Source organism: Streptomyces sp. DSM 41931, assembly GCF_050271085.1.
GTDB lineage: Bacteria > Actinomycetota > Actinomycetes > Streptomycetales > Streptomycetaceae > Streptomyces > Streptomyces albogriseolus.
Genome location: NZ_CP189902.1, coordinates 2,793,999 through 2,851,454 on the forward strand (window position 1 = coordinate 2,793,999; position 57,456 = coordinate 2,851,454).

The following is a 57,456-nucleotide window of genomic DNA, read 5'->3' on the forward strand; positions in this document are numbered from 1 at the left end:
GCACGTCGGGGACCAGCGTGTGCGCCCCGTCGCGCACCACGTGCCGGCCTGCCACGACCGTGTGCCGCACATCGGCGGCCGTCGCGGCGAATACGGCCGTCTCGGCGCCCAGCCGGGGCAGTGGCCCCGCTGTCCTGACCGAGTCCAGCGCGACGGTGGTGAGGTCGGCGCGCGCCCCCGCCTCGATGACGCCGGTGTCGTCCCAGCCGAGCGCCGCGTGTCCGTCGACGGTGGCCGCGCGCAGCAGGGCCGCGGCCGTCCAGTGACCGCGGGTGCGGGTGCGCAGCCGCTCGTTCAGCTCCATCGCGCGCGCCTCCTCGAACAGGTCGACGACGGCGTGGCTGTCGGAGCCGAGGCTGAGCGGGGAGCCCTCGTTCTGCAGGGCCGCGGCGGGTCCGATGCCGTCCGCGAGGTCGCGTTCGGTGGTGGGGCACATGCAGGTGCCGGTGCCGCTGCCGCCGATCAGGGAGACGTCCTCGGCGGTGAGGTGGGTGTTGTGGACCCCGGTGGTGCGCGGCCCCAGCACGCCGTGCAGGGCGAGCAGTTGGGCCGGCGTGCAGCCGTGCGCCTCCCGGCAGGCGTCGTTCTCGGCGGTCTGCTCGGACAGGTGCACGTGCAGGGGGGCCCGCCGCTCCCCGGCCCAGCGCGCCACCGTCGACAGCTGCTCCGCGGGCACGGCCCGTACGGAGTGCACGGCCGCGCCGATCCGCGCGTGGTCCTGGTCCTTGAGAAGTGAAGAGCGTGCGGCCCAGGCGTCCGCGTCGCCGTCGGAGAAGCGCAGCTGGTGGGCGGTGGGGGGCCGGCCGAAGCCGGAGGAGAGGTAGGCGGCGTCGAGGAGGGTGATCCGGATGCCGGCCTCGGCGGCGGCCGCGAGCAGCGCCTCCCCCATGGCGTTGGGGTCGGCGTAGGGCGTGCCGCCGGGCGCGTGGTGCACGTAGTGGAACTCGCCGACGGTGGTGATCCCGGCCAGCGCCATCTCGGCGTACACGGCGCGGGCGAGCGCGTGGTAGCTGTCCGGGGTGAGCCGCTCGGCGGTGGCGTACATGACCTCGCGCCAGGTCCAGAAGGTGCCGGAGCCGACCTGGACGGTGGAGCGCAGGGCGCGGTGGAAGGCGTGGCTGTGGGCGTTCGCCAGTCCGGGGAGGGTCAGTCCGCGCAGGATCTCGGCGCCGGGCGGGGGCGCGGGGGTGCCGGTGCGGACGCCGGCGATGCGCCCGTCCGCCACGTCGAGGGCGACGCCCGGCTCGACGTGGGCGCCGAGCCACGCGTGCTCCAGCCAGTACGTCCGCGGGGTGGCGGTCACGGGGCGGCCAGTCCTTCCAGTACGTCGGCGAGGGCGAGGACCCCGGCCACGCAGTCGTCCTCGGCGGCGAACTCGGCCGGGGAGTGCGAGACGCCGGTGGGGTTCCGTACGAACAGCATGGCGGTCGGGACGCGTCCGGCGAGGATCCCCGCGTCGTGTCCCGCGCCGGTGCCGAGGACGGGCGCCTTCAGGCCGGCGTCCTTGCCCAGGATGCGGGCGAGCCGGTCGCGCAGGGCGTGGTCGAACTCGACGACGGGGGTGAAGGACTCGCGTTCCACGTCCAGCTGGACGCCGTGGGCGGCGGCGTACGCGCGGGCGGCCCGCTCCACCCCGCCGACCACGGTGTCCAGGCGCTCCTGGTCGGCGGCGCGGGAGTCGAGCCAGCCGCGCACCAGGGACGGCACGGCGTTGACGCCGTTCGGCTCGACGGCCAGCTTGCCGAACGTGGCCACCCCGCCCGCCTGTTCGGCCTCCCGGCGGGCGGCGAGGACGGTCTCGGCGTACGGCAGCATCGGGTCGTGCCGGTCGGCGAGCCGGGTGGTGCCGGCGTGGTTGGCCTCGCCCCGGAAGTCGAACCGCCAGCGGCCGTGCGGCCAGATCGCGGACGCGACGCCGACCCGGTCGCCGGTGAGGTCCAGCGCCCGTCCCTGCTCGACGTGCAGCTCGACGAAGGCGCCGATGCGGCCGAGGCGTACGGGGTCGGGGCCGATGGCGTCCGGGTCGTAGCCGGCGGTCTCCATGGCCTGCGGGAGTGTGATGCCGTCGGCGTCGGTGAGCCGGTGCGCCTGGTCGACGGTGAGCGCGCCCGCGGTGAGCCGGGAGCCGACGCAGGCGAGCCCGAAGCGGGCGCCCTCCTCGTCGCCGAAGTTGACGATGCCGAGCGGCTTCGCCGGGCGGACGCCCCGGCGGCGCAGTTCGTCGAGGGCGGCGAAGGCGGAGACGACGCCGAGGGGGCCGTCGAAGGCGCCGCCGTCGGGCACGGAGTCCAGGTGCGACCCGGTGACCACGGCGTCCCCCTCGGCGGGGTCGCCGAGCCAGGCCCACTGGTTGCCGTTGCGGTCCACCTCGTAGGCCAGACCGCGGCGGCGGGCCTGCTCGCGGAACCAGTCCCGGCAGTCGGCGTCGGCGCCGGTCCAGGCGAACCGGCGGTAGCCGCCGGTCGTGGAGTTCCGTCCTACGGGCAGCAGGTGCCGCCACATCTCGTGGAAGGAGTCCGGTGCGGGCGCGGGCCGGACGGGGGGCTCCGGGGCGGCGGGGGTCGGGTGGGTCATGCCCGCTCGCCCTCACGCATGGGGATGCGCACACCGCGCTCCTCCGCCACCGACTCGGCGATGTCGTACCCGGCGTCGACGTGCCGGACGACGCCCATGCCGGGGTCGTTGGTGAGCACGCGGCGGATCTTCTCGCCGGCCAGGGCGGTGCCGTCGGCCACGGTGACCTGCCCGGCGTGGAGGGAGCGGCCCATGCCGACGCCGCCGCCGTGGTGGATCGACACCCAGGAGGCGCCGGAGGCCACGTTGACCATGGCGTTGAGCAGCGGCCAGTCGGCGATGGCGTCGGACCCGTCGAGCATCGCCTCGGTCTCCCGGTAGGGGGAGGCCACGGAGCCGCAGTCGAGGTGGTCGCGTCCGATGACGACCGGCGCGGACAGCTCGCCGCTCGCGACCATGTCGTTGAAGCGCTCGCCGGCCTTGTCGCGCTCGCCGTAGCCGAGCCAGCAGATGCGGGCGGGCAGGCCCTGGAAGTGGACCCGCTCACCGGCCAGCGTGATCCAGCGGGCCAGGGACTCGTTCTCCGGGAAGAGGTCGAGGATCGCGCGGTCGGTCTTCGCGATGTCGGCGGGGTCGCCGGAGAGGGCGGCCCAGCGGAAGGGGCCCTTGCCCTCGCAGAACAGCGGGCGGATGTAGGCGGGGACGAAGCCGGGGAAGGCGAACGCCCGCTCGTACCCGGCGAGCTGGGCCTCTCCGCGGATGGAGTTGCCGTAGTCGAACACCTCGGCGCCGGCGTCCTGGAAGCCGACCATCGCCTCGACGTGCCGGGCCATGGACTCGCGGGCGCGCGTGGTGAAGCCGGCCGGGTCCTTGGCGGCCGCGTCGGCCATGTCCTCGAAGGCCGTGCCGAGGGGGAGGTAGGCCAGGGGGTCGTGGGCGGAGGTCTGGTCGGTGACGATGTCGATGGGCGCGCCCATGGCGAGGAGCCGCGGGACGGTGTCGGCCGCGTTGCCGAGGACGCCGATGGACAGCGGCCTGCGCCGGTCGCGTGCCTCGACGGCGAGCCGCAGCGCGTGGTCGAGGGAGTCGGCCCTCACGTCGAGGTACCGGTGCTCGATGCGGCGGTCGATGGCGCGCGGGTCGCAGTCGACGCAGATCGCCACGCCGTCGTTCATGGTCACGGCGAGCGGCTGGGCGCCGCCCATGCCGCCGAGTCCGGCGGTGAGGGTGATGGTGCCGGCGAGGGAGCCGCCGAAGCGCTTGGCGGCGACGGCGGCGAAGGTCTCGTAGGTGCCCTGGAGGATGCCCTGGGTGCCGATGTAGATCCAGGAGCCGGCGGTCATCTGCCCGTACATGGTCAGGCCGAGCTGCTCCAGGCGCCGAAACTCCTCCCAGTTCGCCCAGTCGCCGACCAGGTTGGAGTTGGCGATGAGAACGCGCGGCGCCCACTCGTGGGTCTGCATCACGCCGACGGGGCGGCCTGACTGGACGAGCATCGTCTCGTCCTGCTTGAGCCCCTTCAGGGTGCGGACCATGGCGTCGAAGGAGCGCCAGTCGCGGGCCGCCTTGCCGGTGCCGCCGTAGACGACGAGCTTGTCGGGGTGCTCGGCGACCTCCGGGTCGAGGTTGTTCTGCAGCATGCGCAGGGCGGCCTCCTGCTGCCACCCCAGGGCGTTCAGCTCGCTGCCGCGCGGTGCTCGAACGGGACGAGGTCCTGACATGGGGCGCCTCCAGGTGGCCACACGACGTCTGCAGATATTCACATCCTGGCTATCTGAATAGACCTAGTCAATACAGGGGGTGCGTCGGTGCCGCCGTCCGGGGGATGTTTGGCTGGATGCATGCGCGCGAACGAGCAGACCAGTGACAGGACGGGCGACGTGACGGCCGGGACCGACCCGCGGGCCGCCGGGCGGGCGGCCCGCCGGGACGCCGCGGTGCGGGCGGCCGTGGAGCAGGGGCTTCTCGACACCGACGCGCCCCTCGTGGCGCTGCTGGACGCCACCGGCATCCGCGAGTCGGCGGCGGACCTGCGGGCCGCCTTCGAGGCCGTGACCGCGCCCGGCACGCCGGTGCTGCACGCCTTCGCGGTGAAGGCGAGCCCGCTGGTGCCGGTGCTGCGGCTGCTGCGCGAGGAGGGCATCGGCGCGGAGGTGGCCAGCCCGGGCGAGCTGGCGCTGGCGCGCGCCGCGGGCGTGGAGCCGGGGCGCACGGTGCTGGACTCCCCCGCCAAGACGCTCGCCGAGCTGCGGGAGGCGCTGGAGCTGGGCATCGCCGTCAACGCGGACAACCCGCAGGAGCTGGAGCGGATCGACGCGCTGGTGGCCGGCACGGACGTCCGCTCACCGCTCGGTATCCGGGTGAACCCGCAGGTCGGGGGCGGTTCCATCGAGGCGCTGTCGACCGCCACGGCCACCTCGAAGTTCGGTGTGGCGCTGCGGGACGAGGGCGCGCGGGAGTGGGTGATCCAGGCGTACCTGGACCGGCCGTGGCTGACCCGGCTGCACGCCCACACCGGCTCCCAGGGCATCGCCCTGACGATGATGGCGCGCGGGGTCGCGGAGACGTACGAGCTGGCGGAGGAGATCAACCGGCGGGCCGGACGGCGCCAGGTCGACACCCTCGACATCGGCGGCGGACTGCCGGTGAACTTCGCCTCCGAGGAGAGCCGCCCCACCTACGCGGAGTACGCGCGGCTGCTGAAGGAGACGGTGCCGGGGCTGTTCGACGGGCGGTACGGGCTGGTCACCGAGTTCGGCCGGTCCCTGCTGGCCAAGCACGGCACGGTGATCACACGCGTGGAGTACGCCAAGAGCGCGGGCGGCCGGCCGGTCGCGGTGACCCACGCGGGCGTGCAGGTCGCGACGCGCACGGTGTACGCGCCGGAGTCGTGGCCGCTGCGGATCGCCGCGTACGACGCGAAGGGGCTGCCCAAGGAGGGCCCGGCGGTCGTCCAGGACGTGGCGGGCCCGGCCTGCTTCGCGGGCGACCTGCTGGCGCAGGGTCAGGAACTGCCGCTGCTGGAGCAGGGCGACTACGCCGCGGCGCTGGACACGGGCGCGTACTACTTCGCGCACCACTACGCGTACAACTCGCTCCCGCGCCCTGCCGTCCTCGGCTACGCGCAGGACGCCTCCGGCGGCATCACCTTCGCGACGGTCCGCCCGGCCCAGCCGATCGAGGAGATCGTCGCGGAGTCGGGCGCGGCCCACGCGGACGCCCTGACCCACCTGGGCTGACCCCGCCTCCGGCACGACCGAAGGGGGCACGGGCAGGCACCCGCACCCCGCGCCCCGGACCGGCGCGTCCGCCCCGGGCGCGCCGCGGGGTCCGGGGCCCGGCCGCCACACGCCGACGGACCCCGAGTACCGACGCGGCACGCACCGGTGCGCCCATGGCCCGCGCGGGCGAGCCCGGGCCGGCCCGGCCCACACGGACGCCCTGACCCACCTGGGCTGACCCCGCCTCCGGCGTGACCGGATGCGGCGTGCCTGCTCCCCGGGTGCGCGTGCCGGGCCGGCGCGGCCGTGTGAGGGGCAGGCACGCCTGTACATCCCGGGCGCGTGACCGCCACGCGCCCGGGATGGTCCCGCCTACGCCGCCTTGACCAGCCTGCGCCGTGCTCCGCCCGGGGCCGCGTCGCCCGCGGCGATGCCCGTCGTGCGGAAGGCCTTGACGGCGCGTCCGGCGGGCCGGCCCGCGCCCTTGCGGAGCCAGTCCACGCGGACCCACAGCAGCACCTCGTCGGCGCGCTCCAGGCGGCCGATCCACGCCGCCTTCAGCCACAGCCCCGCACCGCACCCGGCGAGCAGCAGTCCGGCCGCGGCGGGCGCCGCGAGCGCCGAGCCGAGCGCGGCGAGGAAGGCGAGCAGCAGCCACCAGCGGTGCGCCCGGCGCCAGTTGCGCGTGGTGACCGCGCGGTCCTGCAGCACGTCGTGCCGGCCCGCGCGGGCCGCCGCACGGGCCAGTGCGCTGTACCGTCCCCGCCGCGTGAGCGCCACGAGGGCCGCGGCCACGAGGAACAGCGCGGCTCCGCCGAGCACGCCGATCCGCAGCCCCGTCAGACCCGGCACGAACGCCCCGGCGCCCGCGGCCACGACTCCCAGCCACCACAGTGGCGCGGCCCCGGCCCGTACGACGACGGCCACCCGGGCCAGCCCCTGTCCTCCGCGCGTCACGTCCAGCCTCCCGTCTTCCGATTCCTGAGGAAGTCCATCTGTGGGAAGTCCCTTACCTGGGAAACGCCTTCGAGGGAAGTCCCCTGTGACGGACGCTAGCGCGGGAAGCTGAGACGAGTCTGAGAAGACGCGGCGTCACTCCACGAACAGCCCGCGCGCCGCCGCCCGGGTGTCGAACTCCTCCAGCCGTGCCTGCGCGTCGGGCAGGTCGTCGCACATCGCCTCCAGCAGCACCCGCCCCAGCAGCATCGGCGCGCACGCGGTGTCGAACACCAGCGCCGTGCCGACGGCGGCCGGCAGCAGCAGGTCGGACACCTTGGCGACCGGCGCGAACGGCGAGTCGGCGACGGTGACGACGGTCAGCCCCGTCTCCTTGGCGTGGGCGAGCGCGTCCAGGACCTCGCGCGGATGCCGCGGCAGCGCGAAGCACAGCAGCGCCGAGGCCCCGGCCCGCACGGCCGCGTCGATCCGGTCGAGCAGCATCGTGCCGCCCTCGTTGAGCAGCCGTACGTCCGGGTGGACCTTGGCGGCGAAGTAGGCGAAGCCGTGCGCCTGGGCGGCGGCGGCCCGCAGGCCGAGCACGGGCAGCGGCCGGCTCTCCGCGAGCACCCGCCCCGCCCTCCGCACGGGCGCGGGGTCGGCCAGCACCTCCGCGAGATGCCGCAGGTTCTCGATCTCGGCCTCGACGGCCTGCTGGTACTCGTTGGACGAGCCGGTCTCCGGGGCGGGTTCGGCCGGCGCGACCTCGCGCAGGTGGCGGCGCAGCGCGGGGTAGCCGTCGAAGCCGAGGGCGACCGCGAACCGGGTCACGGAGGGCTGGCTCACCCCGGCCAGTTCGGCCAGCTCCACGCTCGACAGGAACGGCACATCGGCGGCGCGCCGCACCATGCTGTGGGCGATGCGCCGCTGGGTGGGCGTCAGCCGGTGCCCCTCGAAGAGCGCCTGGAGACGCGCCGCGGGGCTCTCGGTGCCGCTCATGACCTGACTCCCCCTCGGCCGTCCCCGGCCCATTCATCCGTCGTGACTTCTGCATGCCGTTATACAGGCGAACGCCGCCCCGCGCCGGGCGGACGCCGTACCCGCACCGATCACGCCATGTCGTGCCTCCGGCGCCCTCTTCCCGGACACGTCCGGATCTCGACGATTTCGCCACGAGGTCCGCGCGCCCGGGAACGGCCGGATAGCGTACGGCGTCGAACAAGTAAGCAATTTCGGACTCAGGTGCCCCACGGGGCACAGGGCGCAGGACGGGGTGGGGGCGTGGACGCGCAGAGTCGTGGGCGGGCGGAAGGGGCCGATCCCGCCGACCAGTGGGTGCTCAATCCGCAGACCGGTGACTACGAGCTGAGGCTGGACGGCGCCGCGCCGCCCCCGCCGCCCTCGGTCCCCCGGCAGCGCACCCCGCAGGCGCCCGGCCCGCGTCCCGGCGGCCCGCGCGAGCGTGAACCGGGCCCGCGCGACCGGGACGGCGACCCCGCCCCCGACGGCCCCCGCGACACCCACCGCCGCGGCCGCAGGCAGCCGAAGAGGACCGGCAGGCGCAAGGCGCTGATGTGGACGGGGGGCGTCATGGGCCTGGTGCTCGTCGGCGGCTCGGCGTTCGCGTACTACTGGTACGACCGCCTGTACGGGAACATCGACACCGTCGACATCGGTGACGTCGGCAGCGCCGCGGTCCTCGGGGACGGCCCGGCCAACATCCTCGTCATCGGCAACGACGTCCGCACCGGCAAGGGCAACGAGGCGTACGGCAACCGGGACAACGTGACCGGGCACGCCGACACCACGCTCCTGTTCCACGTCGCCGGGGACCGGTCCAACGCCACGGTGGTGAGCATCCCCCGGGACCTGATGACCGAGATACCGGACTGCGAGACCCGGCAGTCCGACGGCTCGACGAAGACGATCCCCGGCTCGGAGGGCACCACCCGGTTCAACGAGTCCTACGGCGTCGGGGGCCGCGACCCCGGCTGCACCATGCGCACGGTCGAGGAGCTGACCGGCCTGGACGTGGACCACTTCATGATGTTCGACTTCAACGCCGTCAAGACGCTGTCCACGGCGGTCGGCGGCGTCGAGGTGTGCCTGGAGAAGCCGCTGAAGGACACGGACGGCGGCACGAACCTCGACCTCCCGGAAGGAAAGAGCACCATCCAGGGCGAGGAGGCCCTGTCGTTCCTGCGCAACCGGCACGGGCTGAAGAACGAGAGCGACCTGGACCGGATCGGGATGCAGCAGAAGTTCGTCGCGTCGATGCTGCGCCGGCTCAAGGAGGACACGCTCAGCAGCCCGTCGAAGATGCTGGACGTCGCCGACGCGGCCACCAAGTCCCTCACCGTGGACCAGGGCATCGGCAGCCCCACCAAGCTGCTCACCCTCGCCAAGGAGCTCGGCAAGATCGACCTGAAGAACATCACCCTGATGACGCTCCCGGTGATCGACAACCCGGCCGAGCCCACTCCCGTCACCGTGGTCCCGGACCCGGTGAAGGCGCCGCAGGTGTTCTCCATGCTCCAGGACGACGTGTCGTTCACCGAGGTGAAGAAGCAGCAGAAGAAGGCCAGGGACAAGCAGGCCGCGCTGCTGAACGGACCGCGGGCCGAGGCGTCCGCCGTGCGCGTCGACGTCCTCAACGGCGGCGGCCCGCAGGGCGCGGCAGGGGAGACGGTCGCCTGGCTGCAGAACAGCGAGGGGGTGTCCCGCTCGGCGAACCAGGGCAACGCCCCCGCGAAGGCCGCCCGCACCCAGCTGGTCTACGCCCCGGACCAGGCCGACCAGGCGCGCAAGCTCGCCGACCTGATGGGCCTGCCCGCCGCCGCGATGAAGCCCTCCGCGGAGGCCGGCGGCGACGGGCCGATGACGCTGACCCTCGGCCCCGACTTCAAGAAGGCCGGGGTGCCGGTCGCGACACCGAAGAAGGTCGACGTCCCGCAGTCCCGGGCCGACGAGAAGATGTGCAAGGGCTGACACGGACGGTGTGCGAGCGCTGAGCGACGGCGGCCGGCCCCAGGACGGGAACGGGGGCTACCCCCAGTGCGGGCGGGCCCCCGCGTGCCTACCTTGTGAGGCATGACCGGAATGGACGCGCGGGACGCCGAGCTGAAGAAGGAACTCCACGCCTCCCTGCAGGCCCGCAGGGAACTGGGCGAGGACTACGAGTCCGCCCTCGTCGACTCGTTCCTGGAGAAGGTCGACCAGCGCATCGACGGCGCCGTGGAGCGCCGGGTGCGCCGGCAGCTGGCCGAGCGGCAGCTGACGTCCGCCCGGGACGCGCGGGCGCCGAAGGCCACGGACTCCTGGGGCGAGCGGTTCGGCTTCGGGATCGTGTCGCTGGTGCTCGCGGTGCCGCTGTCCGCGATCGGCGGGGGCGTGGCCGGTCTGCCCGGCCTGCTGGTCGCCTGGGCGGGGATCGTCGGCGTGAACGTCGTCCAGGTCGTGCGCGGCAACCCGGGGCTGTTCAGGGGCCGTCGCTCCGCACGGGGCGACGACGCCTGGGAGGACTGAGCCGCACGGGGAAAGTTGTGCGCGGGGACCGCCGCACCCCCGTTGCCGGGGGGCGGGACGACGGCGGTCCCCGCGAACACGCGCTCCGCCAGGGGCGTAGTGCGTTGCACAGGCGTCCACAGAGGTCCGGGAGCCGCTCCGGAGGTCCTTCGACGCCGTGTGGCCGTCGGCCGGAACGGGGAGCCGCTCCCGTCCCGCCGACATCCACCACTGTGCCGGAGCCGTGTTAACCGAGTGCTGCGCGGGCGTGACGTGCTCGTACCACTTCCGCGAAGCGCACGGCCGCCACCCCCGCGCGGGACCGACCGCGCCCCTTCGGGACGCGGTCACCTCAGCACCCTCAGGGGCGCGGGGAACTGCGCGCCAAGCCCCCACCCCGCCGCGGACGGCATCGAACCGCACCCTCAGGGGCGCGGGGAACTGCGCGACCAGCCACCCGCCCTGCCGCGGGGACGGCTTCCTCAGGCGCCGGTCCTGGCGAGGAAGGACAGCAGGTCCTGACGGCTGACCACACCGGTCGGCTTGCCCTCGACCAGCACGATCGCCGCGTCCGCCTTGCCCAGCACGGCCATCAGGTCCGCCACCGGCTCACCGGAGCCGACCTGCGGCAGCGGCGCGGACATGTGCTTCTCCAGCGGGTCGTCGAGCGAGGCGCTCTTGCTGAACAGCGCGTCCAGCAGCTCGCGTTCCACCACCGAGCCGACGACCTCGGCGGCCATCACGTCCGGGTGGCCCGCGCCCGGCTTGACGACCGGCATCTGCGAGACGCCGTACTCGCGCAGCACCTCGATGGCCTGGCCGACGGTCTCGTCGGGGTGCATGTGGACGAGGGACGGGATGTGGCCGCCCTCCTTGTCGTCCAGGACGTCGGCGACGCGCGCGCTCGGGCCGCTGTCCTCGAGGAAGCCGTAGTCGGCCATCCACTCGTCGTTGAAGATCTTGCTGAGGTAGCCGCGGCCGCTGTCCGGCAGCAGCACGACGACGACGTCGTCCTCGCCGAGCCGGGAGGCCACCTCCAGCGCCGCCACGACCGCCATGCCGCAGGAGCCGCCGACCAGCAGGCCCTCCTCCTTGGCGAGCCGGCGGGTCATCTGGAAGGAGTCCTTGTCGGAGACGGCGACGATCTCGTCCGCGACGTCACGGTCGTAGGCGGTCGGCCAGAAGTCCTCGCCGACGCCCTCCACCAGGTACGGACGGCCGGAGCCGCCGGAGTACACCGAGCCCTCGGGGTCCGCGCCGATGACCTTGACGCGGCCGTCGCTGGCCTCCTTGAGGTAGCGGCCGGTGCCGGAGATGGTGCCGCCGGTGCCGACGCCGGCCACGAAGTGGGTGATCTTCCCCTCGGTCTGCTCCCACAGCTCGGGGCCGGTGGAGTGGTAGTGCGACAGGGGGTTGTTCGGGTTGGAGTACTGGTCCGGCTTCCACGCCCCGGGCGTCTCACGGACCAGCCGGTCGGAGACGTTGTAGTAGGAGTCGGGGTGCTCGGGGGCCACGGCCGTGGGGCAGACGACGACCTCGGCGCCGTACGCGCGCAGGACGTTGATCTTGTCCGTGGACACCTTGTCCGGGCAGACGAAGATGCACTTGTAGCCCTTCTGCTGGGCCACGATGGCGAGTCCGACGCCGGTGTTGCCGCTGGTCGGCTCGACGATCGTGCCGCCCGGCTTCAGCTCCCCGCTCTTCTCCGCCGCCTCGATCATGCGCAGGGCGATGCGGTCCTTCACGGAGCCGCCCGGGTTGAAGTACTCCACCTTGGCCAGGACGGTGGCCCTGATGCCCTTGGTCACGCTGTTGAGCCGCACCAGCGGGGTGTTGCCGACGAGGCTGATCATCGAGTCGTGGAATTGCACCGTTGTCTCCGGATGCTGCAAAAGATGTGGTCGTGGTGGTGATGCCAGCCTAGGCCCTTCCCGCAGCCGGACCCGGCCGGGTCGTTCACTCCCCGTCGGGATTGGACCACCGTCCGTACGGGGCAAGCACTGGGTGTACGGCTACGAGGAGGTGGCGGCGGGCATGACGGGCATGGCGAGGGCGCGGGTGGCCCGGCGTATCGCGGCCGGCGCCGCGTACGGCGGCGGGGGAATCGGGCTGGCCGGCGCGGCGGCCGTGGGGCTGCTGCTGGCGGAGGCGCAGCTGGCCCGGCGCCGGGTGGGCAACGGCACGACTCCGCACGTGCCCAACGCGGACGGGCTGTACGGCGCCTCGTACACGGTGCCGGGCGAGCCGGCGCTGCGGCTGACGATGCTGGGCGACTCCACGGCCGCCGGACAGGGCGTGCACCGGGCCGGGCAGACGCCGGGCGCGCTGCTCGCCGCCGGGGTGGCGGCGATCGCGGAGCGCCCGGTGGGGCTGTCCACGGTCGCGCTGCCCGGGGCCCGCTCGGACGACCTGGACCGGCAGGTGAGCCTGGCGCTGGCGGACCCGTCGCGGGTGCCGGACATCTGCGTGATCATGATCGGCGCCAACGACGTCACCCACCGCATGCCGCCCACCCGGTCCGTGCGCCACCTCGCCGCGGCGGTGCGCCGGCTGCGGACGGCCGGCGCGGAGGTGGTGGTCGGCACGTGCCCGGATCTCGGCACGATCGAGCCGGTGCAGCAGCCGCTGCGCTGGCTGGCCCGCCGCGCCTCGCGGCAGCTCGCCGCCGCGCAGACGATCGGCGCGGTCGAGCAGGGCGGGCGCACGGTGTCGCTGGGCGACCTGCTGGGCCCGGAGTTCGCGGCGAACCCGCGGGAGCTGTTCGGCCCGGACAGCTACCACCCCTCGGCGGAGGGGTACGCGACGGCGGCGATGGCGGTGCTGCCGACGGTGTGCGCGGCGCTGGGCCTGTGGCCGGCGGACGAGGAGCGGCCGGACGCCGCCCGCCGGGAGGGCTTCCTGCCGGTGGCACGGGCCGCGGCGGAGGCCGCCTCGGAGGCGGGCACGGAGGTCACCGCGGCGATGCCGACGGGCCCGCGCGGCGCCTGGGCCCTTCTCAAGCGCCGGCGCAGGCGCCGGGTGACGGAGTCCGAACCGGAACCGACGACGCAGCCGTCGCCGTAGCCTTCGGCGCGGCCCCCCGGAACCCACCGGAGCAACCCAGGACGACGCCGGGCCCGGCCCCGCCCCCTGCGCCCACCCGTGCCGGCCGGGGCATACGCCCCTCGGGGCGCGGGGAGGGCGGGGCGTGTCCGCCTTGCCCGGCAGCGGGATCGGTGCGGGTGCGTCTCCGGCCGCGCCGTCCGCGCCCACCCGTGCCGCCCCGGTCGGCACGCATGCCCGCAGAGGGTCGGGGCCGCCGGGGCCGTCCGGGGCACCCCCAGCCGCCGAACAAAGCAAGCGCTTAGACAGTTGCGGTCCATGTCACACCGCGACACGCGTGACCGGGCGCATACGGACGGGTAACTTCCCAACAGGCGCCGCACCAACCCGCCGGTATGCCCGCCCGCGCCCGACCGCCGAGCGCTACGCCGCCGCCTCTCACTCTGGAGCCGTGATGCCCGAAGCCGTGATCGTTTCCGCCGCCCGCTCCCCCATCGGGCGCGCCTTCAAGGGCTCGCTCAAGGACCTGCGGCCGGACGACCTGACCGCCACGATCATCCAGGCGGCCCTCGCCAAGGTCCCCGAGCTGGACCCGCGGGACATCGACGACCTGATGCTCGGCTGCGGTCTGCCCGGCGGCGAGCAGGGCAACAACCTCGGCCGGATCGTCGCCGTGCAGATGGGCATGGACCACCTCCCCGGCTGCACGGTCACCCGCTACTGCTCCTCCTCGCTGCAGACCTCCCGGATGGCGCTGCACGCGATCAAGGCCGGCGAGGGCGACGTCTTCATCTCGGCCGGCGTCGAGACGGTCTCGCGTTTCGTGAAGGGCAACTCCGACAGCCTCCCGGACACGCGCAACCCGCTGTTCGCCGAGGCCGAGGCCCGCACCGCCGCCGTCGCCGAGTCCGAGGGCTCCACCTGGCACGACCCGCGCGAGGACGGCCTGGTGCCCGACCCGTACATCGCGATGGGCCAGACCGCGGAGAACCTGGCCCGCTGGAAGGGCGTCACCCGTCAGGAGATGGACGAGTTCGGCGTCCGCTCGCAGAACCTCGCCGAGGAAGCCATCAAGAACGGCTTCTGGGAGCGCGAGATCACCCCGGTGACGCTGCCCGACGGAACCGTCGTCAGCAAGGACGACGGCCCGCGCCCCGGCGTGACCATGGAGGGCGTCGCTGGTCTGAAGCCGGTCTTCCGCCCGGACGGACTCGTCACCGCCGGCAACTGCTGCCCGCTCAACGACGGCGCCGCCGCGCTCGTCATCATGAGCGACACCAAGGCCCGCGAGCTGGGCCTGACCCCGCTGGCCCGGATCGTGTCCACCGGCGTCTCCGGCCTCTCCCCGGAGATCATGGGCCTCGGCCCGGTCGAGGCGAGCAAGCAGGCCCTGAAGCGGGCCGGCCTGACCGTCGGCGACATCGACCTGTTCGAGATCAACGAGGCGTTCGCCGCCCAGGTGATCCCGTCCTACCAGGACCTGGGCATCCCGCTGGAGAAGCTGAACGTCAACGGCGGCGCCATCGCCGTCGGCCACCCCTTCGGCATGACCGGCGCCCGCATCACCGGCACGCTCATCAACTCCCTGCAGTTCCACGACAAGCAGTTCGGCCTGGAGACCATGTGCGTCGGCGGCGGGCAGGGCATGGCGATGGTCGTCGAGCGCCTGAGCTGACCATCGGGCACCGCTGAGTGACCGTGACGGCACACCGCGTGAGAATCCGGCCCGGCGTCCCCGTTCCCGGGGGTGCCGGGCCGTTCTGTGATCCAAATTCCCCCAGGATGTGACCTACGCCTCGCGGGCGGGGTATCCGCGCAGGTCAAGGAAGCCGCACCAGGCGTCCACACCCCACCGGACTGTCCGATTCGTGACGTTACGCACTGACAGATGGTTAGTCCGCCCTTCAAGCTGATGTAGGAAGTCGGGGGTCGACTGTGAACCGGGAGTACGTCAGTGAGCGCCATGCCGATCGCCCTGCTGATCACCACGGCCGCCACCGGCGCCGTGGGCGTCGCCGTCCTGCGCAGCGTGCTGGTGCTGCGCCGACAGGTCGCGGCACTGCACACCGAGCTGGCCAGGAGCCGGACCACGGGCCGTGCCCAGGTCCCGCCCGCCCGCTCGGCCGGGCCGGACGAGATACGCGCCGCGGTCGCGGAGGCGCTCGCCGAGGAGCGGGAGCGCGAGCTGGCCGAGGCGCGGGCGTTCTGGGCCGCCCAGGAGGCCCGTGACGCCTCCGACGGCCCGTCCCTGCTGGGTCTGCCCGACAGCGAGCTGTTCCTGCCCCGGCAGGCCGATTTCGCGGGCCTTGAGCCGGTCGCCGAGTCCGGCGCCGACACCGAGGAGCACGCCGGCGACTCCCCCGAGCTGGCCGCGGCCCGTCGCCGTCACCCCTCGCACCCGGACTTCGTGCCGCACTCCTCGCCGGTCGTGAGCGGCCACGAGCGCACGGTGGAGGTGCTGGAGGAGCTGGCGGCCGAGCGCACCGAGCTGACCGACGTCCGGCCCGGCCCGCTGGGCACCCTGGACGTGTACGTGTTCGCCGACGGCACCACGCTGTGCATGACGCCGGGCCACCGCGAGACCGCGGACCGGCTGGCCGAGGCGCTGCGGGCGGGCGAGAGGCCGTTCCTGCTGGGCGGCTCCGGCATCTCCGGGGCGTACACGCTGACGTTCTCCTGCGGCGAGGACAGCGTCTACATCCTCGCGGACCGCGTCATCGCGTCGCTGTAGGGTCACACACCCGCGCGCTCGCGTGCCTCCTCCACGAGCCGGGCGGCTTCCGCCACGTCCTCGTCGCTTCTCAGCACGAGGGCGTAGTCGTGTCCGGCGACGGTGATCTGGTCCGCGGCGGCGAACATCCCGGCGTCCGGCATCTCGCGCGGCTCGGTGCCCGGCTCCTCGACGAGCTGGGTGCGCCGCGCCAGATCCCTGGCCAGGGCGAGCGCCTCGGCCGCCGCCCCCCGCTGCAGCCGGCTCTGCGGCGCGGCGCGCAGGCGGTCGGCGAAATGATCCACGGCACGGGTGAAGGGCGTCGTATCAACCACGCGGCGAGCGTACGCGGCGCGGCAGGACTGTTGCCAACGGACGGGCGCTCGGGCACGGTGACCTGAAGGACCGGCTTGTATCCCAGCGTCCGGAGGCGCCGATGTCCCAAGTCTTCTCCGCAGAGACCCACCGCAACATGCTCGCCCGCATCCCGCACTGCACCGGTCGTGAGATCTCCGACTGGCTGCGCACCGTCGAAGAAGGCCCGGCGCTCGTCCGCTTCGAGGAGAAGGTCAGCTGGCTGAGGCACGAGTACGACCTGGCGTACGGCCACGCCAAGGCGATCGTGCACGAGTACGACCTGAGGAGGGCGGCGCGCAGGCTGCGCTGACCCGGCGACACGGCGAAGGGCCCCGGTGGGAACCGGGGCCCTTCGTCATGCATGCGGCGGACGCCGGGGCGTCAGTCGCTGTTGAGGATCGAGATGAGCCGCAGGAACTCGAGGTAGATCCACACCAGGGTCAGCGTGAGGCCGAAGGCGGCGAGCCAGGCCTCCTCACGCGGTGCACCGTAGGCGATGCCGTCCTCGACCTGCTTGAAGTCCAGGGCGAGGAAGCAGGCGCCGAGGATGATGCCGATGACGCCGAACAGGATGCCGAGGGCGCCGCTGCGGAAGCCCAGGCCGTCGCCGCCGCCGATCACCGCGAACAGCAGGTTCACGGCCATCAGCAGGATGAAGCCGAGGGCGGCCGCCATCACGAAGCCGTAGAAGCGGCGGTTGACGCGGATCCACCCGGCCTTGTAGGCCACCAGCACACCGGCGAACACCGCCATGGTGCCGAGCACGGCCTGCATGGCCGCGCCGTCGGCGATGCGGTTGTCGACGATGCTGGAGATGACGCCGAGGAACACACCCTCGAAGGCGGCGTAGGTCAGGATCAGCGCGGGCGAGGCCTTGCGCTTGAAGGCCTGCACGAAGCCCAGGACCATGGCGATCAGTGCGGCGCCGATGCCGATGCCGTAGGACCGGCTGATGTTGGCGTCGTCGACCGGCAGCAGCGCCCAGGCGAGCGCCGCGGTGACGACGAGCACGCCGAGCGTGGTGCCCGTGCGCATCACGACGTCGTCGATGGTCATCCGGCCGGCCGCGGCGGGTGCCTGCGGCGGCGCGCCGTACTGCTGCTGCTGCGCGTACGGGTTCTGGGCGTACGGGTTGCCCGTCGGCTGGGCGTACGGGTTGGCCTGCGTGGCGACGGCGGGGCCCCCGGCCTGCGGCGCGGTGTTGAAGCCCGCGTAGCCGTTGTCGCGGCCGAACCCCCGTCGCGAGAAGACCGGGTTGCTGCTCCTCATTTCACTCCTCCATGGCCACTCGATGCGGCCTTGGCTCAAGAGTAATAGGTAGGCAAAGGAATGACCCTAATGCTTGGGGAGGATCTTTCCCTCGTTCTGCTGCGCAACACGCTACGCGTCCCCGTGATTCCCTTCACCGCGGGTGACGGACCGGTACCGAGCCGGTACCTGCCCGGAACCGGCCGGAGACAGTGATCACCCCAGGGGGAGTCCGGTGTAGCCCTCGGCGAGGTCGGCCGCGGCGGACCGGGAGGTGGCGATGCGGTCCAGACGGGCGAGCTGCAGCCGGTCGTCGAAGGCGGTGGCGCCGGGGGCGCGGTGCAGCAGCGTGGTCAGGTCGTGGGAGAACCGCTCGGCCTGCCAGACGCGGCGCAGGCAGGTCGCGGAGTAGGCGTCCAGCAGCTCCGCGGAGCCGGTGCGCCGTTCGTGCTCCAGGGCGCGGGCGAGGACCACCACGTCCCCGACGGCGAGGTTGAGGCCCTTGGCGCCGGCCGGCGGCACGATGTGGGCGGCGTCCCCGGCGAGGAAGAGGCGGCCGTACCGCATGGGCTCGTGGACGTAGGAGCGCATCGGGGTGACCGACTTCTGGGTGACGGGGCCGCGCTCCAGGGTCCAGCCGTCGGCGGTCTCCAGGCGGCGGGCGAGCTCGTCCCAGATCTCCTCGTCCGTCCACTCCTCGGGTCCGGTGCCCTCCGGCACCTGGAGGTAGAGGCGGGAGACGGACGGGGAGCGCATGGACAGCAGGGCGAAGCCGCGGTCGTGGCGGGCGTAGACCAGCTCGTCGTGGGAGGGCGGCACGTCGGCGAGGACGCCCAGCCAGGCGTAGGGGTAGGCGCGCTCGAAGACGCGGGAGACGGCGGCGGGGACCGCGGCCCGGCACACGCCGTGGAAGCCGTCGCAGCCGGCCACGTAGGCGCACTCCAGCACCTCCTCGCGGCCGTCGCGTCGGAAGCGGACACGCGGGGCGCCGGTGTCCGCGTCCTCCACCGCGAGCACCTCCGCGTCGAAGAGCACGGGGGGACCGTCGGTCTCGGCGAGGGCGATGAGGTCCTTGCAGACCTCGGTCTGGGCGTAGACGGTGACGCGGCGGCCGCCGGTGAGGTCCGGGAAGCCGATGCGGTGGCGGCGCCGCCCGAACCGCAGCTCGATCCCGTCGTGGCGCAGGCCCTCGCGGTCCAGGCGCTCCCCCGCGCCGGCCGCCCGGAGCACGTCGGTGGTGCCCTGCTCCAGCACCCCGGCCCGCTGCCGCCGCTCCACGTAGGCGCGGTCGCGGCACTCCAGGACGACGCAGTCGATGCCGGCGAGGCGCAGCAGCCGGGCCAGCAGCAGCCCGGCCGGACCGGCCCCCACGATTCCCACGGTGGTACGCATCGGCCGTCCCCCTTCGCCCGCGGCAGAACGCGAGTTTCCGGGTGCGCACGCCCGGGTGTCAACGGCCGCGCGGGGTGTTCGGGGAGGCCGGCGTCGAGCGTGAGGAGGAGGCGTAGTGGTGCCCGGAGCCGGACTTGAACCGGCACGCCCGCTCAGGGGCAGCGAGGTTTAAGCTCGCCGTGTCTGCATTCCACCATCCGGGCAGGCCGTGGGCTCCGCTTCGCGGTTCCGAGCCTATCGGTGACCCTCCCCCGGACTGCGGCGGGATCGGCCGATCTTGTCTTATTTTATTGGCGCCTGAGGGTCCATCAGACACCGGAACACACCGTCAGCACGTGCCACCAGCCTTGCCTGCGACGAGGCCCCCCGCACGCTAAATGACGGAATTTCACCGTCCGAACAGAACTCCCCACCCGTTGCGGGGACCGACCCGGGTAGGGGTCCCCCGTCATCCCCAGGTATGACCCGGCGTCCGGCGCTCCGTCCCGAGTCGCCCCCAGGAACCGGAGCAGCGGCTGACTACGCGGCGGCAAAGCCACGGAACGATGGTCACGTCCCTGGAACACGCCGTCCTGACAGGAGCTCATCCGTGACCACCGCCCCCCTCGCCGACCGGACCACCGCCGTGGCCGCGCGCGCCACGGAGCTGTCGAAGATCTACGGCCAGGGTGAGACCCAGGTGGTCGCCCTGGACCGGGTCTCCGTCGACTTCCGGCAGGCCGAGTTCACCGCGATCATGGGTCCCTCGGGCTCCGGCAAGTCCACGCTGATGCACTGCGTCGCCGGGCTCGACACCTTCTCCTCCGGCTCCGTGCGCATCGGCGACACCGAGCTGGGCGCCCTGAAGGACAAGCAGCTCACCCGGCTGCGCCGGGACAAGATCGGCTTCATCTTCCAGGCGTTCAACCTGCTGCCGACGCTGTCCGCCCTGGAGAACATCACCCTCCCGATGGACATCGCGGGCCGCAAGCCGGACAAGCAGTGGCTGGACACCGTGATCGGGATGGTCGGGCTGGCCGACCGGCTGAGCCACCGGCCCGCGCAGCTCTCGGGCGGCCAGCAGCAACGGGTCGCCGTGGCACGGGCGCTGGCCGCCCGGCCGGAGATCATCTTCGGCGACGAGCCGACCGGCAACCTCGACTCCCGCTCCGGCGCCGAGGTGCTGGGCTTCCTGCGCAACTCCGTGCGCGAACTGGGCCAGACGGTGGTCATGGTGACCCACGACCCGGTCGCCGCCGCCTACGCGGACCGGGTGGTCTTCCTCGCCGACGGCCGGATCGTGGACGAGGTGTACGGGCCGACGGCCGACTCGGTGCTCGACCGCATGAAGCAGTTCGACGCCAAGGGCCGCACCAGCTGACCCCGGGCCCGCCGCCCGCTCGCCCCTCCCCCGTACCGTCTGGACAGAGAAGACCCATGTTCCGTACCGCCTTGCGCAACGTCTTCGCGCACAAGGCCAGGCTGTTGATGACCGTGCTCGCCGTGATGCTCGGCGTGGCGTTCGTGTCGGGCACCCTGGTCTTCGCGGACACCCTCTCCAACGCCTTCCGCAACCAGTCGGCGAAGAGCTACGACGACGTCGCCGTCGCCGTCACCTCGTACGCCGACCCGGACAACCCCGAGGAGGCGCCCGGCCTGTCCGCCAAGGACCTCGACCGGATCTCCGCCGTGGACGGCGTCGCGGGGGTGTACGGCCGCGTCGAGGGCTTCGCCGGGGTCGCCGACCCCGACGGGAAGCTGATCGGCGTCGGCTGGTCCAACAAGGGCTCCAACTTCGCGCCCGGCAAGGACGGCAAGGACCCCGCGTACACGTTCACCGACGGCTCCGGCCCGGTGAAGGACGGCCAGGTCGCGCTGGACGAGGAGTCCGCGGCCAAGGGCGAGTACGAGGTCGGCGACCGGGTGCGCGTCGCCACCAACGGCCCGGTGAAGGAGTACACCCTCAGCGGTGTGTTCACCACCGAGGACGGCGCCGTCAACGCCGGCGGCAGCCTCGTCCTCTTCAACACCGCCGTCGCCCAGAAGCAGTACCTGAAGCAGGGCTACTTCGAGGACGTCACCGTCGTCGCGGCCCCCGGCGCGGACGACGCCGGGATCCTCGCCGCGGTCGAGCCGCTGCTGCCGGACACGGCGGAGGCGCAGACCGGCAAGGCGCTCGCGGACGAGCAGGCCGACCAGATCGAACAGGGCATGGGCAACCTCAAGCAGGTCCTGCTCGGCTTCGCGGGCATCGCGCTCTTCGTGGGCGTCTTCCTGATCTCCAACACGTTCACGATGCTGGTCGCCCAGCGCACCAAGGAGGTCGCCCTGATGCGCGCGGTCGGCGCGTCCCGCCGGCAGATCACCCGTTCGGTGCTCGCCGAGGCCGCGGTGGTGGGTCTGGTGGCCTCGGCCGTCGGCTTCGTCCTCGGTGTCGGTCTGGCCGTCGGACTGCGCTCCGGCATGGCGGCGTTCGACATGAAGATGCCTGACGGCCCGCTGGTCCTGTCCGCCACTCCGGTGATCTCGGCGTTCGCGGTGGGCGTGCTGATCACGGTGTTCGCCGCCTGGCTGCCCGGCCGCAGGGCCGCGAAGATCCCGCCGGTGGCGGCGATGAACAGCGTCCACGCGGTGGCCACCACCAAGTCGCTGGTGCTGCGCAACTCCATTGGTGGGGCCGTCACCGCCCTCGGCGCGGCGGGGATCGTGGCAGGCGCCTCGACCGGCGGCGACGACGGCCGGATGTACATCGGCGCGGGGGCGTTCCTCGCTCTGATCGGCGTGATCATCCTGATCCCGCTGCTGTCCCGGCCCGTGATCGCACTCGTCCGTCCGCTCCTCGTCGGGCCCTTCGGCGTGGCCGGCAAGCTGGCCGGCCAGAACGCGGTCCGCAACCCGCGCCGCACCGGCGCCACCGCCTCGGCGCTGGCGATCGGGCTGACGCTGGTGACCGGCCTGTCGGTGCTCGGCGTCACGGTCGGCACCGCCATCGACAAGATGACCACGGACAACATCAAGGCCGACTACATGGTCTCGATGGCCAACGGAGGCGACCTCGACCGGTCCGCGCTGACCGCGCTGGAGAAGGCCGAGGGCGTCTCGGCGGTCTCGCCGCAGCAGGACGCCTACCTCCAGACCGGTGACGACTACGTCTCCGCCTCCGCGGTCACCCCGGGCGACATCCAGGAGGTCCTGAACGTCGACGTCGTCAGCGGCGACGCCGGCACGCTCGCCGAGGGGCAGATCGCGGTCGCCGAGACCACGGCGAAGAGCAAGGGCTGGAAGCCCGGCGACCGCATCCCCTTCACCTTCGCCGACGAGAAGAAGGCGACGCTGACGGTCGGCGCCGTCTACAAGGACAGCGAGTTCCTCTCCCCCGTCCTCATCGACACCGCCGTGGTGAGCGACCACGAGGCGAAGCCGTACATCCGCCAGATCTTCGTGAAGGTCGACGGCGGCCAGTCCGCGGCGAACGAGAGGGTCCTCATCGACGCGCTCGGTGACAACCCCGCGATCACCGTGATGGACCGGCAGGACATCCGCGACGAGTTCGGCGGCGTGATCAACACCCTGCTGAACGTCATGTACGGCCTGCTGGCGATGGCTCTGATCATCGCGGTGCTGGGCGTCGTCAACACCCTTGCGATGTCCGTCTTCGAACGGCAGCAGGAGATCGGCATGCTGCGCGCGATCGGTCTGGACCGGCGCCGGGTGAAGCGGATGGTCCGGCTGGAGGCCGTCGTCATCTCGGTCTTCGGCGCGGTGGTCGGCATCGGTCTCGGCACGTTCCTCGGCTGGGCGATCGGCGAGACCGTCGCCGAGGAGATCCCGGGGTACGCGCTGGTCCTGCCCTGGGACCGGATCGGGATCTTCGTGGTGCTGGCCGCTCTGGTGGGCGTCCTGGCCGCCCTGTGGCCGGCCCGCAACGCCGCCCGGCTGAACATGCTGAGCGCGATCAAGGCGGAGTGACCTCGTCGCGACGCGGCACACCGAGGGCCGGGCCTCCCGTACGGGGAGCCCGGCCCTTCGCGTCGTGGTGCGGATCAGGCCGGGCCGGGCGCGCCCCACACCCGGGCCCGCAGCGGCACCCCGGAGGCGCCGGACTCGGGCGTCCGCACCGCGACGACCTGGTTGACGCCGATGCGGTTGCGTTCGAAGGCGAGCGCGGAGGCGGCCATGTACAGCAGCCAGACCCGGGTCCGTCCCGGACCGGCGAGAGCGGTCGCGCGCGCCTGGCCGGACTCCAGGTTCGCCACCCAGCGGCGCAGGGTGAGGGCGTAGTGCTCGCGGATCGACTCCACGTCGCGCACCTCGAACCCGGCGCGTTCCAGCAGGGAGACGGTGGTGCCGAGCGGGGCCAGCTCCCCGTCGGGGAAGACGTAGGCGTCGATGAACTCGTCCACCTGGTACGACGACTCGTCGCGCTGCGGGCGGCGGGCGATCTGGTGGTTGAGCAGCCGGCCGCCGGGGCTGAGGAGCCGGTGCAGGACGGTGGCGTACTCCAGGTACCGCTCGGAGCCGACGTGCTCGGCCATGCCGATGGAGGAGATCGCGTCGTAGGGCCCGTCCGCGACGTCCCGGTAGTCCTGGACGCGGATCTCGACGCGGTCGGTGAGCCCCTCCTCGGCGATCCGCTTGCGGGCGTAGGCGGCCTGCTCCTGGGAGAGGGTGATCCCGACGACGTTCACCCCGTGCTCGCGGGCCGCGTGGATCGCCATGGAGCCCCAGCCGCAGCCGACGTCCAGCAGCCGCTGCCCGGGCCGCAGGGCGAGCTTGCGGGCGACCAGTTCGAGCTTGTCGTGCTGGGCCTGTTCGAGGGTGCCCTCCGGGGGCGGGGCGGGCCAGTAGGCGCAGGAGTACACCATGGAGGGGCCGAGGACGATCTCGTAGAACTCGTTGCCGACGTCGTAGTGGTGGCTGATGGCGCGCTTGTCGCTGCGCTTGGTGTGCAGTCCGCGGCGGGGCCTGCGGACCTCCTCGCGGGGCGGGGCGGGCGGCAGCGGCGGGCCCGCCATCGCGAACAGCCGGCGCACCGCCGAGCGGAACTCCGGGTCGCGCAGGGACTGGGCGAGGGTACGGGCGTCCTCGTCGCGCTCCCAGACGATCCCGGCGAGCAGGTCCAGCACGGTGTAGAGGTCGCCGTCGATCGTCAGGTCGCCGGCCACCCAGGCGCGGGCCAGGCCCAGCTCGCCCGGCTTGAACAGCAGGCGGCGCAGGGCGCGGCGGTTGCGCACGACCAGGACGGGGGCCTCCGGAGGACCGGCCTGCGAGCCGTCCCAGGTGCGGATGCGCACGGGGAGGGGTGCGCCGAGCAACTGCTCGAGGATGCCTGTCAGCCGCAAGGCGGCGTCTGCCATGGTGTACACCTCCGTGACCGGATCCCGGAATGTCGTCACCACGTAAACACCTGGGCGCGGCCGTGACAGTCCCCGGCGCGCGTCTTTTTCGGGCCGAACTCGGAAACGCAACCCGGTGGGAGTCACCCCGGAACACGCCGAAGGGGCCGCCCGCACCACGGATGGCGGGCGGCCCCTTCGGGGGTGACCTACGGGTGACCTGGGGGGTGACCCCGGATCAGGAGGCCTTGGCCTCGGTCTTCTTCGGCTCCTGCGCGACGGCGGGCGCCGGGGCCGGCTTGGCGGCCTCGTAGAACTCCTCGCGCGGGGACTCGATCGCGCCCAGGGACACGACCTCGCGCTTGAGGAACATGCCGAGGGTCCAGTCGGCGAAGATCCGGATCTTGCGGTTCCAGGTCGGCATGGCCAGACCGTGGTAGCCACGGTGCATGTACCAGGCGAGCCGGCCCTTGAGCTTGATCTTGAACTTGCCCATCACGATCATCGCGACGCCCTTGTGCAGGCCGAGGCCCGCGACCGCGCCCTTGTTGGCGTGGCTGTACTCCTTCTGCGGGAAGCCCCGCATGCCGGAGATCACGTTGTCGCCGAGGACCTTGGCCTGGCGCAGCGCGTGCTGGGCGTTGGGCGGGCACCAGGCGTTCTCGTTGCCGGCCTTGCGGCCCACGAGGTCCGGCACCTGGGCGTTGTCGCCCGCGGCCCAGATGTAGTCGGTGCCCTTGACCTGGAGCGTCGGCTCGGTGTCGACGTGGCCGCGCGGGCCGAGCGGCAGGCCGAAGCGCGCCAGGGCCGGGTTGGGCTTGACGCCCGCGGTCCACACGATGGTGCCGGCGTCGACCTCGAGGCCGTTCTTCAGCACCACGTGGCCGTCGACGCAGGAGTCCATGGAGGTGGACAGGTAGACCTCGACGCCGCGGCTCTCGAGGTGCTCCTTGCCGTACGTGCCGAGCTTGGGGCCGACCTCGGGGAGGATCTTGTCGGCGGCGTCGACGAGGATGAAGCGCATGTCCTCGCGGGACACCGTCTTGTAGTACTTGGCCGCGTCCCGGGCCATGTCCTCGACCTCGCCGATGGTCTCCGCGCCGGCGAAGCCGCCGCCCACGAAGACGAAGGTGAGCGCCTTGCGCCGGATCTCCTCGTCCGTGGTGGAGTCGGCCTTGTCGAGCTGCTCGAGGACGTGGTTGCGCAGGCCGATGGCCTCCTCGACGCCCTTCATGCCGATGCCCTGCTCGGCGAGGCCGGGGATCGGGAAGGTGCGGGAGACCGCGCCGAGCGCGATCACCAGGTAGTCGAAGGGCAGCTCGTACGCCTCGCCGACGAGCGGCGCGATCGTGGCGACCTTGCGGTCCTGGTCGATGGTGGTGACCCGGCCGGTGAGGACCTCCGCCTTGGGAAGCACGCGCCGCAAGGGGACGACGACGTGCCGCGGGGAGATGCTGCCGGCGGCGGCTTCGGGGAGGAAGGGCTGGTAGGTCATGTACGACCGCGGGTCGACGACGGTGACGGTCGCCTCGCCGTAACGCATCTTCTTCTGGATGCGCCGAGCTGCGTACAGGCCTACGTACCCACCGCCTACTACGAGGATCCTGGGACGCTCCGTGGTGCTCATGCCATCGAGTATCCACCCGCTTGAGGGGGGTACCTCGTGCGCCCCTTCACAAGCTCCGGCAGGCCCTGTGCTACCATCCCGCGCTTCTTGATCCAGATCACAGTCCGGATCGGGAACCGGGCTCCCGCTTGACGCGTTGTCAATGCCGCGTGAGCTGCCTCTCTGCGGCTCCGGGCGGGCTGTGAGGGCGACCCGGCGGACGGTGCGCGCGGTGGGCGCGGACCCCTCGCGACCCCCTTCTGAACGTGTTCAAAGGGGTGTTGAGCGCCCGAACGGGTCAATCGGACCCGCTTCTTCGCCCTCCCAGGGCCAATTCCTTGTGAAGAACTTCACGAACTTTCCCGGAGAGGCCCCTCCCGAGGGGCCGAAGACCCCCCGGAGCGCTGCTCAAACGCTATCCCGGCTGCTCAGTGGAGTGCTACTGGCCGGTAATGAAAGAGACCTAGGCCACGGACCAGGCGATCCCGTCGAGGATGTCGTGTTCGGACACCACGACCTCCTCGGCGCCCGTCCGCTCCATGATCGCCAGCAGGACCAGGGCCCCCGCGCCGATCACGTCGACCCGGCCCGGATGCATGGACGGCACCGCGGCCCGCTCGGCGTGCGTGGAGCGCAGCAGCCACCCGGTGATCTCACGGACCCGCTCCCGGGAGACGCGGGAGTGGTGGATGGCCGCCGAGTCGTACTCGGGCAGGTCCTGGGCGATCGCCGACACGGTGGTGACGGAGCCCGCGAGGCCCACCAGCGTCCGCGCCTCGCGCAGCGGCACCGCCTCCTCCGCCCGGTCCAGGGCGGCCTCGACGTCGGCGCGCATCGCCGCGATCTGCTCCTCGGTGGGCGGGTCCGTCACGGCCCCGTCCCGCACCAGGTGCCGCTCGGTCATCCGGACGCAGCCGACGTCCACGGAGCGGGCGGCGCGCACATGGGCGTCGCCGACGACGAACTCGGTGGAGCCGCCGCCGATGTCCACCACGAGGAACGGCCGGTGCAGGTCGTCGCGGCCGGTCAGCTCCTTGGTGGCGCCGGTGAAGGAGAACTCCGCCTCCTGGTCGCCGGTGATCACCTCGGGCTCCACGCCCAGGATGTCCACCACCCCGCGCACGAACTCGTCGCGGTTCTCGGCGTCGCGGGAGGCCGAGGTGGCGACGAAGCGCAGGTGCTCCGAGGCGCCGTGCTTCTCGACGATCTCCGCGTACTCGCGGCAGGCGGCGAAGGTCCGCTCCAGCGCCTGGGGCGCCAGCCGCCCGGTGCGGTCGACACCCTCGCCGAGCCGCACGATCGTCATCCGCCGGTCCAGTTCGGTGAGTTCACCGGTCGCCGGGTCGGCGTCGGCCACCAGCAGACGGATGGAGTTCGTACCGCAGTCGATCGCGGCGACCCGGGTCACTGGGCGTCCTCCTCGGCCGCGGGCGTCACACAGGGGCCCTTGCTCCACCACTCCGGCAGCATCGCCAGCGCCTCGTCGCCGAGCGGGTTGACGCCCGGTCCGGCGGCCAGCGAGTGGGCGACCAGCACGTGCAGGCACTTCACCCGGTCCGGCATGCCGCCCGCGCTGGGGAAGTTCCTCAGCTCCTCGATCTCGTCGCGGCGCCGGATGTAGTCCTCGTGCGCCGCCCGGTAGGCGGCCGCCAGCTCCGGTTCCGCGGCCAGCCGTTCGGTCATCTCCTTCATCACGCCGTTCGCCTCCAGCGTGCCGATCGCGGAGTTCGCCCGCGGGCACGTCAGGTAGTACAGCGTCGGGAAGGGCGTGCCGTCGGGCAGCCGCGGCGCGGTCTCCACGACGTCCGGCTGCCCGCAGGGGCAGCGGTGCGCGATGGCGCGCAGCCCGCGCGGGGGCCGGCCGAGCTGCTGCTTGAAGGCCTCGACGTCCGCGTCGGTGGGCTCGGTACGCGGGGTCGTGGGCGGAGGGGTGTCCATACGTGTCTTTCTGCGGTGTTCCGTCGGGTCACTGGGCGGCGGCGTCGGCCTTGTCGACGCCGTCCCAGACGTTGGCGTACCAGGGGCGGTCGGCGGCCCGGAGGTCGCCGCGCGTGGTCCCGGCGCCGGCCGGGTCGATGACGATGTAGCCGGTCTCCCCCGGCATGACGTAGTGCAGGCGCCTGCGGATCTCCTGCTCGGCGTACGCGTCGTCCTGCCAGCGGGCCTTGAGATCGCGCAGCCGTTCGACCCGGCGGCGGGTCTCGTCCTGCTCCTTCTGCTGGTCGGCGATCTCCGCGCGCTGGGAGACGTACTGCCGCATCGGGTAGGCGAGGGCCACGACCAGGGAGCAGAGGACCAGGGCGAGCAGGGCCGCGCGCCCGGTCAGCCGGGAGCGGCGGGCCTGCCGCTTGGTCTGCGAGCGGTAGACCCGGGCCGCGGTCTGCTCACCGATCAGCCGGATCCGGGTCGCGGTGGAGAAACGGTCCCGGTCCTTCACCGCCATGTTCCCGCCTCTCGTCCGTCTCATACACGCGTACGTCCCCGCACACGGTACGGGACCGGGTACGGGGACGTACGTACGACGCTTCCTACGCGAGCGGCGCTCAGCCCTTGAAGCGGGGGAACGCGCTGCGGCCGGCGTACACCGCGGCGTCGTCGAGGATCTCCTCGATGCGCAGCAGCTGGTTGTACTTGGCGACGCGCTCGGAGCGGGCCGGGGCGCCGGTCTTGATCTGGCCGCAGTTGGTGGCGACGGCCAGGTCGGCGATGGTGACGTCCTCGGTCTCGCCGGAGCGGTGGGACATCATGCACTTGAAGCCGTTGCGCTGGGCCAGCTCCACGGCGTCCAGGGTCTCGGTGAGCGAGCCGATCTGGTTGACCTTCACCAGCAGGGCGTTGGCGGCGCCCTCCTCGATGCCGCGGGCCAGACGCTCCGGGTTGGTGACGAACAGGTCGTCGCCGACGAGCTGGACCTTGTCGCCGAGCTTGTCGGTGATGGTCTTCCAGCCCTCCCAGTCGTCCTCGAACAGCGGGTCCTCGATGGACACGAGCGGGTACGCGTCGACGAGCTCCGCGTAGTACTCGGTCATCTCGGCCGCCGAGCGCTCCTTGCCCTCGAAGGTGTAGACGCCGTCCTTGTAGAACTCGGAGGCGGCCACGTCGAGGGCCAGGGCGATCTGCTCGCCGGGGGTGTAGCCGGCTTCCCTGATCGCCTCGAGGATGAGGTCCAGGGCCTCGCGGTTGGAGCCGAGGTTCGGGGCGAAGCCGCCCTCGTCGCCGAGCCCGGTGGCCAGGCCCTTGCTCTTCAGGACCTTCTTGAGGGTGTGGTAGACCTCGGCGCCCCAGCGCAGCGCCTCGGAGAAGGACTCCGCGCCGATCGGGGCGATCATGAACTCCTGGATGTCCACGTTGGAGTCGGCGTGCGAGCCGCCGTTCAGGATGTTCATCATCGGCACCGGCAGCAGGTGCGCGTTCGGGCCGCCCAGGTAGCGGAACAGCGGCAGGTCGCTGGCCTCGGAGGCGGCGTGCGCGACGGCGAGCGAGACGCCGAGGATGGCGTTGGCGCCGAGCGAGCCCTTGTTGTCGGTGGCGTCCAGGTCGAACATCGCCTGGTCGATCAGGCGCTGCTCGGTGGCGTCGTAGCCGACGAGCTCCGGGCCGATCTGCTCGATGACGGCCAGTACGGCCTTCTCGACGCCCTTGCCCAGGTAACGGCCGGCGTCGCCGTCACGGAGTTCGATGGCCTCGAAGGCGCCGGTGGAGGCGCCGGACGGGACGGCGGCACGACCCGTGCTGCCGTCGTCGAGGCCGACCTCGACCTCGACCGTGGGGTTGCCTCGGGAGTCCAGGATTTCCCGGGCTACGACGACGTCGATGGACGGCACGAGCATCTCCTTCTTGGGATGTGACGCGGGTGAGCGGGGCCGCGGGGGCCCTGCGGGTCCGAGCCTAACCGGCTCCGGGCGATCGGCCATCTCGCCGCCCGCCTCATGGACAGAACCGAGCGTAGATTGTTTCCGCGCGGAACAAAGCAGGTTCGGAAAACCGTGACCGGAATGCGTCCGGACATGACCCCGCCCCGGTGCGTACGGGGGAAGAAACGCACCGGGGCGGGGAGCCCGTGGGGACGGGGAGGGACCTGCGGGTCTGCCCTTACTTCAGGTGCAGCTGCTGGCCCGGGTAGATGAGGTCGGCGTTGTCGACGATGTCGTCGTTCAGGTCGAACAGCTTCGCCCAGCCGCCCTTGACGTCGTGCTCCGCGGCGATCGAGCTGAGGGTGTCGCCCTTGACGACCTTGTACTCGCCGTCGCCCTTCTCGACCTTCTTGCCGGTCGGGGTGGTGACGGTCTTCTTCTCGGCCTTCTGCTCGGCCGGGGCGGCCGGGCGCTCGGCGGAGCGGGAGGCCTTCTGCTCGCTCTCGCGCGACTCGGTGGAGCCGGACTCCTGCGAGGAGCCCTCGGCGGAGGAGCCGTTGTAGGCGGCGTTGGACAGGCCGGTGCCGCAGACCGGCCAGGCGCCCTTGCCCTGGCCCGCGAGGACCTTCTCGGCGATCTCGATCTGCTGGGCCTTGGTGGCCTGGTCGGCGGTGGCGGCGTACTGGGTGCCGCCGTACGCGGCCCACGTGGAGGCGGAGAACTGCAGACCGCCGTAGTAGCCGTTGCCGGTGTTGATGGACCAGTTGCCGCCGGACTCGCACTGGGCGACGGCGTCCCACTCGGACGCGGTGGCGGCGGAAGCCGTGCCGGACGCCATCAGCGGGCCGGCGACGGCGGCGCCGGCGACACCGGCGATGGCGATGGCGCGAGTGGCCTTGGACGGACGACGGTGCTTGCCCTTGCCGGAAAACAGCATGGATGGATCCCCTCACCGACGCCTACGAGGTGAGCTGTCGGGTTCGGGCCGGTTGAGTTGCCCGGCCACGTCCCTCCCGGGACGCGGCTTCACCCCGAGCCGTACCGGACGTCAACCGTCCGGTCGCGGCACTTACCTGGGTCCCCCGCTCCTGCCTACGGCGCATGACGCGACGACTGTTCCCGTGCTGCCACTGGCAGGATTCGGCGTGGCGGCAGCCGGGGCCCGCGATGGCGAGCGGTCACGACCGTAAGCACGCGATCGGTGGATAATCAAAGATGATCAGGGCTTCTGAGATCTATCTCTCACAGTCCTTATTACGGACATTCAGCTCTAATCGCCCTGTCAACTGCCGCCACCCCAGGGCGCCTTCGACTGCCCGTTTCCGACCGCTATTCGCCGGTCTCGGCGTCCACCAGAAGCCGCTGACCGGGCAGGATCAGGTCCGGGTCCTCGCCGACGACCTGCTGGTTCTCGACATACAGCGCCGTCCATCCACCCGTCAGGGCAAGGGAGTCGGCGATGGAGGTGAGGCTGTCGCCGGTCTGCACGGTGTAGCGGTCGTCGGTGATCCCCGCGGGCCTCTCCACGGACCGCGAGGCGTGCCGGCCGGACGGCGGGGTCACGGCGTCGGCGGTCTCGTCCTCCTGGGCGACGGGACCGCGGTGGCGGCCCGAGCCTGTGTCCTCGGACTCGGTCGCGGCCGAAGAACCGGCACTCTCACCCGACTTGTCCGACTCGTCACCTTCGGGGGTGGCGGAGGCGGACGGAGAGGCCCCGGTGTTCGCGTCACTCTTCTCCTTCTCGGACGAACCGGACGTCGCCGACGGAGAGGGGGAAGCGGACGAATCACTGGATTCCGGCGAACCGGACGGGGTGGCGGTACCGTCGTTCCGGGAGTCCTCCCGGTCCGCGTCGGTCGGCACGCCCGGGTCGACGTTCGGGGACGCGGTGTCCTGGTTCAGACCCGTGAGCAGGCCGCAGGCGCGCCACTTGCCGACGCCCTGGTCGGCGAGGATTCTCTCGGCCACGGTGATCTGCTGGTTGCGGCTGGCCTGGTCGGCACTGGGCGCGAACTCCAGGCCGCCGTAGTCCTCCCAGTCGTCCTGGGTCAACTGCAGTCCGCCGTAGTAGCCGTTGCCGGTGTTCTGGCTCCAGGAGCCGCCGCTCTCGCACTCCGCGACCCGGTCCCAGGTCTCACCGTCCGCCGCGCTGGCGGCGCCCGCCCCGAGGAGCGGAATCGCGATCGCGGAGCCGGTCACCCCGGCGGCGACGAGCAGAGCCGGAGCCTGGCGGGGGCGACGGTGTCGGCCGTTCCCGGAGAGCATGCGGAAGCCTTTCACTCGGCAGCGAGGACCGGCACGGGCGAGCAAAACCTTGCAGCGCGCCGTACTTGATGGGTGAACGTATAGGCAGACGATCACTTGTCACAAGTTCATGCCGTGCAGATCACATGAAGATCACAGAGTTGAGCATGTCTCAGGTTTCCGTGCACCGGCCCCCGGGCACGGACAGGAAGGTCAGGTCTGCCCTGAACAAGGAGGGGAGAATTCCACCGGAAGCGTGCGGAGACCCCGCATGATGAGGCCGCCGCGCCAGCGCAGTTCGGCCGGATCGGCCGCCAGCCTGAGATCCGGAAGACGCGTCAGAAGCGTGGCGAGCGCGGTCTGCCCCTCCAGACGCGCGAGCGGGGCGCCCAGGCAGTAGTGGATGCCGTGCCCGTACCCCAGATGCTGGTTGTCGCGGCGGCCCAGGTCCAGCGTGTCCGGGTCGGCGAACCGCTCCGGGTCCCGGTCGGCCGCGGCCAGCACGACCAGGACCGGGTCGCCGGTCTCGATCCGCTGCCCGCCGATGACGACCGGCTCGGTGGCGAACCGCCAGGTCGCCAGCTCCACCGGGCCGTCGTAGCGCAGCAGTTCCTCCACCCCGGTCTCCAGCAGCCCGCGGTCCCCCTCGGCCAGCGCCCGCTGCAGACGCTCCCGCTGCTCCGGGTGCGTGAGCAGGGCGTAGGTGCCGTTGCCGATGAGGTTGACGGTGGTCTCGAAGCCGGCGAAGAGAAGGATGAACGCCATCGCGGCGGCCTCGTTCTCCGTGAGGTGCTCGCCGTGGTCGGAGGCGCGGATCAGACCCGAGATGAGGTCCTCGCCGGGGACGGGCTCGGCGGGCAGCGCCTCCCGCTTGCGGTGGATCAGCTCCGCGAGGTAGCCGCGCATCTTCTTCACCGACCGGGCCACCCCGCCGCGCGGCCCGCCGCCGTGACGGATCATCATGCCCGCCCAGTCCCGGAAGTCGTCCTGGTCCTCGCGCGGGACGCCGAGCAGGTCGCAGATGGCGTAGATGGGGAGCGGGAAGGCGAAATCGTGGATGAGGTCGGCGGTGCCGCTGCCGCTCGCGGTGAAGCGGTCGATGAGGTCGTCGGTGAGCTCCTGCACGCGGGGGGCGAACTCGGCGACCCGGCGGGGGGTGAACGCCTTGCTGACCAGGCGGCGCAGGCGGGTGTGGTCCGGCGGGTCGATGTTCAGCAGATGCGTCATCAGATCGGCCTGCCGCTCGCCCGGGATACCCGTCTTGCCCTTGGCGTGCGCGGGCTCGTCGTGGTGCGCGGGGTTCTTGGACAGACGGTTGTCGGCGAGGGTCTGCCGGGCGTCGGCGTAGCGCGTGACCAGCCAGGCGTCCACCCCGCTGGGGAGCTTGGTCTTGTGCACGGGAGCGTGTTCGCGGAGCCAGGCGTAGGCGGGGTAGGGGTTGGCCGCGAACTCCCATGTGAACAGGTCGGGGGCGGGGCCGTGGGGGGTGGGGGGTGGCTGGTCGCGCATGGGGTGACCCTAACGGGCGGGGGGTTATGGGCCGCGGGCCCGTGCGGGTGGGTGGGGGTTGTGTGCGCAGTTCCCCGCGCCCCTGGAACCCGTGCGGGTCCGTGGGGGTTGCTCGCGCAGTTCCCCGCGCCCCTGAAGGGGCGCGGGGAACTGCGCGAGTGGGGGTTCGGGGGCGGAGCCCCCGAGGTGGGGAGGTCAGGCTCGCGTGTCTTGTTCGGTGGCGCGGATCGCGTCCCGGTACGCACGCGCCGCAGCCCGCAGGGCCGCCTCCGCGTCCACGCCCTCCGCCTCCGCCCGCGCCGCGAGCGCGAGCAGCTCGTAGCCGACGCCCTCCCCGGAGGGGAGAGGAACGGAGAGGCCCGCCCCGCGGGCCCGCCCCGCCAGCTTGGCGGCGAGGGCCAGCGCCGGCTGCCCCACCGGCACCCCGTCCGTGACGGACTCCCTCCGCTTCTCCTCCGCCTTCGTCCGCATCCAGTGCGCCTTGACCTCCTCCGGCGTCCGCGCCGTCTCCTCCCCGAAGACATGCGGATGCCGGTGGACGAGCTTGGCGACGATCCCGCCCGCCACGTCGTCGACGGAGAACGGCTCCTCCGGGTGCTCCTCCGCGATCCGCGCGTGGAAGACGACCTGGAGCAGCACGTCCCCCAGCTCCTCCCGCAGCTCGTCCCGGTCGCCGTCCTCGATGGCCTCGACGAGCTCGTACGCCTCCTCGATGCCGTACTTGGCGAGCCCCTTGTGGGTCTGCTGCGAGGACCACGGGCACTCGGCGCGGATGCGGTCCATGACCTGCACCAGGTCCAGCAGGCGGGCGCCCGGCAGGTCGTAGGAGGCGGGCAGCAGCTCCAGCTCGGGCATGCGGACCCTGCCGCTCCCGGCCATCCGCGCCAGTCCGTCGGTGAGCGCGGGCTCGCCCTCGCCGGACGCGACGACGACCACCGTGCGGCCGCCGGCGCAGGCGTCGACGACCTCCTCGGCGGTGGGCGCGGCCTCCTCGACGGCTATTCCCGCCTCCCGCAGATACGGCAGCTGCGGATGGGCGCCGTCCGCGCACAGCACCCGGTCGGCCGCGCGCAGGGCCTGCCAGGCGGGCCAGGACAGCAGTCCTGGCGCGACCCGGTGGCTGGTGGTGAGCAGGACGACACGGCCGGGGGCGGCCTCGGGGGCCGGTGCGGGGCTGGTTGCGTTCACCCTTCGAAACTAGCCCACGTCACAGCCCCAGCGGCGGCCCGTCCGTGGCGGTGACGTCCTTCACCCACGGGGTCTTCGCGTCCACCCGGCTGCTCTTCTCCGCGTCCCACTCGCCGTAGCGGGGGTTGAGGTCGACGTCGAGCTCCTTGCTCGCGTCGGACAGTGCCTTCCAGAACTCGGGGCGGCTGGTGTCGGTGCCGAGCTTCTGGGCGAGCTTCTGCGCCGTCACCTGGAGGCGGAGGTTGTCGTCGAGGCGCTGCGGCGGGACGCCGTACTGCTGGAGCCAGGCGGCCTCCAGCGCCTTGGCGCCGCCGGCCTGCTCCTCGAACTCGGCCCGCGTCCGCTGCACCTCGCGGTCGGAGACGGTCACCCCGGCGTCGCGCGCGGCGCGCTCCAGCACCCGGTCCAGCACCATGCTGTGCAGGGTGTCGCGGGTCAGGCCGCCGGTGCGGGCGATGGCCTGCTGGTACTGCGCCTCGTCCGGGACGGCGGCCCGCTGGGCGGCGCGCACCTCGTCGACGCGGTTCTCCAGCTGCGACACGGTGATCCGCTCCCCGCCGACCACGGCCGCCGCACCGGGGTGCGCGTCGTTCCCGCAGGCGGTGAGCAGAGGGGCCGCCGCGGCGATCGCGGCGGTGAGGAGGAACGCGGTGCGACGACGGCGGTGCAAGGAAACCTCCTGAGGAGAGCTTGTGCGGCGGTGCACAAAGTCTTGCGGTGATCGATGGTAGGCATCGGCCAAGCTCTGGCCAACCCATTCGACCAACGATTCACGGCGACTTCCGGCACCGCCGCGCCCGCCGTCCCCTCCACGCGGGCCCGGCCGCGCTACCCGCGCACCTGCCCCAGCCACTGGAGGGTGCGCCGGATGTCCGCCGCGAGCGGGTGCCCCGGCCCCTGCACACGCTCCACGTCGTGCAGCAGCCGCACCAGCGTGTCGTGCGCGGCGGCCCGGTCGCCGAGGGCGAGCAGCAGATGCCCGATGCGGCGCCGCACGTCGTGGGCCTGCTGCGGGTCGCCGGCGGCCACGTACTGGTTCTCGTAGTACGGCAGCAGCGCCCGGTACTCGGCGAGGGCGGCGGCCGGGTCGCCGAGCTGCTCCAGGCACTGGGCGGCCTCGTAGCGGTGGCGCAGCGACTGCGGGTCGGCCTGGCCGGCCTCGGCCGCGCGCTCGTCGGCGAGGCGGCGCAGTTCGGGCAGGGCCCGCCGGTACTGGCCGTCGTCGAGGAGCGTGGCCGCGTACTGCTTGCGCAGGGTGCGCACCACCGGGGAGTGCTCGCCGTGCTGTTCGGCGGCGACCGGGAGGATCGAGCCGAGGATGTCGACGGCCTGGGTGATGCGGCCCTCGCCGAGCAGCCGTTTCACCTCGTCCACGGCGGCGGCCACGTCGGCCTTCTCCGCCGCCGGGGCGGGCGGCGCGGCGGGCGCGGGCTGCGGCGCCGGCGTCCTGGCGCGGTCCGGCCAGGGGGCGTGCGGGCGCAGGAAGGGCCGGGTCGGGTCCAGCGGGGCGCCGGTGGGCGTGCCTCGGGCGGGCAGCAGCAGCGCCAGGTGTTCGTAGACCTCCTGCGCGGAGTCCGGGCGGTGCTGCGGGTCCTTGGCGAGCAGCCGCAGCACCAGGGCCTCCAGCGCCTCGGGCACCTCGGGGCGCAGCCGGCGCACCGGCACGGGCGGCTCGTACAGGTGCCGGTGCAGCACCCCGAGCGCCGTGGAGCCGGAGAACGGCACGTCCCCGCTGAGCAGTTCGTGCATCAGCACGCCGAGCGCGTACAGGTCCGTGTACGGGCCGACCGCGCCGCCCATCGCCTGCTCGGGCGCCATGTAGGCGGGCGAGCCGATGGGCGTGCCGGTGTGGGTCAGGCGCGTGGTGTCGGCGTCCATCACGGAGGCCACGCCGAGGTCGAGCACGGTGACCGTGCCGTCCTGCTTCACCATCACGTTCCGCGGCTTGAGGTCGCGGTGGACGATCGGCACCGCGTGCACGGCGCTGAGCACGGCGCACAGCTGCGCGGCGACCGCGACCGCCCACTGCCAGGGGTACGGGTCGTGCTCGGCGAGGTGGTCGCCGAGGTCGGCGCCGTCGACGTACTGCATGACGAGGAACAGCTCCTCGCCCTCGCTGCCCGCGTCGTGCACGGTGACCAGGCCGGGGTGGTCGACCTGCGCGGTCACCCGGCACTCGCGCACGAAGCGGCGGCGCAGCTCGTCGGCCTCGTGTCCCGCCACCTTGTCGGGGCGCAGCAGCTTCACCGCCACACGCCGGTCCAGCCGCTTGTCGTAGGCCGTCCAGACCTGTCCCATGCCGCCCTGGCCGATGAGCGTGGACAGTTCGTAGCGGCCGGCGACGACTCGTCCCGTCGTCACGCTCACCGTCCGCCCTCGTGGTCGCCCCGCTGCTGTCCGTCCTGCCGGCGCAGGTAGTCGCTGAGCTCGTCGAGCTCGGCGCGCACCTGGTCGATCCGGGCGGGCGCGGGCCGCTGCGGCGGCTGCGCCTGCGGCGGGGACACGGGGGCGGGCGGCACGGGGGCGGGCGGCACGGCGCCGGGGTGCGGGGTGTGCGGAGGCTGCGGCTGCGACAGGGCCGTGGGCAGGTACGGCGAGGCCGGCTGCGGGTAGCCGTAGGGGGCGGGGCCGCCGGGGGCGTGGACCGTGGTGGCGTGCGGCGACGGCGGCACCGGGCCGCCGTACGGGCCCTGCCGCCGAGGCAGGCGGATGTCGACGACCAGGTAGTACGCGCTCGCGCACGCGCCCAGCAGGAGCAGGGCGGCGAGGGCCACGTCGGTCCGCCAGTCGCTCTCCGGCAGGGAGCCGATCACGGCCATGCAGGCGATGGCCAGCGGCATGCTCGCCCAGGCCGCTATCCAGTCGAAGACCCGCCCGCGCAGCACCGCGATCCGGAACAGCGGCACGGCGGACAGCATCCCGCAGCACAACACCCCGGAGGCCGCGTACAGCACGCGCTGCGTGATGACCGATCCCGAGCTGGGTGGGGGCGGCGCCGCGCCGTGGCCGTACATGCTGCTCCTGGACGGGTGTAGCCGATGTGTGGACTCCGGTGGAGGGTCCGAGCGTATCGGCCCGGGGCGACAACCGGTCCCGTGATGTACCGAACCGTTGCCGTACCGGAGCTGGGCCGCCGTCAGCCGGGGGCGATCGTCCCGTCGGTCAGACCGTCGTACATCCCCCGCACGAGCTGCTCGCCGAGCCGTCCGGCCTCCCTGAGCGCCCTCTCGAACGCGTCCAGGGCGCGGAACCGCTCGCCGTAGCGGCGCTGTTCGTCCGGTGCGAGGCGCGGGAGCTGGAGGCGTCGGACGTCGAGCCGGGTGGCGGTGGACGCGTAGCTGCTGGCCTGGCGGTGGTTGGCGGTGCCGCGCAGGAACCCGGCGAGGAACCACGCGTCGAGCGCCGCCGGATCGGGGCGCAGCAGCACCAGGTTGCGGCCGAGGACGGCCCCGGCGGTCGCCTCGTCGACGACCCGGGCGACGGCCCCGCCGCCGAGCACGGGCAGCACGACGTCGCCCGGCTCGGTGAGCACCGGCTCCTCCTCGCTCTCCGGGAGCGTCCCGGAGGGCGCGGTCCCGGCCAGCACGTCGTGGTCGGTGAGCACGGGCACGCGTGCGTGGCCGCCGTGCCCGCCGGTGCGCATCACCAGCGCGCCCGCGCGCGCCAGTTCGCCGACGGTGGTCAGCGGCAGCCGCCCCGACGCGGCGGGCGGCACGGGCTCCGCGGGCGGCGGCGCCAGCTCGGCGGTCAGCCGCAGCGTCTCGTCGAGCCGCGCCCGTACGTCGGTCAGCCGGCCGGCGCCGCCGGTGTCCGCCGGGGGCGGCAGCCGGCGGGCGGGGGCCAGGTCGACGTCGTCGTCGAGGAGTTCGATGACCGGCACCGAGCGGGCCAGGCCGGGCCGTTCCTCGACGCTCCCGTCCCGGTCGAAGGCGCCCCAGGCGTCGAGCACGGTCTCCCGCACCCCGGGCCAGTCGGGTCCGCCGCGCCCCTCGGCGGTGAACCGCCCGGCGTCGACGAGCAGCACCTCCGGCTGCGCGGGCGTCCGGTCGGGCCGGCGCAGCACCCACAGGTGCAGCGGCACGCTGTACGGGGGCGCCGCCCCGGCGGGCAGCGCGACGACGGCGCGCAGCGCGCCCCGGCGCAGCAGGTCGGCCCGGATACGCCGGCCGGAGCGGCGGGACGCCACCGCGGGCGGCATCAGCAGTACGGCGGTGCCGCCGTCCCTGAGCCGGGCGAGCGCGTGCTGCACCCAGGCCAGCTCGGACTCGGTGCGGGCGGGGAAGCCGTACTCCCAGCGCGGGTCGTAGGCGAGGTCGTCGTGGCCCCAGTTGCGCTCGTTGAACGGCGGGTGGCACAGCACGGCGTCCGCCCGCAGCTCCGGGTACGCGTCGGCCCGCAGGGTGTCGCCGGCGGCGGCGTGCACGGGGGCGCGGGTGTGCAGGGCGAGACGCAGGGCGGTGAGGGCGGCGAGCTCCGGCGAGCCGTCCTGGGCGTGGAGCCGGCGGCCGGGGCGGTCGGCGACGGCGCGGAGCAGGGCGCCGGTGCCGCAGGCGGGGTCCAGGACGGTGGCGGGGGTGCCGGCGAGGGCGGCCATGAGGCCGGCGAGGTCGGGCGGGGTGAGCGTGTACTGGCGCGGGTTGGCGTCGAGGTGCCGGCCGAGCAGGAACTCGAAGGTGGGGCGGGCGCCCCGCTCGGCGGCGAGTTCGGCGACGCCGCGCAGGAGGGGGACGGAGGGGAGGAGGCGGGGGGCGGTGGGGATGTGGAGGGCGGGGGTGGCCGGGGTGACTGGGGTGGCCTGTGCGGCCGGTGTCGCCGGGGTGGCGGCGCTCGGGGTGTTCACAGAGTGCTGACCGTTCACGTGTGAGCGGTCGGGGCGGCCTGGTCGGGCCGTCTCGGGCATGCGCGGTGTGAGCACCTCGTCCAGCGCCGCGGGGAGCAGCGCGGCGAGCCGCTCGTCGGTGCCGGAGCTGATGTCGAGCCAGACGGGCGGCCGGTCGTGGATCAGCAGCAGCGCGCAGCCGGCGTGGACGAGCGCGGTGACCGGCCCGTCGGGGTGGCCGACGAGCTGCTGCCAGACGCGCTCCTTGAGCGGGACCTCGGCGAGCTTGCGGTGGCGTCGCAGCCACTCCTCGACCTCGGCGAGGGCGAACGCGGGGCTGGTCTCGGTACCCCCGACCGGCCGGGGGAAGTCGGCGTGCCGGCGGCGCCAGTTGCTGACCGCGGCCCGGCCCACCCCCGCCAGCCGGGCGATCCCCGCGGCGGTCACTTCAGTCGCGTTGTCCTGCATTCCGGAACCCCGCCCCGCTTTCCCACTGCTCCCTGTGTGGCGACGAGCATACCGAGGACCGTACGGAGGGAGGTTCACGGCCGTGTACCCATCGATTCACACCTCTCGTGTTGACTCGGTTCACACTCTCTGCTCTGATTGACCCCGCAAACGAGCGGCCGCCGGTGAATGGGGGCGGCCGCCGCCTGGGGAGGGGACACCGTCATGGGTATGAAGACCAAGATCGCGCTGGGCGCCGTCGTGGGGATCGTCGTCATCGGCGCCGTCTCGGCGAACGCCGGCGACAGCGACACCGGCTCCGCCGACAAGGGCGCCTCCGCCTCCGCGGACCGGCAGCCCGGCGGCGCGAAGGACACGGGGGCGGGCACCGGGGCCGACGCCGGCAAGGGCAATGAGAAGGCGGAGAAGGCGGAGAAGAAGGCCTCCCAGGCCGAGCAGTTCAAGGCGTTCGTCGAGGAGAACGGGACGGCGCAGGAGAAGGAGGCCGTCTCGCACGTCACCAAGGTGCAGGGCGCCGACGAGCAGAACGACATCCTCGACACCGCCGACGTCTACACCGACTTCACCGGCGGGATCATGGGCGAGGGCACCGGCCCCGCCAAGCTCATCGCCTCCGCCTTCGCCGACTGGAAGCAGAGCGAGAACGGTCTCGTCACCGTCTACGACGCCGACGGCGAGCTCCTCGGCAACGGCCAGTTCTGACACTCGCCCCCGGCGCCGCGCGCCACTCCCGGCCGTCACGGCCGCTCCCGGTCGTCACGGCCGCTCCCGGTCGTCACCTCGGCCGCTCCGCGGTGACCGTCCACCACCACGAACCCCCGAAGGAACAGAACCGTCATGCGTCGCACCGCACTCGCCGCCCTCTGCCTCGTCGCCGTGACCGGCGCCGGGCTCACCGGCTGTCAGTCCGGCGGGGACACGGCGTCCGCCGGCTCCCAGCCGGCCTCGGAACAGGCGAAGGACCCGAAGACCTCTAAGAATTCGAAGGACACGAAGGACACGAAGGAGCCGTTCGCCGGACTGTCCGGCGGCGAGATCACCGAGCGCGCGCTGGCGGCCACCACGGGCGCCCCGTCCCTGCGGTTCACGGGCGAGATCCCCGACGAGGAGAGCGGCGGCACCCTCCGTCTCGACCTGGCCCTGGACAAGAAGGGCGACTGCGCCGGCACCCTCGGCCTGGGCGACGAGGGCGAGGTCGAGCTGATCAAGACCGGCGGCACCCTCTACGCCAAGTACGACGAGGCGTTCCTGCGCGCCCAGAGCGAGGGCGAGCCGCAGGCGGACGTCGACGCGGTGGTGGAGATGATGGCCGGCACATGGACCAAGATGGCGGCCACCGGCGCGGACGCCGAGGACATCGCGGGCTTCTGCGACCTCGACGAGGTGCTCGGCGACGCCGGCGACGGCAGCTCGGACGCCACCCGGGGCAAGGCCACCACGCTCGACGGCACTCCGGCGCTGACGCTCACCGAGCAGGACGGCAAGGACCGGTACACCTTCTACGTCGCCACCGAGGGCGAGCCGTATCTGCTCCGGCTGGAGAGCACGTCGGCCGCGGACCCGGGGACGATCACCTTCACCGACTTCGGGAAGCCGGTCCCGGCCGGGAAGCCCGAGGGCGAGATCCTCGACCTGGACGCCCTGGGCTGACCGTCCGTCACCGCGGGCGCCGTGTCCACACGTCGTGCGGGGCCAGCGGGTTCAGACCCCGCACTGCTCCCGCATGGTCTCCTTGTCCGCCTTCGTCACGGGCATCTCGTACTTCACGGCGACCTGGGCGAAGCGGACGGCGTAGGCGCAGCGGATGCCCTTGCTGGGCGGGAGCCAGGACGCCGGTCCGGAGTCGCTCTTGGCGGAGTTGGCGCTTCCGTCGACCGGGAGCAGGTTGAGCGGGTCGTTGGCCAGTTGCCTGCGCTTGGCCTCGGTCCAGCGGGAGGCGCCCATCTGCCAGCTGTAGGAGAGCGGCACGACGTGGTCGATCTGCACCTCGGCGGCCTTCTGCTTGCGCCACTCGATGCTCTTGCCGGTGTAGGGGTCGGCCAGCGTCAGGGAGACGAGGACGCAGTCGGAGCCGGAGCGGAAGCGCAGTTCCTGGCCGTCGCGCCGGAGGATGTCGTTCCGGGTGTCGCAGCCGTTCCGGGCCAGGGGCACGCCGTCGGCGGTGTCCATCCACGCGTAGCCGTACTCGTCGCGGTCGTAGCCGGTCTTGGGGCCGCGGCCCTTGGTGGCCACCTTGTCGATGAGGGCGGCGGCCTCGGCGCGGTCCCGCGCGTCGCGGACGGGGGCGAGGCCGGGGCGGGTGCCGTCGGGGTTGTCCAGCGGGCTCGCCGCGCGTCCGTCGGGGGCCGGCGCCCCGCTGCCGCCGGATGCGGGTATGTCCGCGTCGGGTATCGACTCGCATCCCGCGAGGAGGACCACCGCGACGGCCGCCGCTCCTCCCCCGCGCCGCATCCTGCCGCCCCATCCCATGTCTCGCGTCACCGCGCCCCTCCCTTGTTCTGCTCCAACTCTGCCCCGGCAGGAGCGGTCCATCCGGAAGCTCACCGTAACGAGCGAGTGGTCCAGACCTCTCCGCAGGTCGCTGGGGCATGCGAGGAGATCCGAGGACCGGCGCCAAGCACGAGCAGCACATCGACACCGGCCAGCAGCAGGCGGAGCGCCGGCTCGGCATGGACCGCGACCGCCCCGACCAGCCGTAGAGCCTCACATACACCTCGGGCCGGCCGCGATGCGCCTCACGCACCGCGGCCGGCCCTGCCGTCTGCCGGGACGGCCCGGGTCAGGACCCCAGCACCGGAGTGACCGTCAGGACCCCAGGACCGAGGTGAGGAACTCCCCCACCCACCCGAGCAGGTCCCGCCCGACCAGCGGCTTGCCGCCGACCTTCGCGGTCTTCGGGCGCGGCACCAGCACCTGATGGGACGTCGGCTTGATCACCGAGCCGGGGTAGAGACGCTTGAGGCGCAGCTCCTGCGACTCGCGCAGCTCCACCGGCGCGAACCGGATGTTCGTGCCCTGCAGCACGATCTCCCCGACGCCGCACGCCCGCGCGAGCATCCTCAGGCCCGCCACCAGCAGCAGGTTCTCCACCGGCTCCGGCAGCTTGCCGTAGCGGTCGACCAGCTCCTCGCGGACGGCCTTGATGTCCTCCTCGCTGTTCGCCGAGGCGATCGCGCGGTACGCCTGGAGGCGCAGCCGCTCGCCGGGCGCGTAGTCGTGCGGGACGTGCGCGTCGACCGGCAGCTCGATCTTCACCTCGAGCGGCGCCTCCTCCTCGGCCTCTCCGGTCTCCAGCTGACGGCGGTAGTCCGCGACGGCCTCGCCGACCATCCGCACGTACAGGTCGAAGCCGACGCCCGCGATGTGCCCGGACTGCTCGCCGCCGAGCAGATTGCCCGCGCCGCGGATCTCCAGGTCCTTCATCGCCACGTACATGCCCGCGCCCATCTCGGTGTGCTGGGCGATGGTCGCCAGCCGCTCGTGCGCGGTCTCCGTCAGCGGCTTCTCCGGCGGGTACAGGAAGTACGCGTACCCGCGCTCGCGGCCGCGCCCGACCCGGCCGCGCAGCTGGTGCAGCTGGGAGAGGCCGAAGTTGTCGCCGCGCTCGACGATCAGGGTGTTGGCGTTGGAGATGTCGATGCCGGACTCGACGATCGTCGTGGACACCAGCACGTCGAACTTCTTCTCCCAGAAGTCGACGACGACCTGCTCCAGCGCCTGCTCCGACATCTGGCCGTGGGCGGTCGCGATGCGCGCCTCGGGCACGATCTCGCGGAGCCGGGCCGCCGCGCGGTCGATGGACTCGACGCGGTTGTGGATGTAGAAGACCTGGCCCTCGCGCAGCAGTTCACGGCGGATGGCGGCGCCGATCTGCCGCTGGTCGTAGGGGCCGACGAAGGTGAGCACCGGGTGGCGCTCCTCCGGCGGGGTGGTGATCGTCGACATCTCGCGGATGCCGGTGACCGCCATCTCCAGGGTGCGCGGGATCGGCGTGGCGGACATGGTGAGCACGTCGACGTTGGCGCGGAGCTTCTTCAGCTGTTCCTTGTGCTCGACGCCGAACCGCTGCTCCTCGTCGACGATGACCAGGCCCAGGTCCTTGAACTTGGTCTCGGAGGAGAACAGCCGGTGGGTGCCGATGACCACGTCCACCGAGCCGTCCCGCAGGCCCTCCAGGACCGCCTTGGCCTCGGTGTCGGTCTGGAAGCGGGACAGCGCCCGCACGTTCACCGGGAACTGCGCGTACCGCTCGCCGAACGTCCCGAAGTGCTGCTGCACCAGCAGCGTGGTCGGCACCAGCACGGCGACCTGCTTGCCGTCCTGGACGGCCTTGAAGGCGGCCCGCACCGCGATCTCCGTCTTGCCGTAGCCGACGTCGCCGCAGATCAGCCGGTCCATGGGGACGGACTTCTCCATGTCCTCCTTGACCTCGGCGATGGTGGTGAGCTGGTCGGGCGTCTCCGCGTACGGGAAGGCGTCCTCCAGCTCGCGCTGCCAAGGGGTGTCCGGGCCGAAGGCGTGGCCGGGCGCCGCCATCCGCGCGCTGTACAGCTTGATCAGGTCGGCGGCGATCTCCTTGACGGCCTTCTTGGCGCGCGCCTTGGTCTTGGTCCAGTCGGCGCCGCCGAGCCGGTGCAGGGTGGGCGCCTCGCCGCCGACGTACTTGGTGATCTGCTCGAGCTGGTCGGTGGGGATGTAGAGGCGGTCGCCGGGCTGGCCGCGCTTGGCGGGGGCGTACTCCACGACCAGGTACTCGCGGGTGGCGCCCTGCACGGTGCGCTGCACCATCTCGATGTACCGGCCGACGCCGTGCTGCTCGTGGACGATGTAGTCGCCCGCCTCCAGCGTGAGCGGGTCGATGGTCTTACGGCGCCGGGCGGGCATCCGGGCGCCCTCGCGGCCGGACGCCTTCTGGCCGGTGAGGTCGGTCTCGGTGAGCACGGCCAGCTTGAGCGCCGGGGCGACGAAGCCGTGGTCGATGCAGCCGCAGGAGACATGCACCACGGACGGGGTCAGCTCGCCCAGGTCGGTGTCGAGGCGGGCGGCGATGCCCTCGCCGCCGAGCACCTCCACGGTGCGGGCGGCCGGGCCGTGGCCCTCGGTGACGTAGACGGTGCGCCAGCCGTCGGCGAGCCAGCCCTTGGTGTCGGCGAGCGCCCGCGCGGTGTCGCCGCGGTAGGTCTCGGGGGCGTGCATCCCCAGCTTGAGGGTGTCGGCGTCGAGCTCCTCGTCGGCGGCGAACGGCGACACCGTCCACCACATCATGTCCAGCTCGCGGGCCCGGTCCCGGACGTCGGCGAGGGACCACAGGGAGGCCGCGCCGACGTCGATGGGCGCCTCGCCCCCGCCGGCGGTGGCCGCCCAGGACGCCTGGAGGAACTCCTGCGAGGTGGCGACCAGGTCGGACGCGCGCGTGCGCACCCGCTCCGGGTCGCAGACCACGGTCATGGAGCCCTTGGGCAGCACGTCCAGCAGCAGCTCCATGTCGTCGACGAGGACCGGGGCGAGGGACTCCATGCCCTCCACCGCGATACCCTCGGCGATCTTCCCGAGCAGCTCGCCCAGCTCCGGGTGCTCCTCGGCGAGCACCCGCGCCCGCTCGCGCACCGCGTCGGTGAGCAGCAGCTCACGGCAGGGCGGCGCCCACAGGCCGTGCTCGGCGACCTCCAGGGACCGCTGGTCGGCGACCTTGAAGTAGCGGATCTCCTCGACCTCGTCGCCCCAGAACTCTACCCGCAGGGGGTGCTCCTCGGTGGGCGGGAACACGTCGAGGATGCCGCCGCGCACCGCGAACTCGCCGCGCTTCTCCACCAGCTCCACGCGCGCGTACGCGGCGGCGGCGAGGGCGTCGACGACGTCGTTCAGGTCGGTGCTCTGCCCCGTGCGCAGGGAGACCGGCTCCAGGTCGCCGAGGCCCTTGACCTGCGGCTGGAGCACGGAGCGCACGGGGGCGACGACGACGGAGACCGGGCCGGTGTCGGGGTCGTCGGGGCGGGGGTGGGCCAGGCGCCGCAGCACGGCGAGACGGCGGCCGACGGTGTCGCTGCGCGGGCTGAGCCGCTCGTGCGGCAGCGTCTCCCAGGACGGGTACTCCACGACCCCCTGGGGCGGGAGCAGCGAGCGCAGGGCGGCCGCCAGGTCCTCCGCCTCGCGTCCCGTGGCCGTCACGGCGAGCACGGGGCGGCCGGCGTCACGGGCCAGGGCGGCGACCGCGAAGGGACGGGCCGCGGGCGGGCCGACGAGGTCGACGTGCATGCGGTTGCCGTCGGAGGCGGCCGTGACCGCTTCCGCGAGGGCGGTGTCCTTGACGACGGCGTCGAGCAGACCGTGCAGGCTCATGCGGGGCGGAATCCCTTCCGGGGATGTGCAACACGACGGGCCCGACGCGCGCCGCGGGCCGGGGGTGTCCAGGGTACGTCGCCCCGCCGACGGCCGCCGGGGGCTGTGGACGACGACGGGCCGCCCGCCCCGGCCGCACGCGCCGGCGCCGGAGGGCCCCCGTGGGACCCTCCGGCGCCGGTCTCCCCGCAACCCCCGCGTGCGGTGACCCCGCGGCCGCTTCCCGCCGGCCGCTCCTCGGCCGCTACTCGGTCGCGATGGCGTTCAGGACGTTCATCCGGCCCGCCCGGAACGCCGGGACCAGCGCGGCGAAGAGGCCGACGAACGCGGATCCGGCGAACACCCCGGCGATGGTGGGCCAGGGGATGTCGAGGACCTTCAGGCCCTCCAGGGCGAGGAGCTGCTGGGCGGTGGCGCCCCAGCCGAGGCCCAGTCCGAGACCCAGCAGGGCGCCGAAGAGGGCGATCACGACCGACTCCATGCGGATCATGCGGCGCAGCTGGCGGCGCGAGAGGCCGATGGCCCGCATCAGGCCGATCTCCCGGGTGCGCTCGACGACCGACAGGGCCAGGGTGTTCACCACGCCCAGGATCGCCACGATGATCGCCAGGGCCAGCAGGCCGTAGATCATGTTGAGCAGCTGCCCGATCTGGTCCTTCAGCGCTTCCTTGTAGTCGGTCTGGTCGCGCACCTCGTACTGCGGGAAGCGGTCCATGGACTGCTTCAGGGCGGCGTACGCGGCGTCCTTCTGGCCGTCCTCCGCCGAGGCGAGCACCATCAGGGTGAGCGGCATCCTGTCCGCCGGCACGTACCGGGCGAGGGTGTCGATCGACGTGTACATCGCGCCGGCGTCGATGGCGCCTTCGCTGCTGGTGACGGCCCGGACGGTGAGGGTGGCGGTCCTGCCGTCCTCGAAGGCGACGTCGACGGTCGAGCCGAGCGTGACGCCGTGGTCCTTGGCGAAGTCCTCGTGGACGGACATGGAGTCCGGCCGGTAGGCGTCCGCGAGCTTCCCCTCGACGGTCTCGATGCGCATGTCGGTGGCGTACGTCGGGTCGGCGGCGGTGATCGCGGTGTCGTCGCTGGTCTTGCCGTCGGGCGTGGTGAAGTCGGCCTTCGTCCACTTGTACTCGGTGACCCGGTCCAGGCCCTCGGTGGCCTTGACCGCGGCGACGGCCTGCGGGGTGATGCCCTGGCCGCCGTCGTGCTGGACGATGAAGTCCGTGCCGACCGTCTTGTCGAGCTCCTCCCCGGCCGAGGCGACCATGGAGGAGCCGACGACGGACAGGCACGCCACCAGCGCGAGCCCGATCATCAGCGCGGCGCCGGTCGCTCCGGTGCGGCGCGGGTTGCGCAGGGCGTTGCGCTCGGCCATGCGGCCGACCGGCCCGAACGCCCGCAGCAGGACCGCGCCGAGGACGCGGACCACGCCGCTCGCCAGCACCGGGCCGATGACGACGAAGCCGATCAGGGTCAGCACGATCCCGAGGCCCAGCCACATCGAGCCGTCCGTGGCCTTCTCGGCGGCGCCCGCCAGGTAGAGGGCGGCCGCTCCGCCGCCGGTGAGGACCAGGCCGGTGACGGCGCGGACCCAGCCGGTCCTGCCGTCCGCCGGGGTGCCGGCGTCGCGCAGCGCGGCCATCGGGGAGATCTTCCCGGCGCGCCGGGCGGGCAGGTAGGCGGCGAGGACGGTGACGACCACGCCGAGGAGCAGGCCGAGCGCGGGGGTCGTCCACGCGACGGTGAGGTCGCCGGTGGACAGCTCCATGCCCATGAGGCCCATGAGCTTCATCAGGCCGACCGCGAGGCCCACGCCGGCGCCGACGCCGAGGACGGAGCCGACGACGCCGAGCAGCAGCGCCTCGACCAGCACGGACCGGTTGACCTGCCGGCGGGAGGAGCCGATGGCCCGCATCAGGCCGATCTCCCGGGTGCGCTGGGCGACCAGCATGGAGAACGTGTTGATGATCAGGAAGATGCCGACGAGGAAGGCGATCCCGGCGAAGCCGAGCATCGCGTACTTCATGACGTTCATGAAGCCCTCGACGTCCTTCTGGTTGGCCTCGGCGGCCTCCTTGGCCGTGAGCACCTTGTAGCCGCCGCCGAGCTCGGCCAGCACGTTCTGCTTGAGCTGCTCGTCGCTGACGCCCTCGGCGGCCGTGACGTTGACGTCGGTGTAGACGCCGTCCTCGCCGACCAGGACCTTCTGGGCGGTCGGGGTGTCGAGGAAGAAGATCGCGGCACCGGGGTTGGTGACGGTGAAGTCGGCGATGCCGGAGATCTTCGCGGTGTGCGTGCCGAGCGCGGTGATGACGCTCAGCCCGTCACCGACCCCCAGGTCGTGCTTCTCGGCGGTGTCGGCGTCGAGCATGATCTGGCCGGCGCCCTTCGGCGCCGCACCGGAGGTGATGTCCATGGTGCGGGCGTCGTTGGTGTTCCAGCTGCCGACGATGGTCGGGCCGCCGTTGGTGGGCGACAGGTTGTCCCGGTCGCCGTCGACGACGGTGACGGCGGTGGAGAACACCGCGCCCTCGGCCGCCTGCACGCCGTCCGCGCGCTTCACCTCGTCGACCACGGAGGCCGGGATCACCGGCGGCCTGCCGTTGCCCGCGGTGGTCTCGCCGCCCTCGGCGGCGTCCTTGGAGCTGACGGTAACGTCCGAGGCGGTCGCCGCGAACAGCTTGTCGAAGGTGGTGCCCATGGTGTCCGTGAACACCAGCGTCCCGCTCACGAACGCCACCGACAGCAGCACCGCCACCGCCGACAGCGCCATCCGTCCCTTGTGCGCGAGGAAGTTGCGCATCGAGGTCTTGAGCACGGTCATGACGTGCGCCCCCGGGCGTCGAAGTCCTTCATGCGGTCGAGGACCTGCTCGGCGGTCGGCTGGTGCATCTCGTCGACGATGCGGCCGTCGGCGAGGTACAGCACCCGGTCCGCGTAGGAGGCGGCGACGGGGTCGTGGGTGACCATGACGATGGTCTGGCCCAGCTCGTCGACCGAGCGGCGCAGGAAGCCGAGCACCTCGGCGCCGGCGCGGGAGTCGAGGTTGCCGGTCGGCTCGTCGCCGAAGATGATCTCCGGCCGGGCGGCCAGCGCCCGTGCCACGGCGACCCGCTGCTGCTGGCCGCCGGAGAGCTGTGTCGGCCGGTGCTTGAGCCGCTCCGCCAGCCCGACGGTCTCCACCACGCGGTCCAGCCACGCCTTGTCGGGCTTGCGGCCGGCGATGTCCATGGGCAGCGTGATGTTCTCGAGGGCGTTGAGCGTCGGGAGCAGGTTGAACGCCTGGAAGATGAAGCCGATCCGGTCGCGGCGCAGCCGGGTGAGCTTCTTGTCCTTCAGCCCGGTGATCTCGGTCTCGTCCAGGTAGATCTGACCGCTCGTCACGGTGTCGAGCCCGGCGAGGCAGTGCATCAGCGTGGACTTGCCGGACCCCGAGGGGCCCATGATCGCGGTGAACCGGCCGCGGGCGATGTCCACGTCGACGTGGTCGAGGGCGACGACACGGGTCTCTCCGGACCCGTACGCCTTCACGACCTGCCGCGCCCGCGCGGCAACGGCCGTAGTCCCTCCAGTGCCCCCGTGCCTGGGAATGGTCACAGCCGATGTCACGGTAAGTCTCCTATGTCGGTGGTCAAGAGAAAGCGGTGCCCCCGGCGGCCGCCCGTGTGTGCGGCGGCCGCCCGGTGCGTGGTGTCCCGGACGTGCTTCAGTCTGGCGGGGGGAGGGGGTCCGGCGCGCTGGTGTTCAGCGCAGTCTTCTGCTGTGGAAAACCCCACCCCCGGTGCTGTGCTCCGCCACCCCCCAGCGGCGTAAAGCCAGGTTAAGGACGGGGGCGGCCCCGCTTCGTCCTCCGCCGGGACGAACCCTCCCCGAGCCGCAGTACGGAGGTGCCCCTAGGGGCTCTCCGCCGTGGGGCGGAGACCGTCTCGGGGTCGCTCCTCCTTTCGGCGCTCCCGTCCTCCTCCCGCCCGTGCCGTCGGACCCACCCCTCCCGGCGCCGCCCAGCGTCCACCCTGCCGCCGCGTCAGGGTCAAGCGGACCGCCCGCCGGTGGACAGCACGATGTCCCGCGTACACCGCAAAAGTCGGAGTTAATCCGGGTAACACCCCAGCTCAGGGCAGGTACCACCCGCGAGAGCGCTCACCGGCGCGCGAGTTGCGCCAAACCGTCGCGCTCCGCTCTACGCGCGAGTAACGTGCGGGCTCCGCTCCGCCACCCCCCTCCCTGCGGTCCCCGCACGGACCCGAGTCACGCAAGGAGCACGGGATGCCCGCCGACCCCTTCCGCCCTCCCCGCGACCCGTACCGCCCCCCGCACCCGTACACCGATGCCCCGTACACAGATCCCCGTGCGGGCCTCCCGTACACCGCCTCCCCCACCCACCGCACCTACCCCTGGCAGCCACCCGCCCCGCCCCCGCCCCGCCCCCACCGGGCGCCCCGGCACGCCCCGCTGGGCCACCACAGCGACCTGCGCCGGCTGCGCCGCGCCTACCGCCGGCAGCGCCGCACCGCCACCCTCACCGCGCTCGGCTATTTCGTCCTCTTCCTGGTGCTGTCCGCGTGCGCGCCGTCCTTCATGACCGGCACCGTCGCCGACGGCGTCCCCGCCGGGCTGCTGCTCGCGGTGGGCCAGGTGCCCGTCACCTGGCTCGCCGTCGTCCTGTACGAGGCGACCGCGCGCCGCCGTGTGGACCCGCTCGCCGAGCTGATCCGCCGTCAGGCGGCCGTCGACGCACGGCGGGAGGCGGCCCGGTGAACCCGCAGTTCGGCGACACCGCCGAGACCATGTCCCTGGTGGGGTTCTCCGCGGTCGCCACGATCACCCTGCTGCTGTGCGTGCTGACCGGCCCCGACCGGGACGACCTCGACGCGTTCTACACCGGCTACGGCTCCCTCTCCCCGCTGCGCAACGGCCTCGCCATCGCCGGTGACTACATCTCCGCGGCCACCGTCCTCGGCACGAGCGGCGTCATCGCCCTCTTCGGCCACGACGGCGTCGTGCTCGCGCTGAGCACCGCCCTGTCCCTGATGCTGCTGATGTTCCTGCTGGCCGAACCCCTGCGCAACGCGGGCCGTTTCACCATGGGCGACGCGCTGACCCGCCGCATGCCGGGCGGCCGCTCGGTGCGGATCACCGCCGGCGTCGTCACCCTCGCCTCGCTGCTGCCGCTGATGCTGGTCCAGCTCGCCGGCACCGGCCAGCTGATGGGGTTCATCCTGGGCTTCTCCGGCGAGTCGATGCAGACCGGGTGCATCGTCGGCGTGGGCGCGCTGATGATCGGTTACGCGGCGATCGGCGGCATGAAGGGCACCGCCCTCATCCAGATCCTGAAGATGGTGCTGCTGCTCGGCTCCGGCCTGCTGGTCGCCGCGCTGATGCTGCGCCGCTTCGACTGGAACCCGGGCGCCCTCCTCGACGCGGCCGCCGCCAACAGCGGCGCCGGCGACGCCTTCCTCGCCTCCGGGCTGCAGTTCACCGGCAGCGCGAGCCCCGGCATCGACATGATCAGCTCGCATCTCACGGTGGTCCTCGGCGGCGCCTGCCTCCCCCACATCACCATGCGCGTGTACACCGCAGGCAGCGCCCGTCAGGTGCGCCGCTCGATGTCCTGGGCGGTGTCCGGCGTGGCGCTGTTCGTGCTGGTCGTCACGGTCGTCGGGTTCGGGGCGACCGCGCTGCTCGGACGGGCCGCCGTGGCCGGCGCCGACCCGCGGGGCAACACCGCCTACCTGCTCGGCACGCGCGCGGTGTTCGGCGCGGAGGTGTCCATCGCGGAGACCGTCCTCCTCACCACCGTCACCACGGCGATCTTCCTGACCGTCCTCGCCTCCGTCGCCGGGATGATCCTCGCCTGCGCCAACTCCCTCGCGCACGACGTGTTCGCCTCCGGGGTCCGGGAGATGACACCGCGCCGGGAGATGCTGCTGGCCCGCCTGTCCGCCGCGGCCGTCGGCGTCCCCGCGATCCTGCTGGCCACGCTGGTGCAGCACCACAGCCTGCACCCGCTGATCACGCTGTCCTTCTGCCTGGGCGCCTCGGCCATCGCCCCGGCCCTCGTCTACAGCCTCTTCTGGCGCCGGTACACCCGCACCGGTCTGCTCGCCACCCTCATCGGCGGGACCGTCTCGGTGCTGGTGCTGATGCCGGGCACCACCCTGGTCTCCGGCTCCCCCGTCGCCGCCTTCCCCGACGCCGACTTCACCTGGTTCCCCTTCACCACCACCGGGCTGCTGTCCATCCCCGCCGGCTTCGCCTGCGGCTGGCTCGGCACCGTCGCCTCCGGCCGCACCCGGGCGGAGGAACAGCGCCGCCAGTACGAGGCGGTGGAGGGCTGGATCCTCGCCGGCGCGATCCGCAGGAGGCCCTGACCGGCGCACGGCCCCGGCCGGCCGCGCGTCACTCCACCGCGCGGCCGGTCAGCGCGCTGAGGCTGGCGCAGACATGGTCCATCTGCGTCTGCACGTCCTCCCGCAGGTCGGCGTGGTCCCGCAGCACCCGCTCGGTCTCCCGCTCCACGTCCTCCACACGGGCCTGCGCCTCGGCCAGCACCTCCGCCGCCCGCTCCCGCGCCTCGTCCGCGCACCGCCGGGCCGCCTCCCCCGCGTCGGCGAACGCCTGACGCGCCTCGGCCAGCACCTTCTCGGCGCGCTCCTCCGCCTCCGCCTGCCGGGCGTCCAGTTCCGCCGCCCGCGCCGCCTCCTCCTGGGCGATCTCGTCGAGCCGCCGCGCCTGCGTCCTGGCCTCCTCGGCGAGCAGCTCCGAGGTGCGCTCCCGCATCCGCCGCACCTCCGCCAGCGCCTCGGTGCGCCGCTCCTTCACGTCCAGCCGCGCCTCGATACGGATCTCGTCGGCCTTCTCGCGCGCCGCGGCCAGCCGCTCGCGGGCGTACTCGTCGGCGACGGCGCGCAGCGTGGCCGCGTACGCCCGCGCGGCCTCCTCCACCTCGGCGGCGTCGTCCCGCGCCAGGTCGACCAGGTCCCGCGCGTGCTGCCGCGCCGACTCCCGTACGGCCGTGGCCTCCTCCAGCGCCAGCAGGAACAGCCGCCGGGGCCCGTCGCCGAGCGACTCGTACGTCTGCTCGGGCAGCCCCGCCACCCGTACCCGCAGCCGTTCGAGCTCCTCCTCCATCTCCCGCGCCAGCACGGTGAGCCGCGCCGCGCGCTCCCAGGCGGCGTCCCGGTCGTCCGACAGCGCCTCGACGTACGCGATCACCTGCAACGGGCGGTACCCGCGCCCCCGGACGACCTCGAACCCCCGTGACGACACCGATGCGCTGCTCACCCTGGAACCCCTTCCACCGACGGACATGAAGCCCAGCACGACGACCGAGCACAAAAAGGGATGAATCGCGCACATCTTGATCGATGACAAGGAAGTGTTCATAACGCGACACTCCGCTCGGCGGGCCCGGCGAAGGCGGACAGACGTGAGCCGGGCCCGGTCGTCGTACGACCGGGCCCGGCTCACGGGTCACACCTTCAGCGGCGGCGGCTCACAGCAGCCCGTCCCACATCTGCTCCAGCAGCACCGACCACCAGGTCTCCGGCGACCCCAGCGCCGCCGGGTCCAGCGCGGCCAGCTGCGCCTGGAAGTCCACGGTCCAGCGGCCCGCCTGCTCCTGGTTCAGCCCGAACCGCAGACGCCACATCCGGCCCAGCAGCGCCAGGCAGCGCGCGAACTCCGGCAGCCCGGTGTTCACGAACTGCGGCGGCACCGCCGTACCGCCCGGACCGGCCTCCACCGGCACCGCGACGATGTTCGCCGTGCCGTACTGCACACAGATCGCCTTGCCGAAGTCGCTGCCCATCACCAGGTACGAGCCCGCGTCCGGCGCCGGCTGCGCACCCCGCTCCGCGGCGAGCTCCGCCAGCGTCGGCACCGGGCGGCCCGGCTGGGCCTGCGCCCAGAAGAACGGTCCCATGTCCGTCGGCAGACCCGCCGTCACCAGCGTGTGCGCCACCACCGGCGGCACGCCCTGACGGGACACCGCCGCCTGCTCGAACCGGAACACGCCCGGCCCGAACGCGGCCGCCAGCTCCTGCCCGATCGCCTCCGGCGGGATCGGCGGGGCCGGATGCACCGGCGGGATCGGCGCCCGCACCGGGGCCGGCCGCGCGGGACCGTCCGCCACCTGGTGCAGCTCGCCCTGGTGGGCGAGGAGCTGCTGCATGCCCTGCTGCCGGCTCGCGTGGTCCGTGCCGTACGGCGCGATCGACGTGATGCGCGCCTGCGGCCACTGCTCGCGGATCATCCGCGCGCAGTACGCGCCCGGAAGCTCGCACGACTCCAGCTCCGTGTGCAGCTCCAGCACCTGGCCCGGCGGCACGTTCATCGCGCGCAGCTCGTGGAAGATCTGCCACTCCGGGTGCGGGGTGCCCGGCGCGGAACGCCGGATCAGCTGCTGCTCGGAGCCGTCCTGCGCGCGGTAGCGCAGCACGGCCTGGTAGCCGGGGCCGACGGTCGGCAGACCGGGCGGCTGCTGCGGATAGCCGTACGCCGCCGGCTGCCCCGGCACGGGGACGCCCGGCGGGGGCGCGCCGGGGGGCATGGCGCCGGGAGGCATCGCCCCGGGCGCCATCGGCGGGACGCCGGGCGCACCGGGCGGCGCCGGCGGCGGGGGCGCGCCCGGACCGCCGACGGGGGGTGCGGCCAGGACGGTCTCCGCGTGGTGCACGGGCGGGGTGCCGGGGGCGCCGCCCGGGGCGCCGGGGGGCTGGGGCGCACCCGGCCGGCCCGGAGCACCGGGAGCACCGGGCGGGCCCGGAGGCTGGGGCGCGCCATGGGCGCCCGGGACGCCGGGCCGACCGGGAGCGCCGACCTGCTGGGGCGCACCCGGGGCACTGGCGACACCGGGCTGACCCGGAGCACCGGGAGGACCGGGCGGCTGCGGCGCACCGGGAGCACCCGGAGTACCAGGCTGACCGGGAGCGCCGGGAGGACCGGGCGGCTGGGGCGCGCCGGGCGCACCAGGCCGGCCGGGAGCACCGGGCGGCCCCGGAGGCGTAGGCACGCCCGCACCCGAGCTGTTCGGATCGGCGAGCATCGTCGCCGCGTGATGCACCCCGCCCGGCGGCGTGCCGGGCGTGCCCGGAGGCGGCGTCTGCCCGCCGGCCGGACCCTCCGGGCCCAGCGACGACACCAGCTGCGTCGGCACGTAGCCGCTCCCCCCGCCCTGCGCGGGCGCCGGCGCGGGCGCACCGCCGGGACGCGCGCCCGGCGTCCCCGGGGCGCCCGGAGGCGGCGGGGTCGTCGGACCCTGCCCCCGCTTCGGCGGCGGAGTCGCCTTGCTGGTCGCGGCGTCGGCGATGTCACCGGAGTCCGGCGCACCCGGGGCCGGCGGCGGCGCGGGCGTACCCGGCGCCGGGGTGCCGGGACCACCGGCCTGGGTGGGAGGGGGCGGCGGCGCCTGCCCCGTCCCGCCCGCCGGGACCGCCGGGGCGACCGCCGTCGGCGGAAGCCCGCTGCCGCCCGACATCAGCGCCGTCTTCGCGTCGGGCGTCGCCGGGGCGTCCTCGCCCTGCTCCCTCACCTGCGGCGCGTACACGGTCTGCGGCAGCGGCACCGAGCGGTCCTCGCCGACGTCCGCCGTGGTGTCCGTACCGGCCCACGGCGTGCCCTCGTCCGCACCGCCGCCGGCCGCCGGCCACGCCGACCCGCCACCGCCGGAAGCGGAAGCCGCTGCACCGGAACCCGCGGTACCGGAACCCGCCGGGGAACCCTCGGAGTCACCCGCCCCCGAGGACGACGCCGCCCAGCCCGCGTCCGGCGCGCCCGCCGGCCCCGGCACCGCACCCGACGCGGCACCCGACCCCGCCGACACCCCGGAGGCCGCTTCACCGGCGCCCCCCGACGTCTCCCCGCGCCGGTCCGGGATGCCCAGCCGGTCCGCCGCCTCCTGCAGCCACTCCGGCGGACTCAGCAGGAACGACGTCTGGTTCAGGTCCACCCGCGCCGGAGGAGCCTGCGCCGGCTCCTCCCCAGCCGCCTCGTCCCGGCCGTACTCCTCCTCGTACCGGCGGATCACCTCGCCCACCGGCAGCGCCGGCCACAGAGTCGCCTCACCGCTGTCCCGGGCGATCACCAGCCGCTGCCCGCCGCCGTCCGAGCGCGGACCGTCCGCACGGTCCTCCGCCCACACCACGAACCCGAGACCGAACTCCCGCACCCGCACCTCACGATGCTGATACGCGGGCACATCCCCGTTGACCCACTCCTCCGCGCGCTCCTGCGCCTGCGCGAACGTCACCATCGCTACGACTCACTCCCCCGCGGAAGAAACCGGAACGGCACGCGCGAACCCGCCGTCCACCATCAGATTCGCCACCGTCTCCAACTCCGGAGGAGACCCCGCGAGCCGCGACAGGAACACGTCGAAATCCTCACCGCACGGCAGCAGCAGCCGCTCCACGCGCTCCGCCTGCGACCACGACGGATCCACGTCCCGCACATCGTCGTACGCGCAGAACCACACCGAACCCTGCCGCTCGCCCCGCACCTTCACGGCCAGCAGACCGCCCTGCACGAAGGCGACGCACAAAAAGTCCTTGGTCAGATGGTCCCGCAGACACTTGTTCACATACACCAGGTCGTTGACCGCGGCCTCGTCACGCACCGTGAAGAACGGCTGGTCCACCAGCAGCCCCAGCTCCGCGTCCAGCGCCGTCCCCACCGGCGCACAGCCACCCGCCGCCTTCAGGAACGACCGGTAGGCGCCCGGCAGCCGGTACCCGAGGTCCTCCTCGACGCCCAGCACCTGCGACTCCGTCACCGCCACACCCGACTTCGGCAGACCGAAATGCGCCGGACGCGTCTCCTGCAACGGCCGCGTCCCCCGCTTCCCGTGATCCACCGCCGCCGTCGCCACACCGCCGTGATGCCGCAGCAGCGCCTTCACCTCGACCGGCACCAGCTCCACACGCCGCGTGCCCGCCACGTGATGCCACGTCCAGCCGTGCGGCGTCGCCACCGCCGGCACCGTGTCCCACAACTCGTGACCCGTCGCCGCCAGCGCCGCGTTCGCCGACACATAGTCCGTCAGCCGCAGCTCGTCGACACCGAAACCCTCCGGCGGGTCCGCGATCTCCGCGGCCGCACGCGCATAGGGCGAGAAATCGGGGTAACCGCGCTCGTCCACCCGCACCCCTCTCGGGTGACGGGCCGCCCGCACCGGATCCGGGAAATGCACGA

The 57,456-nt window shown here is 73.1% G+C and carries 43 protein-coding genes, 1 tRNA gene and 1 riboswitch (2 of these 45 running past the window's edge); of the genes, 13 read left to right on the top strand and 31 right to left on the bottom strand.

What is annotated here, in order from left to right; all coding sequences use genetic code 11:
• The 3 genes in view from ACP7TJ_RS12840 to hutU are tightly spaced (each overlapping or abutting the next) and all read right to left on the bottom strand, a layout consistent with a single transcriptional unit that may run on beyond the window.
• Positions 1-1,303, bottom strand: partial view of a formimidoylglutamate deiminase gene (locus ACP7TJ_RS12840; protein ID WP_093763851.1) — the 5' portion only. 41 nt of this gene lie to the left of the window's left edge; only the first 1,303 of its 1,344 coding nucleotides appear in the window; it begins with the start codon at positions 1,301-1,303; its stop codon lies off the left edge, out of view.
• Positions 1,300-2,574: an allantoate amidohydrolase gene (locus ACP7TJ_RS12845; RefSeq protein WP_266397815.1), complete on the bottom strand. Its 1,275-nt coding sequence runs from the start codon at positions 2,572-2,574 to the stop codon at positions 1,300-1,302. Before ACP7TJ_RS12845 ends, ACP7TJ_RS12840 begins: the two co-directional genes overlap by 4 nt.
• Positions 2,571-4,235: a urocanate hydratase gene (hutU, locus tag ACP7TJ_RS12850; RefSeq protein ID WP_367491639.1), complete on the bottom strand. Its 1,665-nt coding sequence runs from the start codon at positions 4,233-4,235 to the stop codon at positions 2,571-2,573. Before hutU ends, ACP7TJ_RS12845 begins: the two co-directional genes overlap by 4 nt.
• 120 nt (positions 4,236-4,355) lie before the next feature.
• Here hutU and ACP7TJ_RS12855 point away from each other — a divergent pair, with 120 nt between their 5' ends.
• Positions 4,356-5,753, top strand: coding sequence for a diaminopimelate decarboxylase (locus ACP7TJ_RS12855; RefSeq protein WP_193460079.1), 1,398 nt, complete (start codon positions 4,356-4,358; stop codon positions 5,751-5,753).
• 354 nt (positions 5,754-6,107) lie between these two features.
• On the opposite strand, the gene ACP7TJ_RS12860 is transcribed toward ACP7TJ_RS12855, so the two are convergent.
• Together ACP7TJ_RS12860 and ACP7TJ_RS12865 are read right to left on the bottom strand one after the other, a co-directional pair.
• A complete protein-coding gene (locus tag ACP7TJ_RS12860) occupies positions 6,108-6,692 on the bottom strand; it encodes a hypothetical protein (RefSeq protein ID WP_367496462.1) in 585 nt (194 codons plus the stop codon).
• Positions 6,693-6,827: 135 nt separating this feature from the next.
• Positions 6,828-7,670: a MurR/RpiR family transcriptional regulator gene (locus ACP7TJ_RS12865; RefSeq protein ID WP_167744863.1), complete on the bottom strand. Its 843-nt coding sequence runs from the start codon at positions 7,668-7,670 to the stop codon at positions 6,828-6,830.
• 282 nt (positions 7,671-7,952) lie between these two features.
• Between ACP7TJ_RS12865 and ACP7TJ_RS12870 the strand changes: the two genes are divergently transcribed.
• Both ACP7TJ_RS12870 and ACP7TJ_RS12875 read left to right on the top strand, forming a co-directional pair.
• Complete coding sequence (locus ACP7TJ_RS12870; protein ID WP_189911969.1) at positions 7,953-9,659, top strand: LCP family protein; 1,707 nt, start codon at positions 7,953-7,955, stop codon at positions 9,657-9,659.
• Between the two features lie 111 nt (positions 9,660-9,770).
• Positions 9,771-10,196, top strand: coding sequence for a hypothetical protein (locus ACP7TJ_RS12875; protein WP_427767345.1), 426 nt, complete (start codon positions 9,771-9,773; stop codon positions 10,194-10,196).
• Positions 10,197-10,657: 461 nt separating this feature from the next.
• Here the strand turns inward: ACP7TJ_RS12875 and ACP7TJ_RS12880 are convergent, their stop codons facing one another.
• Positions 10,658-12,046 carry a cystathionine beta-synthase gene (locus ACP7TJ_RS12880; protein ID WP_093763843.1) on the bottom strand — a complete coding sequence of 463 codons (1,389 nt, stop codon included), beginning with the start codon at positions 12,044-12,046 and terminating at the stop codon, positions 10,658-10,660.
• A gap of 163 nt (positions 12,047-12,209) precedes the next feature.
• Here ACP7TJ_RS12880 and ACP7TJ_RS12885 point away from each other — a divergent pair, with 163 nt between their 5' ends.
• From ACP7TJ_RS12885 to ACP7TJ_RS12895, 3 genes are all read left to right on the top strand, one after another.
• Complete coding sequence (locus ACP7TJ_RS12885) at positions 12,210-13,238, top strand: SGNH/GDSL hydrolase family protein (protein WP_167744857.1); 1,029 nt, start codon at positions 12,210-12,212, stop codon at positions 13,236-13,238.
• Positions 13,239-13,671: 433 nt separating this feature from the next.
• The gene (locus ACP7TJ_RS12890) at positions 13,672-14,892 is read left to right on the top strand and encodes an acetyl-CoA C-acetyltransferase (RefSeq protein WP_093763842.1); all 1,221 of its coding nucleotides are present in this window, start codon (positions 13,672-13,674) and stop codon (positions 14,890-14,892) included.
• 279 nt (positions 14,893-15,171) lie between these two features.
• A complete protein-coding gene (locus ACP7TJ_RS12895; protein ID WP_093763841.1) occupies positions 15,172-15,948 on the top strand; it encodes a hypothetical protein in 777 nt (258 codons plus the stop codon).
• A 2-nt stretch (positions 15,949-15,950) separates the two neighbouring features.
• On the opposite strand, the gene ACP7TJ_RS12900 is transcribed toward ACP7TJ_RS12895, so the two are convergent.
• Entirely contained in the window at positions 15,951-16,262 is a 312-nt protein-coding gene (locus ACP7TJ_RS12900) for a hypothetical protein (RefSeq protein WP_093763840.1), read from the bottom strand.
• Between the two features lie 101 nt (positions 16,263-16,363).
• On the opposite strand from ACP7TJ_RS12900, the gene ACP7TJ_RS12905 reads away from it, so the two are divergent.
• Entirely contained in the window at positions 16,364-16,594 is a 231-nt protein-coding gene (locus ACP7TJ_RS12905) for a DUF4287 domain-containing protein (protein WP_189911972.1), read from the top strand.
• A gap of 71 nt (positions 16,595-16,665) precedes the next feature.
• Here ACP7TJ_RS12905 and ACP7TJ_RS12910 read toward each other — a convergent pair whose 3' ends face one another.
• The 3 genes from ACP7TJ_RS12910 to ACP7TJ_RS12920 all read right to left on the bottom strand — a co-directional run bounded on the left by ACP7TJ_RS12910 (position 16,666) and on the right by ACP7TJ_RS12920 (position 19,127).
• On the bottom strand, positions 16,666-17,553 hold the full coding sequence (locus ACP7TJ_RS12910) for a Bax inhibitor-1/YccA family protein (protein ID WP_093763838.1): 888 nt from the start codon (positions 17,551-17,553) through the stop codon (positions 16,666-16,668).
• 195 nt (positions 17,554-17,748) lie between these two features.
• Entirely contained in the window at positions 17,749-18,924 is a 1,176-nt protein-coding gene (locus ACP7TJ_RS12915; RefSeq protein WP_367544058.1) for a 4-hydroxybenzoate 3-monooxygenase, read from the bottom strand.
• 116 nt (positions 18,925-19,040) lie between these two features.
• Positions 19,041-19,127 (bottom strand) — tRNA-Leu (locus ACP7TJ_RS12920).
• A gap of 386 nt (positions 19,128-19,513) precedes the next feature.
• On the opposite strand from ACP7TJ_RS12920, the gene ACP7TJ_RS12925 reads away from it, so the two are divergent.
• Together ACP7TJ_RS12925 and ACP7TJ_RS12930 are read left to right on the top strand one after the other, a co-directional pair.
• Complete coding sequence (locus ACP7TJ_RS12925) at positions 19,514-20,284, top strand: ABC transporter ATP-binding protein (RefSeq protein ID WP_093763836.1); 771 nt, start codon at positions 19,514-19,516, stop codon at positions 20,282-20,284.
• A gap of 56 nt (positions 20,285-20,340) precedes the next feature.
• The gene (locus tag ACP7TJ_RS12930; protein WP_189911974.1) at positions 20,341-22,872 is read left to right on the top strand and encodes an ABC transporter permease; all 2,532 of its coding nucleotides are present in this window, start codon (positions 20,341-20,343) and stop codon (positions 22,870-22,872) included.
• Between the two features lie 74 nt (positions 22,873-22,946).
• Here the strand turns inward: ACP7TJ_RS12930 and ACP7TJ_RS12935 are convergent, their stop codons facing one another.
• The 14 genes from ACP7TJ_RS12935 to ACP7TJ_RS13000 form a co-directional block, all read right to left on the bottom strand.
• Positions 22,947-24,260, bottom strand: coding sequence for an SAM-dependent methyltransferase (locus tag ACP7TJ_RS12935; RefSeq protein ID WP_266397846.1), 1,314 nt, complete (start codon positions 24,258-24,260; stop codon positions 22,947-22,949).
• A gap of 217 nt (positions 24,261-24,477) precedes the next feature.
• Positions 24,478-25,866, bottom strand: coding sequence for an NAD(P)/FAD-dependent oxidoreductase (locus ACP7TJ_RS12940; RefSeq protein WP_093763834.1), 1,389 nt, complete (start codon positions 25,864-25,866; stop codon positions 24,478-24,480).
• 442 nt (positions 25,867-26,308) lie between these two features.
• Positions 26,309-27,253: a Ppx/GppA phosphatase family protein gene (locus ACP7TJ_RS12945; RefSeq protein WP_193460085.1), complete on the bottom strand. Its 945-nt coding sequence runs from the start codon at positions 27,251-27,253 to the stop codon at positions 26,309-26,311.
• Complete coding sequence (locus tag ACP7TJ_RS12950; RefSeq protein WP_093763832.1) at positions 27,250-27,783, bottom strand: DUF501 domain-containing protein; 534 nt, start codon at positions 27,781-27,783, stop codon at positions 27,250-27,252. The genes ACP7TJ_RS12945 and ACP7TJ_RS12950 overlap by 4 nt, the downstream gene beginning before the upstream one ends.
• Before the next feature lie 28 nt (positions 27,784-27,811).
• Positions 27,812-28,288: an FtsB family cell division protein gene (locus ACP7TJ_RS12955; protein WP_093763831.1), complete on the bottom strand. Its 477-nt coding sequence runs from the start codon at positions 28,286-28,288 to the stop codon at positions 27,812-27,814.
• A gap of 100 nt (positions 28,289-28,388) precedes the next feature.
• Positions 28,389-29,669 (bottom strand): phosphopyruvate hydratase, encoded by a 1,281-nt coding sequence (eno, locus tag ACP7TJ_RS12960; protein ID WP_093763874.1) that lies wholly within the window; start codon positions 29,667-29,669, stop codon positions 28,389-28,391.
• Positions 29,670-29,937: 268 nt separating this feature from the next.
• Positions 29,938-30,636: a transglycosylase family protein gene (locus tag ACP7TJ_RS12965; protein ID WP_093763830.1), complete on the bottom strand. Its 699-nt coding sequence runs from the start codon at positions 30,634-30,636 to the stop codon at positions 29,938-29,940.
• A 4-nt stretch (positions 30,637-30,640) separates the two neighbouring features.
• Positions 30,641-30,809, bottom strand: a riboswitch (cyclic di-AMP (ydaO/yuaA leader).
• Between the two features lie 219 nt (positions 30,810-31,028).
• The gene (locus ACP7TJ_RS12970) at positions 31,029-31,964 is read right to left on the bottom strand and encodes a transglycosylase family protein (protein ID WP_401542019.1); all 936 of its coding nucleotides are present in this window, start codon (positions 31,962-31,964) and stop codon (positions 31,029-31,031) included.
• A 192-nt stretch (positions 31,965-32,156) separates the two neighbouring features.
• Complete coding sequence (locus tag ACP7TJ_RS12975) at positions 32,157-33,452, bottom strand: cytochrome P450 family protein (protein ID WP_427763225.1); 1,296 nt, start codon at positions 33,450-33,452, stop codon at positions 32,157-32,159.
• Positions 33,453-33,647: 195 nt separating this feature from the next.
• Positions 33,648-34,640: a nucleoside triphosphate pyrophosphohydrolase gene (locus ACP7TJ_RS12980; protein WP_093769229.1), complete on the bottom strand. Its 993-nt coding sequence runs from the start codon at positions 34,638-34,640 to the stop codon at positions 33,648-33,650.
• 19 nt (positions 34,641-34,659) lie between these two features.
• On the bottom strand, positions 34,660-35,310 hold the full coding sequence (locus ACP7TJ_RS12985; protein WP_093769228.1) for a SurA N-terminal domain-containing protein: 651 nt from the start codon (positions 35,308-35,310) through the stop codon (positions 34,660-34,662).
• 158 nt (positions 35,311-35,468) lie between these two features.
• On the bottom strand, positions 35,469-36,965 hold the full coding sequence (locus ACP7TJ_RS12990) for a serine/threonine-protein kinase (RefSeq protein WP_208840542.1): 1,497 nt from the start codon (positions 36,963-36,965) through the stop codon (positions 35,469-35,471).
• Between the two features lie 38 nt (positions 36,966-37,003).
• Positions 37,004-37,654, bottom strand: coding sequence for a hypothetical protein (locus ACP7TJ_RS12995; protein WP_093769226.1), 651 nt, complete (start codon positions 37,652-37,654; stop codon positions 37,004-37,006).
• 122 nt (positions 37,655-37,776) lie between these two features.
• Complete coding sequence (locus tag ACP7TJ_RS13000; RefSeq protein WP_427763228.1) at positions 37,777-39,927, bottom strand: N-6 DNA methylase; 2,151 nt, start codon at positions 39,925-39,927, stop codon at positions 37,777-37,779.
• A 204-nt stretch (positions 39,928-40,131) separates the two neighbouring features.
• Here ACP7TJ_RS13000 and ACP7TJ_RS13005 point away from each other — a divergent pair, with 204 nt between their 5' ends.
• Complete coding sequence (locus tag ACP7TJ_RS13005) at positions 40,132-40,629, top strand: hypothetical protein (RefSeq protein ID WP_427763229.1); 498 nt, start codon at positions 40,132-40,134, stop codon at positions 40,627-40,629.
• A 135-nt stretch (positions 40,630-40,764) separates the two neighbouring features.
• On the top strand, positions 40,765-41,577 hold the full coding sequence (locus ACP7TJ_RS13010; RefSeq protein WP_427763230.1) for a hypothetical protein: 813 nt from the start codon (positions 40,765-40,767) through the stop codon (positions 41,575-41,577).
• A 51-nt stretch (positions 41,578-41,628) separates the two neighbouring features.
• Here ACP7TJ_RS13010 and ACP7TJ_RS13015 read toward each other — a convergent pair whose 3' ends face one another.
• From ACP7TJ_RS13015 to ACP7TJ_RS13030, 4 genes are all read right to left on the bottom strand, one after another.
• Entirely contained in the window at positions 41,629-42,378 is a 750-nt protein-coding gene (locus ACP7TJ_RS13015) for an HNH endonuclease family protein (RefSeq protein ID WP_427767350.1), read from the bottom strand.
• A gap of 354 nt (positions 42,379-42,732) precedes the next feature.
• The gene (gene mfd / locus ACP7TJ_RS13020) at positions 42,733-46,266 is read right to left on the bottom strand and encodes a transcription-repair coupling factor (RefSeq protein WP_189911984.1); all 3,534 of its coding nucleotides are present in this window, start codon (positions 46,264-46,266) and stop codon (positions 42,733-42,735) included.
• A 244-nt stretch (positions 46,267-46,510) separates the two neighbouring features.
• Positions 46,511-49,090: an ABC transporter permease gene (locus tag ACP7TJ_RS13025; RefSeq protein WP_367496171.1), complete on the bottom strand. Its 2,580-nt coding sequence runs from the start codon at positions 49,088-49,090 to the stop codon at positions 46,511-46,513.
• Complete coding sequence (locus ACP7TJ_RS13030) at positions 49,087-49,875, bottom strand: ABC transporter ATP-binding protein (RefSeq protein WP_167743326.1); 789 nt, start codon at positions 49,873-49,875, stop codon at positions 49,087-49,089. The genes ACP7TJ_RS13025 and ACP7TJ_RS13030 overlap by 4 nt, the downstream gene beginning before the upstream one ends.
• A gap of 657 nt (positions 49,876-50,532) precedes the next feature.
• Here ACP7TJ_RS13030 and ACP7TJ_RS13035 point away from each other — a divergent pair.
• A complete protein-coding gene (locus ACP7TJ_RS13035; protein WP_367548224.1) occupies positions 50,533-51,024 on the top strand; it encodes a DUF485 domain-containing protein in 492 nt (163 codons plus the stop codon).
• Between the two features lie 29 nt (positions 51,025-51,053).
• Positions 51,054-52,637, top strand: coding sequence for a cation acetate symporter (locus tag ACP7TJ_RS13040; RefSeq protein WP_425949579.1), 1,584 nt, complete (start codon positions 51,054-51,056; stop codon positions 52,635-52,637).
• Positions 52,638-52,665: 28 nt separating this feature from the next.
• On the opposite strand, the gene ACP7TJ_RS13045 is transcribed toward ACP7TJ_RS13040, so the two are convergent.
• From ACP7TJ_RS13045 to ACP7TJ_RS13055, 3 genes are all read right to left on the bottom strand, one after another.
• Complete coding sequence (locus tag ACP7TJ_RS13045; protein WP_427763232.1) at positions 52,666-53,577, bottom strand: cellulose-binding protein; 912 nt, start codon at positions 53,575-53,577, stop codon at positions 52,666-52,668.
• Positions 53,578-53,761: 184 nt separating this feature from the next.
• A complete protein-coding gene (locus tag ACP7TJ_RS13050) occupies positions 53,762-56,518 on the bottom strand; it encodes an SUKH-4 family immunity protein (protein ID WP_427763234.1) in 2,757 nt (918 codons plus the stop codon).
• A 9-nt stretch (positions 56,519-56,527) separates the two neighbouring features.
• Positions 56,528-57,456, bottom strand: partial view of an SMI1/KNR4 family protein gene (locus ACP7TJ_RS13055; RefSeq protein WP_093765665.1) — the 3' portion only. Its footprint extends 91 nt past the window's final position; 929 of the gene's 1,020 nt are visible here — the last part of the coding sequence; its start codon lies off the right edge, out of view; its stop codon occupies positions 56,528-56,530.

Excerpts from the sequence above, each read along its gene's own strand:
- ACP7TJ_RS12845 (WP_266397815.1), bottom strand. The coding sequence starts at position 2,574 with ATGACCCACCCGACCCCCGCCGCCCCGGAGCCCCCCGTCCGGCCCGCG.
- hutU (WP_367491639.1), bottom strand. The coding sequence starts at position 4,235 with ATGTCAGGACCTCGTCCCGTTCGAGCACCGCGCGGCAGCGAGCTGAAC.
- ACP7TJ_RS12855 (WP_193460079.1), top strand. The coding sequence starts at position 4,356 with ATGCGCGCGAACGAGCAGACCAGTGACAGGACGGGCGACGTGACGGCC.
- ACP7TJ_RS12865 (WP_167744863.1), bottom strand. The coding sequence starts at position 7,670 with ATGAGCGGCACCGAGAGCCCCGCGGCGCGTCTCCAGGCGCTCTTCGAG.
- ACP7TJ_RS12875 (WP_427767345.1), top strand. The coding sequence starts at position 9,771 with ATGGACGCGCGGGACGCCGAGCTGAAGAAGGAACTCCACGCCTCCCTG.
- ACP7TJ_RS12885 (WP_167744857.1), top strand. The coding sequence starts at position 12,210 with ATGACGGGCATGGCGAGGGCGCGGGTGGCCCGGCGTATCGCGGCCGGC.
- ACP7TJ_RS12890 (WP_093763842.1), top strand. The coding sequence starts at position 13,672 with ATGCCCGAAGCCGTGATCGTTTCCGCCGCCCGCTCCCCCATCGGGCGC.
- ACP7TJ_RS12905 (WP_189911972.1), top strand. The coding sequence starts at position 16,364 with ATGTCCCAAGTCTTCTCCGCAGAGACCCACCGCAACATGCTCGCCCGC.
- ACP7TJ_RS12910 (WP_093763838.1), bottom strand. The coding sequence starts at position 17,553 with ATGAGGAGCAGCAACCCGGTCTTCTCGCGACGGGGGTTCGGCCGCGAC.
- ACP7TJ_RS12915 (WP_367544058.1), bottom strand. The coding sequence starts at position 18,924 with ATGCGTACCACCGTGGGAATCGTGGGGGCCGGTCCGGCCGGGCTGCTG.
- ACP7TJ_RS12930 (WP_189911974.1), top strand. The coding sequence starts at position 20,341 with ATGTTCCGTACCGCCTTGCGCAACGTCTTCGCGCACAAGGCCAGGCTG.
- ACP7TJ_RS12935 (WP_266397846.1), bottom strand. The coding sequence starts at position 24,260 with ATGGCAGACGCCGCCTTGCGGCTGACAGGCATCCTCGAGCAGTTGCTC.
- ACP7TJ_RS12940 (WP_093763834.1), bottom strand. The coding sequence starts at position 25,866 with ATGAGCACCACGGAGCGTCCCAGGATCCTCGTAGTAGGCGGTGGGTAC.
- ACP7TJ_RS12950 (WP_093763832.1), bottom strand. The coding sequence starts at position 27,783 with ATGGACACCCCTCCGCCCACGACCCCGCGTACCGAGCCCACCGACGCG.
- ACP7TJ_RS12955 (WP_093763831.1), bottom strand. The coding sequence starts at position 28,288 with ATGGCGGTGAAGGACCGGGACCGTTTCTCCACCGCGACCCGGATCCGG.
- ACP7TJ_RS12965 (WP_093763830.1), bottom strand. The coding sequence starts at position 30,636 with ATGCTGTTTTCCGGCAAGGGCAAGCACCGTCGTCCGTCCAAGGCCACT.
- ACP7TJ_RS12970 (WP_401542019.1), bottom strand. The coding sequence starts at position 31,964 with ATGCTCTCCGGGAACGGCCGACACCGTCGCCCCCGCCAGGCTCCGGCT.
- ACP7TJ_RS12975 (WP_427763225.1), bottom strand. The coding sequence starts at position 33,452 with ATGCGCGACCAGCCACCCCCCACCCCCCACGGCCCCGCCCCCGACCTG.
- ACP7TJ_RS12995 (WP_093769226.1), bottom strand. The coding sequence starts at position 37,654 with ATGTACGGCCACGGCGCGGCGCCGCCCCCACCCAGCTCGGGATCGGTC.
- ACP7TJ_RS13000 (WP_427763228.1), bottom strand. The coding sequence starts at position 39,927 with ATGCAGGACAACGCGACTGAAGTGACCGCCGCGGGGATCGCCCGGCTG.
- ACP7TJ_RS13005 (WP_427763229.1), top strand. The coding sequence starts at position 40,132 with ATGGGTATGAAGACCAAGATCGCGCTGGGCGCCGTCGTGGGGATCGTC.
- ACP7TJ_RS13010 (WP_427763230.1), top strand. The coding sequence starts at position 40,765 with ATGCGTCGCACCGCACTCGCCGCCCTCTGCCTCGTCGCCGTGACCGGC.
- ACP7TJ_RS13015 (WP_427767350.1), bottom strand. The coding sequence starts at position 42,378 with ATGCGGCGCGGGGGAGGAGCGGCGGCCGTCGCGGTGGTCCTCCTCGCG.
- mfd (WP_189911984.1), bottom strand. The coding sequence starts at position 46,266 with ATGAGCCTGCACGGTCTGCTCGACGCCGTCGTCAAGGACACCGCCCTC.
- ACP7TJ_RS13025 (WP_367496171.1), bottom strand. The coding sequence starts at position 49,090 with ATGACCGTGCTCAAGACCTCGATGCGCAACTTCCTCGCGCACAAGGGA.
- ACP7TJ_RS13035 (WP_367548224.1), top strand. The coding sequence starts at position 50,533 with ATGCCCGCCGACCCCTTCCGCCCTCCCCGCGACCCGTACCGCCCCCCG.
- ACP7TJ_RS13040 (WP_425949579.1), top strand. The coding sequence starts at position 51,054 with ATGTCCCTGGTGGGGTTCTCCGCGGTCGCCACGATCACCCTGCTGCTG.
- ACP7TJ_RS13045 (WP_427763232.1), bottom strand. The coding sequence starts at position 53,577 with ATGTCCGTCGGTGGAAGGGGTTCCAGGGTGAGCAGCGCATCGGTGTCG.
- ACP7TJ_RS13050 (WP_427763234.1), bottom strand. The coding sequence starts at position 56,518 with ATGGTGACGTTCGCGCAGGCGCAGGAGCGCGCGGAGGAGTGGGTCAAC.